The sequence below is a fragment of the Natranaeroarchaeum sulfidigenes genome (assembly GCF_017094485.1).
Classification (GTDB): domain Archaea; phylum Halobacteriota; class Halobacteria; order Halobacteriales; family Natronoarchaeaceae; genus Natranaeroarchaeum; species Natranaeroarchaeum sulfidigenes.
Genome location: NZ_CP064786.1, coordinates 952,946 through 1,007,354, shown reverse-complemented (window position 1 = coordinate 1,007,354; position 54,409 = coordinate 952,946). Strand labels below are relative to the sequence as shown.

At 63.6% G+C, this 54,409-nt stretch carries 60 protein-coding genes and 1 tRNA gene (1 of these 61 only partly in view); 24 read left to right on the top strand and 37 right to left on the bottom strand.

Annotation, left to right across the window (positions count from 1 at the left end; all coding sequences use genetic code 11):
* Positions 1-135: 135 nt before the first annotated feature.
* Positions 136-1,821, bottom strand: coding sequence for an acyl-CoA mutase large subunit family protein (locus tag AArcS_RS05245; protein WP_238479434.1), 1,686 nt, complete (start codon positions 1,819-1,821; stop codon positions 136-138).
* A 94-nt stretch (positions 1,822-1,915) separates the two neighbouring features.
* On the opposite strand from AArcS_RS05245, the gene AArcS_RS05240 reads away from it, so the two are divergent.
* Entirely contained in the window at positions 1,916-2,149 is a 234-nt protein-coding gene (locus tag AArcS_RS05240) for a DUF8142 family protein (protein ID WP_238479433.1), read from the top strand.
* Between the two features lie 4 nt (positions 2,150-2,153).
* Here the strand turns inward: AArcS_RS05240 and AArcS_RS05235 are convergent, their stop codons facing one another.
* Positions 2,154-2,738, bottom strand: coding sequence for a GNAT family N-acetyltransferase (locus AArcS_RS05235; RefSeq protein ID WP_238479432.1), 585 nt, complete (start codon positions 2,736-2,738; stop codon positions 2,154-2,156).
* An 88-nt stretch (positions 2,739-2,826) separates the two neighbouring features.
* Between AArcS_RS05235 and AArcS_RS05230 the strand changes: the two genes are divergently transcribed.
* The 3 genes from AArcS_RS05230 (at position 2,827) to AArcS_RS05220 (ending at position 6,372) form a co-directional block, all read left to right on the top strand.
* The gene (locus AArcS_RS05230; RefSeq protein ID WP_238479431.1) at positions 2,827-3,195 is read left to right on the top strand and encodes a hypothetical protein; all 369 of its coding nucleotides are present in this window, start codon (positions 2,827-2,829) and stop codon (positions 3,193-3,195) included.
* Between the two features lie 67 nt (positions 3,196-3,262).
* The gene (locus AArcS_RS05225) at positions 3,263-4,300 is read left to right on the top strand and encodes an NAD(P)/FAD-dependent oxidoreductase (protein WP_238479430.1); all 1,038 of its coding nucleotides are present in this window, start codon (positions 3,263-3,265) and stop codon (positions 4,298-4,300) included.
* Between the two features lie 68 nt (positions 4,301-4,368).
* Positions 4,369-6,372: an AMP-binding protein gene (locus AArcS_RS05220; protein WP_238479429.1), complete on the top strand. Its 2,004-nt coding sequence runs from the start codon at positions 4,369-4,371 to the stop codon at positions 6,370-6,372.
* Between the two features lie 8 nt (positions 6,373-6,380).
* On the opposite strand, the gene AArcS_RS05215 is transcribed toward AArcS_RS05220, so the two are convergent.
* From AArcS_RS05215 to AArcS_RS05180, 8 genes are all read right to left on the bottom strand, one after another.
* Positions 6,381-7,121 (bottom strand): acyl-CoA synthetase family protein, encoded by a 741-nt coding sequence (locus AArcS_RS05215; protein WP_238479428.1) that lies wholly within the window; start codon positions 7,119-7,121, stop codon positions 6,381-6,383.
* A 100-nt stretch (positions 7,122-7,221) separates the two neighbouring features.
* Entirely contained in the window at positions 7,222-7,704 is a 483-nt protein-coding gene (locus AArcS_RS05210) for a DUF7504 family protein (protein WP_238479427.1), read from the bottom strand.
* Between the two features lie 95 nt (positions 7,705-7,799).
* Positions 7,800-8,957, bottom strand: coding sequence for a molecular chaperone DnaJ (gene dnaJ / locus AArcS_RS05205; RefSeq protein WP_238479426.1), 1,158 nt, complete (start codon positions 8,955-8,957; stop codon positions 7,800-7,802).
* Between the two features lie 82 nt (positions 8,958-9,039).
* Positions 9,040-9,774: an NRDE family protein gene (locus AArcS_RS05200; protein WP_238479425.1), complete on the bottom strand. Its 735-nt coding sequence runs from the start codon at positions 9,772-9,774 to the stop codon at positions 9,040-9,042.
* Between the two features lie 38 nt (positions 9,775-9,812).
* A complete protein-coding gene (locus AArcS_RS05195) occupies positions 9,813-11,336 on the bottom strand; it encodes a class I adenylate-forming enzyme family protein (RefSeq protein WP_238479979.1) in 1,524 nt (507 codons plus the stop codon).
* 29 nt (positions 11,337-11,365) lie between these two features.
* Positions 11,366-12,418 carry an o-succinylbenzoate synthase gene (gene menC, locus AArcS_RS05190; RefSeq protein ID WP_238479424.1) on the bottom strand — a complete coding sequence of 351 codons (1,053 nt, stop codon included), beginning with the start codon at positions 12,416-12,418 and terminating at the stop codon, positions 11,366-11,368.
* On the bottom strand, positions 12,419-13,369 hold the full coding sequence (locus tag AArcS_RS05185) for a 1,4-dihydroxy-2-naphthoate polyprenyltransferase (RefSeq protein ID WP_238479423.1): 951 nt from the start codon (positions 13,367-13,369) through the stop codon (positions 12,419-12,421).
* Positions 13,369-14,256, bottom strand: a complete 888-nt coding sequence (locus tag AArcS_RS05180; RefSeq protein ID WP_238479422.1) for a 1,4-dihydroxy-2-naphthoyl-CoA synthase — start codon at positions 14,254-14,256, stop codon at positions 13,369-13,371. The genes AArcS_RS05185 and AArcS_RS05180 overlap by 1 nt, the downstream gene beginning before the upstream one ends.
* Before the next feature lie 86 nt (positions 14,257-14,342).
* Here AArcS_RS05180 and AArcS_RS05175 point away from each other — a divergent pair, with 86 nt between their 5' ends.
* Positions 14,343-14,726, top strand: coding sequence for a hypothetical protein (locus tag AArcS_RS05175; protein WP_238479421.1), 384 nt, complete (start codon positions 14,343-14,345; stop codon positions 14,724-14,726).
* Here AArcS_RS05175 and AArcS_RS05170 read toward each other — a convergent pair.
* The gene (locus AArcS_RS05170; protein WP_238479420.1) at positions 14,723-15,274 is read right to left on the bottom strand and encodes a PH domain-containing protein; all 552 of its coding nucleotides are present in this window, start codon (positions 15,272-15,274) and stop codon (positions 14,723-14,725) included. The genes AArcS_RS05175 and AArcS_RS05170 overlap by 4 nt on opposite strands.
* Positions 15,275-15,384: 110 nt before the next feature.
* Here AArcS_RS05170 and AArcS_RS15905 point away from each other — a divergent pair, with 110 nt between their 5' ends.
* Positions 15,385-16,287: a J domain-containing protein gene (locus tag AArcS_RS15905; protein ID WP_375139634.1), complete on the top strand. Its 903-nt coding sequence runs from the start codon at positions 15,385-15,387 to the stop codon at positions 16,285-16,287.
* 16 nt (positions 16,288-16,303) lie between these two features.
* On the opposite strand, the gene menD is transcribed toward AArcS_RS15905, so the two are convergent.
* Complete coding sequence (menD, locus tag AArcS_RS05160) at positions 16,304-18,094, bottom strand: 2-succinyl-5-enolpyruvyl-6-hydroxy-3-cyclohexene-1-carboxylic-acid synthase (protein ID WP_238479419.1); 1,791 nt, start codon at positions 18,092-18,094, stop codon at positions 16,304-16,306.
* A 2-nt stretch (positions 18,095-18,096) separates the two neighbouring features.
* A complete protein-coding gene (locus tag AArcS_RS05155) occupies positions 18,097-19,437 on the bottom strand; it encodes an isochorismate synthase (RefSeq protein WP_238479418.1) in 1,341 nt (446 codons plus the stop codon).
* Positions 19,438-19,549: 112 nt separating this feature from the next.
* Between AArcS_RS05155 and AArcS_RS05150 the strand changes: the two genes are divergently transcribed.
* Positions 19,550-21,079: a lipopolysaccharide biosynthesis protein gene (locus AArcS_RS05150; RefSeq protein WP_238479417.1), complete on the top strand. Its 1,530-nt coding sequence runs from the start codon at positions 19,550-19,552 to the stop codon at positions 21,077-21,079.
* A 6-nt stretch (positions 21,080-21,085) separates the two neighbouring features.
* Here the strand turns inward: AArcS_RS05150 and AArcS_RS05145 are convergent, their stop codons facing one another.
* Positions 21,086-21,691 (bottom strand): sulfite oxidase-like oxidoreductase, encoded by a 606-nt coding sequence (locus AArcS_RS05145; protein WP_238479416.1) that lies wholly within the window; start codon positions 21,689-21,691, stop codon positions 21,086-21,088.
* A 160-nt stretch (positions 21,692-21,851) separates the two neighbouring features.
* On the opposite strand from AArcS_RS05145, the gene AArcS_RS05140 reads away from it, so the two are divergent.
* The 11 genes from AArcS_RS05140 to psmA all read left to right on the top strand — a co-directional run bounded on the left by AArcS_RS05140 (position 21,852) and on the right by psmA (position 29,406).
* Positions 21,852-22,733: a DUF4129 domain-containing protein gene (locus AArcS_RS05140; RefSeq protein ID WP_238479415.1), complete on the top strand. Its 882-nt coding sequence runs from the start codon at positions 21,852-21,854 to the stop codon at positions 22,731-22,733.
* A complete protein-coding gene (locus AArcS_RS05135) occupies positions 22,730-23,308 on the top strand; it encodes a DUF7269 family protein (RefSeq protein ID WP_238479414.1) in 579 nt (192 codons plus the stop codon). Before AArcS_RS05140 ends, AArcS_RS05135 begins: the two co-directional genes overlap by 4 nt.
* Complete coding sequence (locus tag AArcS_RS05130) at positions 23,301-24,695, top strand: DUF58 domain-containing protein (protein WP_238479413.1); 1,395 nt, start codon at positions 23,301-23,303, stop codon at positions 24,693-24,695. Before AArcS_RS05135 ends, AArcS_RS05130 begins: the two co-directional genes overlap by 8 nt.
* On the top strand, positions 24,692-25,219 hold the full coding sequence (locus AArcS_RS05125; protein ID WP_238479412.1) for a DUF7519 family protein: 528 nt from the start codon (positions 24,692-24,694) through the stop codon (positions 25,217-25,219). The genes AArcS_RS05130 and AArcS_RS05125 overlap by 4 nt, the downstream gene beginning before the upstream one ends.
* 51 nt (positions 25,220-25,270) lie before the next feature.
* A complete protein-coding gene (gene fer, locus AArcS_RS15900) occupies positions 25,271-26,071 on the top strand; it encodes a ferredoxin Fer (RefSeq protein ID WP_375139633.1) in 801 nt (266 codons plus the stop codon).
* Positions 26,072-26,133: 62 nt separating this feature from the next.
* On the top strand, positions 26,134-26,313 hold the full coding sequence (locus AArcS_RS05115; protein WP_238479411.1) for a DUF1918 domain-containing protein: 180 nt from the start codon (positions 26,134-26,136) through the stop codon (positions 26,311-26,313).
* 7 nt (positions 26,314-26,320) lie between these two features.
* On the top strand, positions 26,321-26,761 hold the full coding sequence (locus AArcS_RS05110; RefSeq protein WP_238479410.1) for an RNA-binding protein: 441 nt from the start codon (positions 26,321-26,323) through the stop codon (positions 26,759-26,761).
* Positions 26,762-26,831: 70 nt separating this feature from the next.
* Positions 26,832-27,539, top strand: a complete 708-nt coding sequence (locus AArcS_RS05105; RefSeq protein ID WP_238479409.1) for an RNase P subunit p30 family protein — start codon at positions 26,832-26,834, stop codon at positions 27,537-27,539.
* Positions 27,523-28,143, top strand: a complete 621-nt coding sequence (locus tag AArcS_RS05100; RefSeq protein ID WP_238479408.1) for a class I SAM-dependent methyltransferase — start codon at positions 27,523-27,525, stop codon at positions 28,141-28,143. The genes AArcS_RS05105 and AArcS_RS05100 overlap by 17 nt, the downstream gene beginning before the upstream one ends.
* Positions 28,140-28,619, top strand: a complete 480-nt coding sequence (locus AArcS_RS05095; RefSeq protein WP_238479407.1) for an Rpp14/Pop5 family protein — start codon at positions 28,140-28,142, stop codon at positions 28,617-28,619. The genes AArcS_RS05100 and AArcS_RS05095 overlap by 4 nt, the downstream gene beginning before the upstream one ends.
* 4 nt (positions 28,620-28,623) lie before the next feature.
* Complete coding sequence (psmA, locus tag AArcS_RS05090) at positions 28,624-29,406, top strand: archaeal proteasome endopeptidase complex subunit alpha (protein WP_238479406.1); 783 nt, start codon at positions 28,624-28,626, stop codon at positions 29,404-29,406.
* Between the two features lie 202 nt (positions 29,407-29,608).
* On the opposite strand, the gene AArcS_RS05085 is transcribed toward psmA, so the two are convergent.
* The 15 genes from AArcS_RS05085 to AArcS_RS05015 form a co-directional block, all read right to left on the bottom strand.
* Complete coding sequence (locus tag AArcS_RS05085) at positions 29,609-30,727, bottom strand: DUF2157 domain-containing protein (protein ID WP_238479405.1); 1,119 nt, start codon at positions 30,725-30,727, stop codon at positions 29,609-29,611.
* Between the two features lie 46 nt (positions 30,728-30,773).
* Entirely contained in the window at positions 30,774-31,172 is a 399-nt protein-coding gene (locus tag AArcS_RS05080; protein ID WP_238479404.1) for a hypothetical protein, read from the bottom strand.
* Positions 31,173-31,294: 122 nt separating this feature from the next.
* Positions 31,295-31,930 carry a hypothetical protein gene (locus AArcS_RS05075; RefSeq protein ID WP_238479403.1) on the bottom strand — a complete coding sequence of 212 codons (636 nt, stop codon included), beginning with the start codon at positions 31,928-31,930 and terminating at the stop codon, positions 31,295-31,297.
* Between the two features lie 431 nt (positions 31,931-32,361).
* Entirely contained in the window at positions 32,362-32,790 is a 429-nt protein-coding gene (gene hepT / locus AArcS_RS05070; protein ID WP_238479402.1) for a type VII toxin-antitoxin system HepT family RNase toxin, read from the bottom strand.
* Positions 32,783-33,214 (bottom strand): nucleotidyltransferase domain-containing protein, encoded by a 432-nt coding sequence (locus AArcS_RS05065; RefSeq protein WP_238479401.1) that lies wholly within the window; start codon positions 33,212-33,214, stop codon positions 32,783-32,785. The genes hepT and AArcS_RS05065 overlap by 8 nt, the downstream gene beginning before the upstream one ends.
* Positions 33,215-33,538: 324 nt before the next feature.
* Positions 33,539-33,622: transfer RNA gene (locus AArcS_RS05060), tRNA-Leu, on the bottom strand.
* A gap of 42 nt (positions 33,623-33,664) precedes the next feature.
* Entirely contained in the window at positions 33,665-34,324 is a 660-nt protein-coding gene (locus AArcS_RS05055) for a DUF7547 family protein (protein WP_238479400.1), read from the bottom strand.
* Positions 34,325-34,370: 46 nt separating this feature from the next.
* Positions 34,371-35,453 (bottom strand): phosphotransacetylase family protein, encoded by a 1,083-nt coding sequence (locus tag AArcS_RS05050; RefSeq protein ID WP_238479399.1) that lies wholly within the window; start codon positions 35,451-35,453, stop codon positions 34,371-34,373.
* Positions 35,450-37,546: an acetate--CoA ligase family protein gene (locus tag AArcS_RS05045; protein WP_238479398.1), complete on the bottom strand. Its 2,097-nt coding sequence runs from the start codon at positions 37,544-37,546 to the stop codon at positions 35,450-35,452. Before AArcS_RS05045 ends, AArcS_RS05050 begins: the two co-directional genes overlap by 4 nt.
* A gap of 142 nt (positions 37,547-37,688) precedes the next feature.
* Complete coding sequence (locus AArcS_RS05040) at positions 37,689-38,777, bottom strand: metal ABC transporter permease (RefSeq protein WP_238479397.1); 1,089 nt, start codon at positions 38,775-38,777, stop codon at positions 37,689-37,691.
* Positions 38,774-39,517 carry a metal ABC transporter ATP-binding protein gene (locus AArcS_RS05035; protein WP_238479396.1) on the bottom strand — a complete coding sequence of 248 codons (744 nt, stop codon included), beginning with the start codon at positions 39,515-39,517 and terminating at the stop codon, positions 38,774-38,776. The genes AArcS_RS05040 and AArcS_RS05035 overlap by 4 nt, the downstream gene beginning before the upstream one ends.
* 45 nt (positions 39,518-39,562) lie before the next feature.
* The gene (locus AArcS_RS05030) at positions 39,563-40,945 is read right to left on the bottom strand and encodes a metal ABC transporter substrate-binding protein (protein ID WP_238479395.1); all 1,383 of its coding nucleotides are present in this window, start codon (positions 40,943-40,945) and stop codon (positions 39,563-39,565) included.
* 75 nt (positions 40,946-41,020) lie between these two features.
* Positions 41,021-41,818 carry a hypothetical protein gene (locus tag AArcS_RS05025; protein ID WP_238479394.1) on the bottom strand — a complete coding sequence of 266 codons (798 nt, stop codon included), beginning with the start codon at positions 41,816-41,818 and terminating at the stop codon, positions 41,021-41,023.
* A 102-nt stretch (positions 41,819-41,920) separates the two neighbouring features.
* Complete coding sequence (locus tag AArcS_RS05020) at positions 41,921-42,325, bottom strand: plastocyanin/azurin family copper-binding protein (protein WP_238479393.1); 405 nt, start codon at positions 42,323-42,325, stop codon at positions 41,921-41,923.
* Between the two features lie 73 nt (positions 42,326-42,398).
* Positions 42,399-42,920 (bottom strand): Lrp/AsnC family transcriptional regulator, encoded by a 522-nt coding sequence (locus AArcS_RS05015; protein ID WP_238479392.1) that lies wholly within the window; start codon positions 42,918-42,920, stop codon positions 42,399-42,401.
* A 284-nt stretch (positions 42,921-43,204) separates the two neighbouring features.
* On the opposite strand from AArcS_RS05015, the gene AArcS_RS05010 reads away from it, so the two are divergent.
* From AArcS_RS05010 to AArcS_RS05000, 3 genes are read left to right on the top strand one after another with little or no spacing between them, the layout of a single operon-like run.
* A complete protein-coding gene (locus AArcS_RS05010; RefSeq protein WP_238479391.1) occupies positions 43,205-44,278 on the top strand; it encodes a glutamate--cysteine ligase in 1,074 nt (357 codons plus the stop codon).
* A 48-nt stretch (positions 44,279-44,326) separates the two neighbouring features.
* Entirely contained in the window at positions 44,327-44,938 is a 612-nt protein-coding gene (locus tag AArcS_RS05005; RefSeq protein ID WP_238479390.1) for a winged helix-turn-helix domain-containing protein, read from the top strand.
* A 50-nt stretch (positions 44,939-44,988) separates the two neighbouring features.
* Positions 44,989-45,483, top strand: coding sequence for a phosphopantetheine adenylyltransferase (locus AArcS_RS05000; protein WP_238479389.1), 495 nt, complete (start codon positions 44,989-44,991; stop codon positions 45,481-45,483).
* A 1-nt stretch (position 45,484) separates the two neighbouring features.
* Here AArcS_RS05000 and AArcS_RS04995 read toward each other — a convergent pair whose 3' ends face one another.
* The gene (locus tag AArcS_RS04995) at positions 45,485-45,793 is read right to left on the bottom strand and encodes a cyclin family protein (RefSeq protein WP_238479388.1); all 309 of its coding nucleotides are present in this window, start codon (positions 45,791-45,793) and stop codon (positions 45,485-45,487) included.
* Positions 45,794-45,853: 60 nt separating this feature from the next.
* Entirely contained in the window at positions 45,854-47,710 is a 1,857-nt protein-coding gene (locus tag AArcS_RS04990) for a S9 family peptidase (protein WP_238479387.1), read from the bottom strand.
* A 222-nt stretch (positions 47,711-47,932) separates the two neighbouring features.
* Here AArcS_RS04990 and AArcS_RS04985 point away from each other — a divergent pair, with 222 nt between their 5' ends.
* Complete coding sequence (locus AArcS_RS04985; RefSeq protein ID WP_238479386.1) at positions 47,933-48,232, top strand: helix-turn-helix transcriptional regulator; 300 nt, start codon at positions 47,933-47,935, stop codon at positions 48,230-48,232.
* Here AArcS_RS04985 and AArcS_RS04980 read toward each other — a convergent pair.
* The 3 genes from AArcS_RS04980 to AArcS_RS04970 are packed head-to-tail and all read right to left on the bottom strand — an operon-like array spanning position 48,229 to position 51,460.
* Positions 48,229-48,909, bottom strand: a complete 681-nt coding sequence (locus AArcS_RS04980; protein WP_238479384.1) for a LysE family translocator — start codon at positions 48,907-48,909, stop codon at positions 48,229-48,231. The two genes, AArcS_RS04985 and AArcS_RS04980, sit on opposite strands and share 4 nt — an antisense overlap.
* A gap of 53 nt (positions 48,910-48,962) precedes the next feature.
* On the bottom strand, positions 48,963-51,221 hold the full coding sequence (locus tag AArcS_RS04975; protein WP_238479382.1) for a CDC48 family AAA ATPase: 2,259 nt from the start codon (positions 51,219-51,221) through the stop codon (positions 48,963-48,965).
* A complete protein-coding gene (locus AArcS_RS04970; protein WP_238479380.1) occupies positions 51,218-51,460 on the bottom strand; it encodes a DUF7127 family protein in 243 nt (80 codons plus the stop codon). Before AArcS_RS04970 ends, AArcS_RS04975 begins: the two co-directional genes overlap by 4 nt.
* A gap of 172 nt (positions 51,461-51,632) precedes the next feature.
* Between AArcS_RS04970 and AArcS_RS04965 the strand changes: the two genes are divergently transcribed.
* Positions 51,633-52,421: an alpha/beta fold hydrolase gene (locus AArcS_RS04965; RefSeq protein ID WP_238479379.1), complete on the top strand. Its 789-nt coding sequence runs from the start codon at positions 51,633-51,635 to the stop codon at positions 52,419-52,421.
* Here the strand turns inward: AArcS_RS04965 and panB are convergent.
* Positions 52,413-53,228 carry a 3-methyl-2-oxobutanoate hydroxymethyltransferase gene (panB, locus tag AArcS_RS04960; RefSeq protein WP_238479377.1) on the bottom strand — a complete coding sequence of 272 codons (816 nt, stop codon included), beginning with the start codon at positions 53,226-53,228 and terminating at the stop codon, positions 52,413-52,415. The genes AArcS_RS04965 and panB overlap by 9 nt on opposite strands.
* 100 nt (positions 53,229-53,328) lie before the next feature.
* Between panB and AArcS_RS04955 the strand changes: the two genes are divergently transcribed.
* Complete coding sequence (locus AArcS_RS04955; protein WP_238479376.1) at positions 53,329-53,568, top strand: hypothetical protein; 240 nt, start codon at positions 53,329-53,331, stop codon at positions 53,566-53,568.
* Between the two features lie 15 nt (positions 53,569-53,583).
* Here AArcS_RS04955 and AArcS_RS04950 read toward each other — a convergent pair whose 3' ends face one another.
* Positions 53,584-54,153 carry a TorD/DmsD family molecular chaperone gene (locus AArcS_RS04950; protein ID WP_238479374.1) on the bottom strand — a complete coding sequence of 190 codons (570 nt, stop codon included), beginning with the start codon at positions 54,151-54,153 and terminating at the stop codon, positions 53,584-53,586.
* 34 nt (positions 54,154-54,187) lie between these two features.
* Positions 54,188-54,409: the 3' end of an NrfD/PsrC family molybdoenzyme membrane anchor subunit gene (gene nrfD / locus AArcS_RS04945; protein ID WP_238479372.1), read on the bottom strand. Its footprint extends 804 nt past the window's final position; 222 of the gene's 1,026 nt are visible here — the last part of the coding sequence; the start codon falls outside the window, past its right edge; the stop codon is at positions 54,188-54,190.

Sequence of the window (54,409 nt, the reverse complement as noted above, 5' to 3'; positions counted from 1 at the left end):
CTCCGAAATACTGAGGGAAAATATTACTGTAGTACGACCCCATACTGCAGGCAAAACCCGGAGAGTACGTCGTCCAAGCTACACTTATTCAGAGTAAGTATACCCCCCGTGAAAGTTAGGATGCTTCAGATCCCGTCAGAGAGCGCCAGCGCCGCGGTACTCGCCGAACTCCTCGCGAAGGACGTCACAGATCTCGCCGACCGTTGCATAGGCTTTGACCGCCTCGATCATCGGCGGAAGCAGGTTGTCTTCGCTCTGTGCCGTCTCCCGAAGCGTGTCGAGCGCGGCCTCGACGGCATCTTCGTCGCGCTGCTCGCGGACCGACGCCAGACGCTCTTGCTGCCGACGCTCGTCTTCCTCGGTAACCTCCTCCAGGTCCATCGCCTGTCCGTCCTCGTCGATCTCGAACTCGTTGACACCGACGACAATCCGCTCGCCCGACTCCGTCTCTTGCTGGCGGTCGTAGGCGACATTCTGGATCTGGCGCTGGACCCACTGCTCCTCGATTGCCCGGAGCATCCCGCCGCGCTCGTCCACTGAGTCGAGGATCTCCAGCGCTTCGGCTTCGAGTTCGTCGGTCAGCGACTCGACATAGTAACTCCCGCCGAGCGGGTCGACAGTATCCGCGGCACCCGACTCGTGGGCGAGGATTTGCTGGGTTCGTAATGCTGTCCGGACCGAGTCCTCGGTCGGGAGTGCAAGCGCCTCGTCTTTGCCGTTCGTGTGCAGACTCTGGGTCCCGCCGAGTACTGCGGCAAGCGCCTGATAGGCTACCCGTACAACGTTGTTGTCGACCTGCTGTGCGGTTAGCGTCGAGCCAGCGGTCTGGGTGTGGAACTTCAACTGCTTCGAGGCTGCTTTCTCGGCCCCGAACTGTTCGTCCATAATCGTCGCCCACATCCGGCGGGCGGCGCGAAACTTCGCGACCTCTTCGAGGATGTTGTTGTGGGCGGCGAAAAAGAAGGATAGCTGTGGCGCAAACTCGTCGACGTCGAGGCCGGTGTCGACCGCGGCCTGCACGTACTCGATCCCGTTCCCGAGAGTGAACGCGAGTTCCTGGGCGGCTGTTGCCCCCGCCTCCCGGACGTGATAGCCGGAGATCGATATCGTATTGAAGTTCGGCACCTCCTCGGCACAGAACTCGAAGATATCCGTGATGAGCCGCATCGAGGGTTCGGGCGGGTAGATGTAGGTGTTCCGGGCGATATACTCTTTGAGCACGTCGTTTTGAATCGTCCCGCGGAGCTGCTCGCGGGGGACCCCCTGTCGGTCACCGAGCGCGATGTACATCGCGAGCAGCACCGACGCGGGGGCGTTGATCGTCATACTCGTCGAGACGCCATCAAGCGGGATACCGTCGAAGACGGTCTCGAAATCCCGCAACGAGTCGATCGCGACGCCGGATTTGCCGACCTCCCCCTGTGCCATCGGGTTATCGGAGTCGTAGCCCATCTGGGTCGGCAGGTCAAACGCCATCGAGAGACCCGTCTGGCCCTGGTCGAGCAGATAGTGAAACCGCTCGTTGGTCTCCTCGGCCGTTCCCATTCCTGCGTACTGGCGCATCGTCCAGAGCCGTCCACGGTACATCGTCGGGTAGACGCCCCGGGTGTACGGCTCTTCTGCCGGAAAGCCGAGGTCCTCGTCGTAGTCGTGATCGGCGAGATCCGCGGGCGTGTAGAGTCGGTCGACCGTCTGTCCCCCAGTATCCGTAGTGAACCCCTGTTTACGCTCTCCGAAGCGGTCAAGCGTCGGCTCGACCTGCTCGCGTTCCCACTCGTCCTTTCCTGAGCGGATCGCCTCCAGCTCCTCGGGGTCGAACATCGTTTTCCACCTTGAGGGCATCGAGTATAAGAGTTGGCGCCGATCTCCCGGAGACCGCGTCGTTTTTGATCGTGTGGTACGGAGGTAAACAACAATGAGTGCGCCCATCCCGGAGACCGACGATGAGGACTCGCCGGGCACAAGCCGTGTCAGAGCGGCGCTCTACATTCTCCCCTTCCTTTTGCTCGGGATCGGGAACATTATTCTGGTCCAGATCTGGGGTGCGGAACCGCTATGGGTGTTCGTTATGCTCCCGCCGATCATCTTCGTCACCGTGATCGGCTGGATCGCGTTCAAATATGGCGTCGGCGAGAGCCACGGAGCCTAGTCGGTCAACTCGTATCGTACTTGTACGTCGCAGTCTCGGGATCGATACCGAAGTCCTCGGCTGGCTCTTCGGCGTCGTCAGGCTCGTCAGCACCGTCTTCTCGCGCGGTCTTGAACCGCTCGCGAAGTCGCGGTGGCATCTCGAACTCGCCAATTTCGATCGCCAGTGGGACGGCATCGGGAGCGATGTTGTCACGCTTGGCGTCCAAACGATCCTGTAGCTTTGTCGGGAGCTCGTCGGTCGAGATCCCCCGGAAGCCAAACTGGGTGAGATAGCCCGGCTCGTCGGTGAGGCTGTAGACGTGCTCGAACCCCTCATCGCGTGCGTGTTCGATGAGGCGTTCGACCACGTGTGCGCCGACGCCCTGTCCACGCCAGCCATCGAGGACGCCGATGCTCGTTAGCTCGCAGAGTTCGTCGTCTTCGGTCCGGTGGATTCGGATCCGACCGAAGCCCGCTTTCGTCCCGGACTGTTCGTCGAGCGCGATGACGTAATCACGCGAACGAAACGCCGTCTCGTCCAGCCCCATCGCCTCGATGTGGTCCAGTAGCCAGACTTCCTCTCGGTTTTTCGCGTCCCGGACGTACATATCAACGTGTAGCCGACCACGGGGTAAATGTGTTGTGCGGATACGGTCGAATCACAAGTTTGGTGCCCCCGGAAGTTAATCGACGGGTATGGTGTCGCAAGAGCGGATTACGATGGCGCAGTCGGTGTCACTACTGGCCGTCTTTCTCGCTATCGCGGTCGTTGGGGTGTACGCGCTGGTGACGGGTGAACAGTGGGCAGAGCGGTCGGCCCGTGGGTTGATCTTCGTCGGAGCGGCGGTTCTCGGTGTGATGGAAGTGACCCGCGGCGAATCGACCTACGCGCTCGTCGGCGGCGGTATGTTGTTCGTCGGGAGCGGCTACGGCGTCGTCCTGGAACTGCTCGGAACGAGCGGGTTCAGCAACACTGCCGTCGCCGCCCTCGTCTTTTTGGGTATCGCACTGACCTGGCTGGCTCCCAGCGAGGACGAGTCGAACGACGGCTCCGAGGCGGAGTAAGACTTCACGATGAACCATCGGGTCGTCAGGGGCGCTGTTTTTGTTGGCGTGACCCCTAACAACGTCGATGACTGAGATTGGAATCGTCGGCGCTGGCGCGGCGGCCGCGGCGACGGCGTACGTGATCGACGGTGCACGACCCAATGCAGACGTAACGATCCTCGAGAAGTCCCGTGGCGTCTGTGGCCGCGCGGCGACGCGCCGCCGTGACGAAATCACGTACGACTACGGCGCGAACTACGTTAAATCAGACGACGAACGCGTCGTCGAACTCCTGACAGAGACGCTCGACGACGAGGGGCTGGTCGACGTCACCGAACCCATCTGGACGTTCACCGGGGACGGAGAGATCTCGGAGGGTCGAGACGCTGACGAGCACAAGTGGACCTACCGGGCCGGACTGACACAGATCGCGAAGCGACTGCTCCGTGAGACCAACGCGACGATCCACCTCGAGACGCGTGCGGAGACGCTCAGTCGCGACGACGATGGATGGCAAGTCACCGACGCGGACGGCAAGTCCTGGGGGCCGTTCGACGCTCTCGTACTGAACCCGCCAGCACCACAGACCGCGGACCTGCTGGACGATGCCGACTGGGACGAGGATGTCCGCGCCGATCTCCTCGATGCGGTCCGCGACGTCGACTACAGTTCCGTCTGGACCGCCCTCCTGCACTACCCCTTCGAGATCGACCGCCCCTACTACGCGCTCATCAACACCGACAGGGAGCACGAGATCGGCTGGGTCGCCCGCGAGGAGTGCAAGCCGGGCCACGTCCCCGACGGCGAGTCACTGCTCGTCGTTCAGGCTGGCCACGAGTGGTCAGCCGACAACTACGACGAACCGGCTGATCGGAACGTCGCGAAGCTGACAGAGCGGACGGCCGAGCTGTTCGATGACGAACGACTCGCGGACCCCGACTGGACTGACTACCAGGGGTGGCGGTACGCACTGCCCGAGGAGGGCGTTCACGGCGGCCCGGTCCAGTCGGCCGAAGACCACGACCTCTACTGTGTCGGTGACTGGGTTGCCGGCGAGGGTCGGGTGCATGCCGCCCTGCGAAATGGACTGGATACCGGCGAGCGAATCGTTTACAGGGTCTGAGGGCGCAGCGAACCGTCTTGATCGTCCCGCGGCGAACCTTCTTAATCGTTCGTGTAGAATCGCGGAGTATGCCGTCTCTCAGCGACGTCGACGAGATCGTTCACGAGCCCTCACCGGAGTTCGTCGAGTCGACCAACGTCGCCGCGTTCATGCGCGAGTACGGGATCGACGACTACGACGAGTTAATCGCCCGCACGACCAGGGAGATCGAAGGCGAGCCTAACTCGGGCATCGACTGGTTCTGGGACGAGGTCGTCGAGTATCTCGACATCGACTTTTTCGAGCCGTACGACACTGTACGAGACGACTCGGACGGTCCGCAGTTTACAGACTGGTATCCCGGCGGACGCATCAACGCCGCGCACAACGTCGTGGACCGGCAGGCGGCCGACGAGGCGTCCCGCGAGGACACCGCGATCATCTGGGAGAGCGAACCGGGCGAGGTTCGGCAGATGAGCTTCGAAAAGCTTGCTACGGAGACAGGGCGCGTCGCGAACACTCTCGACGACCGGGGCGTCGATCCCGGTGACACCGTGGCGCTGTACATGCCGATGGTCACCGAGGTCGTCTCGATCCTCTATGGCTGTCTGGCGGCGGGTGCGATCGCCGTCCCGATCTTCTCCGGATTCGGCACAGACGCCGTCGCGACGCGGATCGAGGACGCCGACCCCGACGTGCTGTTTACCGCCGACGGGTTCTACCGGCGCGGCGAGCCGGTGGCGCTCAAACCGACCGCGGACGACGCGCTTGCACAGACTGGCGGCGTCGAGACCGTGATCGTCCACGATCGGCTGGGCAGTCGGAACGACGGCGGGCTGGATCTGTCATGGACTGACGGGCGCGACGAATGGTGGGACGACGCCGTGATGTCGGCGGACGACGAGTACGAGACGAGATCGCTCCCCGCCGATCACCCCGCAATGGTGTTGTACTCCTCTGGCACAACCGGCAAGCCAAAAGGGATCGTCCAGACACATGCGGGCGCACTCGTCCAGTCAGCCAAGGAGATCTACTTCGGCTTCGACCACCAGCCCGACGACCGGTTTTTCTGGCTCTCGGATATCGGCTGGATGATGGGGCCGTGGACCTTGCTTGGTAACCACACCTTTGGCGGGACGGTCGTGCTCTACGAAGGTGCACCAGATCATCCCGAACCGGACCGCCTGTGGGAACTGATCGACCGCCACGACGTGACGACCTTTGGCATCTCACCGACGGCGATCCGCGCACTCCGAAAGCACGGCGAGGAGTGGCTCGATGGCCACGACCTGTCGAGCCTGCGCCTGCTCGGCTCGACGGGCGAGCCGTGGGATCCCGAGTCCTGGCGCTGGTTCTACGAGCGCGTCGGCGGGGGAGAGTGCCCGATTATCAACATTTCCGGCGGGACCGAAATCATGGGCTGCTTCCTCATGCCGATGCCGATACAGCGGCTCAAACCCTGTACTCTCGGTGGGCCGGGGCTGGGCATGGACATCGACATCGTCGATAGCGCGGGCGACTCCATTGCCGACGAGCACGAACGCGGCTATCTCGTTGCCCGCGATTCCTGCCCTTCGATGACGAACTCGCTCTGGAGCGGCGACGAGCGGTACATTGAGGAGTACTGGTCGACGTGGGAGGGCCTCTGGGATCACGGCGACTGGGCACAGATCGACGAGGACGGGTTCTGGTTTCTCCACGGACGGGCCGACGACGCACTCAACGTCGCCGGACGAAAGGTCGGTCCCGCCGAGGTCGAGGGGGCACTGATCGATCACGACGCCGTCAATCAGGCTGCTGCCGTCGGCGTCCCGGACGAGACGACGGGGCAGGCGGTGGTGGCGTACGTCGTACTCGACGCCGACGCGGAGCCCAGCGAGGAGCTGGAACGGGAGCTCCGCGAGCGCGTCGGCGTGGAACTCGGCAAGCCGTTCAGACCGCGGGAGATACTGTTCGTCGAGGAGTTTCCGAAAACACAGAGTGGCAAGATCGTCCGTCGGGCCATCGCAGCCGCTTACACCGGCGAGGATCTCGGCGACCTCGAAAGCGTCGAGAACCCCGAAGCCATCGACGCCATCGAGGCCGCACGATAGCGTCCCGTTCAGACGGTGATGTCCGAGACGTCGAGCCACCGATCGGTAGCTGGCTCCACGTCGGCCACGATTTCGGCATCGGCGTCCGATCCATCGGCACCGAGCTGGACAGCTCCTCCGCCCAGCAACGGTGCGAGAACCCCTGCTGCGACAGTTCTGGGATCTGCAAGCGGTGCACGAACGGCGACCATCTCGCCGGGACCCAGCGAGAGGCGTTCGACCGTATCGAAGGCCGTGCTGAGCAGGTGTTCGTGGCTGTAGGACGTGTCGTCGGTCACGATAGCAGTCGCCTTGGGATCCCGATCCTCCGGCGGGATTGTGGGGTTCTCGCTCCAGATGTTCTCCTCGAAGTATCGGACGCTTGGTTCGCTGGGGCTCGCCGCATAGCCCACTCTCTGGCCGCCCGGTGGGAGTTCGTAGCGCTCGATACGGTCGGTCGGTGCGAGGACCACCCTGGCATCGATCGCTTCGGGGGGATCCAGCCGCACCTGTGCGCCGAGCAGCGTCGCGCCGAACAGTCCGAGCAGGGGCTGGGGGCGCGGCTCCGCGACGATACCCACAGTGACGCCCTCACGAACACCGAGATGCCGAAAGAAGTTCCCCGTCTTCCACGCGGTCGTGAGAAAGCGCTGGTAGGTGTAGACGTGGTCGGTGTCGCCATCAGCACGGACCGCGACCGCCCCCGAGCGCCGCTCGCGGGGGAGCAAGTCGCCAAGCGTCCGAACCGTGTCTTCGTCGAGCCGTTCCATGGACTGGACTATGGACCCATCGTTCAAAAAGACGGAGTTTCGTGTGTGTCGTGTCGGTTTCGAGTATCCCGTGTGGAGTGGCTGACACGGCACCCACCGGCTACGGCGACAGTCCCCCTGCCGTTCGCCAGTCGTGGGTCGCTTCGAGCCGAACCGTTCGGTCGACCAACTCTGCGAAAGTCTGCCGGACGGCCGGGTCAACCGCTCCGTCGAGGGTGCACACGAGCCGACCGCCCGTCGCAGTGACGCGCTGGCGGACCAACAACAGGAATCTGAACATCGACAGTGGAACGCCAGACTGGTCCGAACCAAGTCGTGTCAGGTCGAGCAGGACATCCGGCGCAGTGAGCTCATCCACCCGACGTGAGAGACCGATCCCCACCTCGATAAGCGCCCTGGTGTCCACCTCGATCGCTGGCACGACGGTTGACGCGTTGAGAGTTTCCGTCGAAATCCCGTTCGACGGCGCGATCACTGTCGGTCCGGGGCCGAGTAGCTCTCCGGCCCGGTTGTACCGGTCCGGTGCTGGTCCCGTCACGAGAATACTGTCACTTCCTGCGAGGCTGTCGCAGTCGGCATCCATCGTTGTACGTGCACCCGATACGTTTCGAGCAGGTGGGGTACCTTGGTTACGACCCGTATACTCGCTGGTAGGTACCGTTTACTGGCCGGAATAGTTCAAAAGGAGCTCTTGATCTTCTCGAAAAAGCCCTTCTCGACGTCAATCTCCTCGCCACCGGCCTCGGCGAACTGTTCGAGCGCCTCGCGCTGTTCCTCGTTGAGACTTCCGGGGGTAACGACCTGCACCTGTACATAGAGATCACCCTGTCCACGCCCGCGGAGTCGGGGCATGCCCCTGTTCCGCAGGCGGAACGTCTCACCGCTCTGGGTCCCTGCAGGGACGTCCATCTCGACGTCCCCATCGAACGTCGAGATCTCGATCGTGTCGCCGAAGACGGCCTGTGGGAACGAGATGGCCTTGTTCAGTTGCAGGTCGTCACCGTCGCGCTCGAAGTCGGGATGATCGGTGACCGAGACCTCGATAAGCAGATCCCCGTTGGGGCCACGGCCTTCCGAGGGAGCGCCCTCGCCGTCCATCCGGAGCGTCTGGCCGTCCTTGATTCCGGCAGGCACTTCGACGGTCAGCGTCGCCTCCCTGGTGACGGTGCCATCGCCACCACAGTCCGAACATCGCTCGGAATAGATCTTCCCGTCGCCCTCACAGCGTGGACAGGTCTGGGTCTGTTGCATTCGACCGAGCGGAGTCTGGGAAACCTGCGTGACCTGCCCCTGTCCGTTACACTCCGGACAGGTTCGAGAATCGGCGTCCTCGGGATGGCCCTCGCCGTCACACGTCCCACAGGTCTCTGGACGGCGGATCGTGATCTCCTTGTCGACGCCCTCGTATACCTCTTCGAGGTCGAGACGGAGCCGCGTCCGGAGATCCGACCCCTTGCGATCACGGCGGCTTCGCCCGCCCCCTCCGCCGAAGAACTGCTCGAAGATGTCGCCCATGCCGCCACCGCCCCCGGCACCGCCGAACGGTCCCCCCGCTCCGCCGCCGAACGGATCCCCGGCACCACGGTCACCGTCGAACCCGCCGCGCTTGTTGGCCTGCTCGAACCGGTCGTGACCCATCCGGTCGTAGGCCTGGCGCTTCTCCTCGTCGGTCAGCACCTCCTTTGCTTTCTGGAGCTTCTTGAACTTCTCCTCGGCGTTCGGATCGTCGCTCACGTCCGGATGATACTCGCTCGCTTTCTTCCGGTAGGCCTGCTTGATCTCGTCCTCGGTGGCATCACGGCTCACACCGAGTACGTCGTAGAAGTCCTCGCTCATTCGTTATGCCGCAGTAGTCGGTTGAGACACTTGAAAAGACCGGGTTCGACCGCGGAACGCACGGGGTGCTTCGAGCTCCCGACTACACGTCGATATCACGGTACTGCGTCTCGCAAGGTGGGCCGTCGGCGAATCGATAGGACGCAACGTCGCCCCCGAGTGCGATGATTGAGGACGAGCGCGTCCCAAAGCCCTCGCCGTGGATACAGACGCCGTACTCGTGGTTGGCGAGGACGGACTCGGCGCGCGACCGCCATCCATCCAGACCCTCTCCCGGCGCGACCGAGAGTACCTCGCGGAGTCGTTCGGCGTTCTCGGCCTGCTGTTCGCCCGCCGATTTTCGGTCGATCGGAATCGTGTACCGACCATCAGCGCCGACGTTCACCACGACGTGGACGCCGGGCTCGAACTGCCGGAACCCCAATCGGCCGTCCCATTCGTAGTAGAGCGCGCTGTTCCGGTCGACGACGACGAGATTGAACCCCGCGTACTCGTGATCACGAACTGCTTGCTCGACGTATCGGCCCGCGGCTTCTGCGGACTCCCGATATAGCGCGTCCCGGACGAGCAGGCCACGCGAGCGCTCCCCGGCGAGGTCGGTGTCGTTCCAGCGGTTCGTGATCCCGACCAGCACACCATGTTCGTTGTAGCCGATCCACGTTCCTGCGGCCTCCTGGTCCTGTGGGGCGACGATCCGCGGGCCGGATTCGATTACCGCGGGCGGCGTTGAGGGGCGGTCGAGTACCTCGTCGCGGTTCGCCGCCACGGCGACCGCGGCGTCCTCGAAGACCTGCCACGCGAGCGTCAGTGTGCACACGTGTATTACTCGGAGGTGGATCCGAATAAAATCGCGGGTTACTCCGGGTTTCCGAGGCGCACCCGCACTGCAGTTCGGTCGATGGTCCCCGACGGCGTTCGCGGTAACGTGTCCGCAAACTCGATAGTACGTGGAAGCTTGTAGCCTGCCAATCGATCGCGACAGTATGCCCGAAGCGCCTCGGAGTCAGGGCGCTCCAGTTCCGGCGTTTCTCCGTCGCTCACAACCACGAGCGCCCCGACGCGCTCGCCCCACTCCTCATCGTCGAGACCCACCACTGCGGCGTCCGCGACTGCGGGGTGGGAGCAAAGCGTCTCGCGGACCTCCACCGGATCGACGTTCTCGCCGCCGGTGACGATCCGATCCGCCCGACGCCCTGTGATCCAGAGCCGGTTCCCGTCGTCGCGGTAGCCCAGATCACCGGTGTGTAGCCCGCGAGGGCCGACCGATCGCTCGGTCACGGCATCGTCCAGATAGCCCGGCGTTACAGTCGGTCCCGAGACGACTACCTCACCGACGTCTCCCGCTTCGACCGTCGTTCCCTGCTCATCGACGATGGACACCTCGGTGCCGAGGAGTGGGCGACCAACCGTGCCTTCGTGCGCAATTGCCTCCGCGGGCCGCGCGGTCGCGATCTGGGACGCTGTCTCGGTCATCCCGTAGGTAGGACAGACGGGGACGCCCGCGCTGTCGGCACGCTCGATCAGTGCCGGATCGGCCGGGCCACCTCCGAGAAGAACGAAGCGGAGGCTGTCGGGGAGATCGGCGTCCCCATCGAGGATCCGCGCCAGCATCGTCGGTACCAGCGAGAGAGCGGTCACCTCGTGTTCGCGGGCGAGTGCGGGCGTTCGCTCCGCGTCGAATGTTGACTGCAGAACCACGCAGGTGCCGTACAGCGTCGAGCGTAGCACCGGCGCAAGGCCGCCCATATGGTACATCGGCAGGCAACAGAGCCACCGATCGTCCGGGACGACGCCGAGGCGGAACGCCGACCCGACCGCCGAAGCAACCAGGTTTCCGGTCGTCAGCGGGACCGCTTTCGGCTCACCCGTCGTCCCGGACGTGAAGAGGACGAGCCGGCGGTCCGATTGCGAGCGCCCGATCGCAGGTAACGCATCCGCTGGCGCTGTCGACCAGACCGTATCGGCCTCTCCCTCGCCGTCGACCTCGAAGATAGCGACCTCGCGGTCCAGTTCGGCCGAGAGGTCCGCGGCTTGCTCGGCCCGATCGCCAGGATGAAGGAGCGTCTCGACGCCGACATGCTCGCACTGCTCGACCAGTTCCCGCTGTGTGAGCCTGACGTTTAGCGGGACCAGCACCGCACCCAGCCGATCGAGCGCGTGGACGACCGCAACGAAGGGCAGACCGGTATCGAGAAGCGCAGCAACGCGTGAGTCCGGTTCGATTCCGAGCGTCGAGAGCCGCCGTGCGAGGTCATCCACGAGGGCGTCGAGATCGGCGTACGTCAGTCGGCCGGCGTCAGACGTTCCCTCGTCTATCGCTCCCGACCCGTCGCCCGCGTCGATCACCGCGAGCGCGTCGGGCGATGTCACGGCTCGCATCGCGAGCAGATCCGCGTCCGGCCAGCCAGTCACCGCCCATCACCTCGCTCCCACGGCCCCTGCGTCCCGAGCCCGGCGTACTGTGGAACAACCGCATTCCCCTCCTCGATCGGTGCGGGATCCGCCGCGAGATCCTCGGCGAGCATCCCGCCAGTCGCCAGCCCGCAGGCGTCGATTCCCGGGAGGGAGGCGGCGAGGTGTACTGCTCCAGCTCGGGCGACGACGCCGTCGATCGTCGTCGTGATCACCGGCCGAATCCCCTCGCGCCGGGCGTCCCGCGCGATCCGTCTGGCGCGGTCGAGTCCCCCGAGCGCCATCGGCTTGAGAACGAGCACGTCAGCGGCATCCGCACCCTGAATCTCCTCGAAGGAGTGACTCGCCAGCGATTCGTCGAGCGCCATGTCGATCCCGGTCAACTCCCGTAACTCGGCGAGACCTGCCAGATCATCGGCCTCAAGCGGCTGTTCGACGTAGTCAAGGATCGTCCCCGAAAGCAGTGTCAGGGCGTGCCGGGCCTGCTCGCGGCTCCATGCACCGTTCGCGTCGACGCGGATGGCAACGTTCGGACCGACTGCCTCACGCACCGCTTCGACGCGGTCGACGTCCTTCTCGATCGGCCGATTTCCGACTTTCAGTTTGATCGCCCTGAATCCCTCCCCGAGTGCCTCGTGGGCTGCAGTCGCGGCGACATCCGGCCCCACATCACCGATCGTCGCGTTGACCGGAACCCGCGTCGTCCGGCCGACCGACCCGAGAGATCGGTACAGCGGTTCGTCGTTCTCGGTCGCGCGCAGGTCTGCGAGGGCTAACGAGACGGCATGGCGTGCAGCAGGGAGCTCCTCGACCACAGCGAGTGCGGCCGCCGGATCATCGGCGTTCAGTTGCTCTACCGCATCCGTGATCCCGGCCCGACACGCCGACAGCGATTCGGTCCAGCCCGGAAGGGGGGTCGCCTCGCCGAGGCCAGTGGTCCCGCCCGAGTCGATCCGGAGCGCCCACCCTTCCCTGCGCTCGATCCATCCGGCGGCAGTCGAGAGCGGCGAGGTGAGCGGAAGGTCGAAGGCCACCATCTCGGCGTCCATTCAGATCACCATTCCGAGCGCGAACAGCACTGCAAACCCGGCCAGCAGTTTTCCGGTCTGTTCGAGCGCGGGGTTCAGTGCCTCCCCGTCAGTTCGCGTGAGCATCGTATGCGTGATGAGCCACGCGTAGGGCAACGTTGCCAGCGGCAGGAGTATCGCCGGGCCGAACTCGCCGCTGACGGCGAAGTACGCAGGGACGGCGTACGCAAGCGAGAGCAGGGCGACGAACTCGACGCGACTCCACCGGTAGCCAAGAATAACCGCCAGCGAGCGCTTCCCGGCCTTGCGGTCGGTTTCGAGGTCCCGGACGTTGTTCACGACGAGAATGTTCGTCGAGATGCCGGCGATCGGCAGGCTGGCTAGCACGGCAGTCGTCGTGATTGTTCCCTCGGGGATCGTCATCGCGAGCGGGGCGGCGAGGAGGTCCGCGGCCTGCACGTAGAAGGTTCCGACGACCGCGATCACGCCGAAGAAGACGAACACGAACAGATCCCCGAGGCCGTGGGAGCCAAGCGGGAAGGGGCCGCCGGCGTAGGCGTAGCCGCTGAGGAGGCTCGCCAGTCCGATCACGAGGATCGGCAGGCCGCCGACGTAGACCAGATAGGTACCGACGACGAGCGCCGCGGCGAAGGTGAGAACCATTGCACGCTTTACCTGTTCGGCGGGGATCAGCCCGGAGTTGGTCACCCGCGTAAAGCCCTGTCTGTCCTCCGAATCGACGCCCTTGACCGCGTCGTAGTAGTCGTTCGCGAAGTTGGTGCCGATCTGGATCAACATCGCGCCGACGAGCGCGGCAAGCGCAGGCCAGACGGAGAACAGCCCCGCGTCGTAGGCCAGGCCGACGCCGACGATCACCGGCGCGGCGGCTGCCGGAAGGGTCTGTGGACGGCTGGCGATCAGCCACGCCTTCGCACGGGACATCTCCGGCTCTTCGGTTGCTGTCGCCGTCATCAGTAGCGCCACGGAACGTCGTCGAAGTCCGGTTTCCGCCCCTCCACAAAGGCATCACGTCCCTCCGCGGCCTCGTCTGTCATGTACGCCAGTCGTGTTGCCTCACCTGCGAACACCTGCTGTCCGACCATCCCGTCCGAATCGAGGTTGAACGCGTACTTGAGCATCCGCATTGCGGTGGGGCTCTTCTCGTTGATCCGCTCGCCCCATTCCAGTGCTCGCGCTTCAAGTTCCTCATGGGGCACCGTCTCGTTGACCATGCCCATATCGGCGGCCTCCTCGGCGCTGTAGGTCTTCCCGAGGAAGAACACCTCGCGGGCCTTCTTCTGGCCGATCTGTCTGGCGAGATACGCCGATCCGAAGCCGCCGTCGAAACTGCCGACGTCCGGATCGGTCTGGAGGAACTTCGCGTGCTCCTCGCTGGCGATGGTCAGATCACAGACGACGTGGAGGCTGTGGCCGCCGCCGACCGCCCAGCCCGGAACGACTGCGATGACCACCTTCGGGATGTGCCGGATCAGACGCTGGACTTCGAGGATGTGCAGGCGGCCGTGCTCGCTCGCGCCCGCCTCGTCGCCCTCGTACTCGTAGCCGTCAGCGCCGCGGATATCCTGGTCGCCGCCCGACGAAAACGCCCAGCCACCGTCTTTCGGCGATGGTCCGTTCCCCGTCAGGAGGACACAGCCCACGTCTGTCTGGCGTTTGGCGTGATCCAGGGCGTCGTACAGTTCGTCGACCGTCTTCGGCCGGAACGCGTTTCGTACCGCGGGTCGGTCGAACGCGATCCGGACGGTGTGGCCGGTCCGCGACCGGTGGTAGGTCACGTCGTCGAAATCGAACTCCTCGATCGCCTCCCAGCGATCTTCCTGCATGAGTTCCGAAACCATTTGTCCGAACTCGGGCCGTCATGGTGAAATAGGTTCCCGTCGCGCGCCGGACCAGCCTTTTGTCGGCTGCCGCCGAACGCGGTCACGTGGAAAGTGAACAGATTGTACGCGAGCTGACAGGCGCCGTCGCCGGGGGTCTCGGCGTCGTGCCGGATTACGAGCGGGGGAAGGTCCCGTGTACGCGCTGTGGCTCGGCCGAGGGAACCGCACTTGCCGCTGGCGACCGCGTAACCGTTGCCCTCCGAAACTATGAGGGCCACACCTGGGAGCCCGTCGCCGTCTACTGTCGGTCTCACGACGTCGAGCGGGTCGCGGACACGATGGATGTTCTCGCCGAGGAGCAGGTCGTCATCGCGGCGACGCTCGAAGCAACCGGCTACCTCGATCCGCTCTCCGGTTACCATCCGAACGCCCTCTCCTTTGGCGGCGTCGAGTTGATCGATTACAGTCCTGCAAAAGACGGTTACTAGATCGACTGTCTCGCGCCGTTTCTCTCGCGTCCCAGCTCACTCAACAGCTGTGTGAGCGTTTGTTTGACCCGCTCGGGGTTGGGGACGCTCCGGAAGGTCACGTCCTCGGTACTGGTCCCCGCGGTGTAGATGTTCACGTCGCCGTAGGAGAGAAACCGTTCGGGGATCGACTGCTCGTAAGCAGTGTTTTGCACGCGGTCGAGCCGGATCTGTGTGACGTCACGGCTGATCAGCCCGTGTTTGACGTAGATCTGCTCGTCCGTGATCACGTACAGCAGGCGGAGCCAGTCGAGATAGACCCAGATCGCCCAGCCGATACCCGCGAACATCACGCCCAGCGGTAGGGCACTCACCCAGTTCGGCAGATCAGCCCACGCTGCCAGCAGCGCTGACGCGACAAAGCCGAGCACGGTGACAAGCGCCGCCAGTCCGAGCGCACCTGCGATGGTAAACTTCGAGGGGCGGCCCGTCCAGTGGATCTCCTCTCCCTCCCCCAGATGGAGCCAGTCGGCGTCCTCGACGGTCTCCGCGAACAGTGAACTCCCCATATGTGACTATCCGAATCCTCGCTTGTATACCTCACAGGTAGGCTGACGTTCGCTGTCCCGGCAGCCGAACGTTTTAGTCGGTCCCATCGAAACTGTCGGCGAACAGCCAGATGGCAGAGGATTTCTACGACGTGTTAGAGGTTTCCGAGGACGCCACCCAGGCAGAGATCACGGACGCCTACCGCGAGAAAGTCAAAGAGTACCATCCGGATCAGAGCGACCGGGACGATGCCAGCGAGCTGTTCAAGCAGGTCGTCGACGCCGAGGATGTGCTCGGTGATGAGGACGAGCGTGAGCGCTACGACCGAATCGGCCATGCCGCCTACGTGGGTACGGAGACGGCTGAAGACACCACGACGAGCGCCGAAGACGTCGAGTTCGACGGCGTCGACTGGGAAGCAGCCAGTCGCGACCCGTCCGATGGCTGGTGGGAGAGCCACCACGCGAGGCAGCGACGACGGCGTGAACGTCGGACGTCGGCGTGGGAGTGGGCAGAGCAATCGAGCGGTGCGACCGCCGGAGCGTCGACGCGCGGTGCAACGACTGGCGGATCGGCGACCGGCGACGCGGCGTCACATTCGGCCCGCGCGACGGAAACGAGCGGGGACAACGCTCAACAGGCTGGCGGTGGGAGTTCGTTCGCGGTCACCGATTCGAGTACCGATCCGTCGAGTACCGGCTTCTTGATACCAGCGCTCAGCCAGGAGACGGGCTTTCTGGTCGGCGTGTCGTTGCTCATCTACCCGATGCTACTCGTGTCAACGATCGCGGATATCTTTTTGCTCCCGCTTCGTGTCACCACCGGGGTATTGTTGTTCCTCACCGCTGGCTACCTGCTGACGCTCCCCGGCATCGGCGTTCTCGTGTTCGGTACGCTGAGCGTGCTCATCCCTGCGGCACTGTTCACGACCGGGCTACTGTTCCCACTGACGATGCGGGTCGTAAGTGCCGTCCTTCTGGTCTGGATACCGTTCGGCTATGCACTGGCCATAGCCAGCGTCGTGAAGCAGTGAGTCGAATGGCTGGCGTTCACGTCCCCAGCCACTCACAGATCGACTCCTGGAGCGCCGCCCGCCGATCGTGACTTTCCTGGCTTCCGATCCGAAACTCGATCACTTGCGTACCGTCGCTGTCGAGACTTGCCCCGTACACATCGGCGAACTCGTCCAGCCGGTCGACGCTAGTAAACGAGAGCTCGTACAGCTCCGCAGTCGGGGCAAAGTCCAGCCCGTGGGGCGTCTTGAACTGGTCGGTAAAGGGCGGGTCAAAGGACTCGATTGGGAGCATGTGGAAGATGCCGCCTCCATCGTTATTAATGAGAACGACCGTCGCGTCGACGCCGCAGCGGCCGAGCGCGAGCAGTCCGTTCATGTCGTGGTAGAAGGCCAGATCGCCGGTGATCGCCACCAGCGGCTCGTCGGTCGCGCTCCCAGCGCCGAGTGCCGTGCTGACGATGCCGTCGATCCCGCTCGCGCCGCGGTTTCCGAGAACGGTTAGCTCGGCAGTTGCGGGACGAGCAAACCGGTCGAGATCCCGAACGGGCATCGAGTTCGAGACGAAGATCGTGGCGGGGTCGGGCGCGCCCTCGACGGCGGCGGCGACAACCGCCCCCTCGAACCGCTCGCCGTTTCTGGCATCGTCGCGGGCCGTCCCGATCCGGTCCCAGTAGGCCGCTTCGGCGTCGAGCCAGCGCGAGCGCCAGCCGTCTGTCGCGGTCCCGTCCTCGCCCTCCAATCGGTCGACAACCGCCTCGACGAGCGCGGTCGGATCGGCTTCGAGGAGATCCGTCACGGTGAACTCCGCCTCTCGCCACCCACCGGCGGGATCTACGACATACTGGCGTGCCCCGGTCCGTGCGAGGTATTTTCGCAGCGGTTTCGAGGTCGGCGACGCACCGATCCGGAGGACGATCTCGGGGGCGGGCCAGTCGCCGGTGACGCGCTCGTCGAGGTAGGCGTCGTAGCCACCGAGTACGGGGGTATCGGTGACGTGCTCGCCGAAGCGAAGCCCGGAGAGTGGGTCGGCGAGTATCGGAAAGCCCGTCAGATCTGCGAATTCGGCGAGTGCGCCGCGGTCAACGTCCGGAACTGGTGGGTCCGCGGGACCGGCGACGAACAGTCCGCGGTCGGCCGCTTCGATCGTCTCTACGAGGTCTGCGACTGTGGCATCGTCCGGTTCGATACGTCCACCGGACGTCCGAACGAACGGTCCTTCGCGGCCGTCCACCCCGAGTGGGGCCTTCTCCGCGAGGTCGTCGGGGACATCGCCCGAAACCTCGACAGGTTCGAGTGGCTTGCGAAACGGGACGTTCAGGTGAACAGGTCCCGAGGGATGGCCGACCGATTCCGCAACCGCGCGGGCGGCGTCGGTCCGGAGTCGACGGAGCTTTCTCCCGGTCGGCTCCGGCTCGGGCAGGTCGCGGTACCACCGCACTGCGTTGCCGTAGAGCTTCTCCTGATCGATCGTCTGATTCGCGCCGCTATCCCGGAGTTCGGGCGGTCGATCCGCCGTAAGGAGAATCATCGGGACGCGGGCCTGATTCGCCTCGATTACCGCGGGATAGAAGTTCGCCGCCGCAGTCCCGGAGGTGCAGATCAGCGGCGTCGGCTCGCCGGTTCGCCGCGCCCGGCCGAGCGCGAAGTACGCGGCCGACCGCTCGTCGAGATGCGAGTAGACGGTGAGATCGGGATGTCCCGCGGCGGCGACGGTCAACGGCGTGGATCGGCTGCCCGGCGCGACACAGACCCCCTCGACTCCGCCCGCGACGAGCTCCTTGACCAGCGTCTCCGCCCAGAGAGTGTTGCGATTGGGTGCAGTCATTGTCACTCCAGTGCGTCCAGCATCGGGCCGTACTTGAGCTGTACCTCGTCCCACTCGCGGTCCGGATCGCTATCGGCGACGATCCCAGCGCCCGCGAACAGCGTCGCCCGGTCGCCCTCGGCGACCGCGGAACGGATCCCCACCGCGAACGCCCCGTCGCCCGCGGCGTCGAACCATCCCACCGGGGACGCGTACCAGCCCCGGTCGAACGCCTCGGTCTCCCTGATCGTTTCCCAGGCGGCATCCGGCGGTAAGCCGCCGACTGCGGGTGTCGGATGCAGCGCTTTGACGAGCGTGAGCACGTGTTCCGCGTCGTCGAGTTCGGCCGTGATCGGCGTCTGGAGGTGCTGGACAGTCGGCAGCTTTCGCACCGTGCGCTGGCCAGTCTGTACCGAACTCGCGTACGGCGACAGCTGCGTCCGGACGGCGTCGGCGACCAGTTCGTGCTCGTGGATGTCCTTCTCGCTGTCGAGTAGCTCCGCGGCGAGCCACTCGTCTTCTTCGGTGGTGTCCCCGCGACCGGTCGACCCCGCGAGGGCAACCGTCTCGACGGTGCGCCCCGCAGCCGAGACGAGCCGTTCCGGTGTCGCGCCGAAAAAGACCGGCCCGTCTCCCGGCTGCACGAGAAACCGCTGACAGTCCGGATAGGAGACGTCAAGTCGCGCGATGACGTCGGGCAGGGATAGTTGCCGCTCCAGTTCGACCGATAACGACTGTGCGAGAACGACCTTCTGCAGGTCCCCGCCGCGGATCCGATCGATGGCGGCCCTAACCTGTTCGCGCCATCGCTCCCGCGACGGGCACCGTTCCCGGCTGGCGACACCCGGCGGCTCGGCGATTCCGCCGGTCGGGGTCACGCCCTCGATCTCGGCGAGCGCGTTCTCGACACGGTCGTCGACAGTGGCAGGATCGTCGGGAGCGACGGCGTTCGCAGTCAGCCAGGCAGTATCGTCGGTCCAGGTCAATTGCAGCTCTGGCAGAACGAATCGCGCGCTATCGAAGCCGGTCCACGGCGGGGCGGGCTCGTGGGCATCGTGAAACGACATCCCGCCGACTAGCCGTGGGCGTGTCGCGGCTGGTGCATCGTCGGCGTCGATCCGGGAGAACAGCCGATCTGCCGATGCCTGGAGTGTCGTGAGTCGCTCGTTCCCTTCCGCTGACAGCGTCGCCGCGGTACCCCAGCCAACGAACGACGGGCCCTCCGGAGGCGTCCAGACCGCACGCGGTGGTCCAAACGCATCGAGTACGGCACGGCGCGAGATCGCCTGCAGCTGGCGACGTCGTGTCACGAGGGACTGCTCCGTCAGGTCCCGACTGTCGCCCCCACTGCCCAGGGATTCCATTAATACTCGTTCAGGAGCGCGGGTTCTTCAGCCTGTCCCTCTCCCGTCGTACAGCAACAGGCCTCGACACAAACGACCGATTTTTGTTCCGGTACCGCCCGAGAGGTAGAACGTGTATCGAGACGACGAGTCGATCCCCGAGGGGGAACGCGAGGCACTCCTGACGATCGCACACGGCGCAGTCGTTACCTCCGGCGGTGTCTCCGCGCAACGTGCGCTAATCTCGGCTGTCGAGATCATTCTTGCACGGGGTCTGGGACCTGCAGCGTACGGTGTGTACGCGCTGGCGTGGCGCATCGCCCAGGTTCTGGTCCGGCTCGTTACGTTCGGAAGCGTCCCGGCGCTCCAGCGGTACGTCCCCGAGTACGAGAGTGACCCACGCCGTCGATCCGCGGTCGTCGGGCTGGCCTACGCCACGACGGTCGGCTTCGGGGGCGCGCTCGCGGTCGGCGTCTGGCTGGCCGCGCCGCGGATCAACGAACTCACCGTCGAGCAGGCCGCGTTCATCCCGACACTGCGCGCCTTCGGACTCCTAGTGGGACTACTGGGAGTCATCATGATCGTCGCGGGCGTCTTCCGGGCGGTCGGCTCCGCGCGGGGAGAAGTGGTGTTCAACAAGCTGCTCCGGCCCGGCGTCCGACTGCTCGCGGCCGTCGCCGCGCTCGCACTCGGCTACTCCGTAGTGGGCGTGGCGGGCGCGATCGTCGTCGGAACGGCGATACTCGCCGTGGTCGCCGTCCCTCTGTCCGTTCGATCGACCGGGATTCGACCTTCGCTCCGAGGCGCGAAGGGGGAGTCCGGGCGCTTCTACAACCATGCCGGACCTGTCGCGATGAGTAGCTTCGGGAAGGTGTTCCAGAACCGGGTCGACGTCCTGCTCGTCGGGGCGCTCCTGAGCGCGGTCGCGGCGGGCGTGTACAACGCCTTGCTCGTGCTGGTCGCGATCGCGTGGATCCCGTTGTTGTCGTTCAATCAGTTGCTTCCACCGGTCGCGTCCGATCTCTACGCCAGCGACCGGATGGCGACGCTCAATGCGATCTACACTGCCGTCACACGGCTGATCATCACGACTGTCGTCCCCTTTCTCGCAGTGCTCGTCGTGTACGGTCGGGAGCTACTGGCCCTGTTCGGCCCGGCGTATACGCAGGGGTACGTCCCGCTGGTCGTCTATCTCGGCGGCGTGTTCGTCGGGAGCGCGGTCGGCGCGACCGGCTGGTTGCTGATGATGACCGACCACCAGTACGCACGAATGATTCTCGACTGGCTCCTCGCCGTCCTCAACGTCGTTCTGACCTACACGTTCATCGTGGAGTTCGGACTGGTCGGCGCGGCGCTCGGTACGTCGCTCGCCATCGCCGTACAGAACGCGATTCAGGTCGTACTGTTACGACAGTTCGAGGGGCTATGGCCGTTCGATCGAACGTTTCTCACACCGATATCCGCAGGCGGGGTCGCCACGGCGGCGATGTGGTTGCTCGGCACTGTCGTTTCGGGCGGTCTCGCGGTCCTCGTGGGCGTCCCGCTCGGGCTCGCCGTCTACGTCGGGGCGCTCCGGCTCATCGGCGTCGATCCGCGCGACCGGTTCGTCGTCCGCGAACTGTACGCGAGCTATCGGTCGAACCTGCGGACCCGGATCGCGTAGATCCGTTCAGCTGTACCGCTCCTCGTTCCACGGGTCAGCAGTGTTCGAGTAGCCACGTTTCTCCCAGTAACCGCGCTCTTGTTCGGTCAGGATCTCGACGCCACAGACCCACTTCGCGCCTTTGTAAGCGTATTTGTGCGGCGTCACGACGCGGAGCGGGCCGCCGTGATCTTCCGGCAGCGACTCGCCGTCGAACTCGTAGGCAAAGAGCACTTCGGGCCGCAGACAGTCTTCAAGGGGTAGGTTCGTCGTGTAGTCGTCGAGCGCGTAAAAGAGCACATGTGAGGCGTCATCATGAAGCCCGGCGCGTTCGGCGAGCGCAGGGAAGGGAACGCCCGTGAACTGACAGTCGAACTTGCTCCAGCCAGTGACACAGTGAAAGTCCTGTTGCTGGGTCTCCGTGGGGAGTTCTCCGAACTCGTCCCAGCCGAAGGTCAACTCCTGCTCGACCGCACCGGTCACCCGAAACTCCCACTCGTCGGGGTCCCACTCTGGCGTCCCGCTCTTCGAGAGGACGGGGAACTCCTCGGTCTCGCGCTGTCCCGGTGGGAGTCGCTCGTCGCCGAACTCGGCGTACAGTTCCGTACAGTTCCTGTCGACGGTGTCGGTCATTACTCGTGATAGGACGGTCGGGGCCGTATGTCTGACGCTCGCCGCCGTGGTCCCGAACGCCGATGGTACTCGGGGATCGGTACACTTTTTTCCGGACGCGTCCACCCGCCTGTAACGGTCTGACATGCGGCCCTCTCGCAGGACCGACGAATCAAAGATCATGCGCTCTACTACCATACGTCCGGCTCTCACAGCAGGTGTCTGTCTCGTCGCCTTCGGCCTCGGGGCGGCGACGATCTCCGATCCGACCGACGCCGCCGCGACGGCCGGTATCGGCGGCGCAGTACAGCTATCGCTACCAGTATCTTCGACCCTCGTCTTCGGGGTTCTCGCCGTGCTCGTGGTGGGGCTCACAGCCGGGGTCTATTTCCTCGGTGACGGGCAGGCCTCTGATATGTCGGTGGGCAAGGCAGTCCCGTTTCTTGCCGGGGTTCTCGTGATCGGCACGATCGGAGCAGGGCTCTTTCTGGCCGCCGGCGGGGACGGCGAAACCGCAGCGGAAGGACTCGATGGAATCGGCGAGGTCGCCCCGGATCCCGGTGTCGAAGACGCCGCCGAAGAAGCCGAACCCGAAGAAGGTGGTGGCGGCAGTCCGGTTGCGACGATCGTCCTGATCGGGTTGATTGCGCTGACTGCGCTCGGAGCCTTCCTGTACTGGCTCCGGCGGGGTGGCGATGAATCGACAGAAACTGTCGACCTTGATCAGTCGGACGAGCAAACAGAGGAGATGCAGCTCGGCGAGGCCGCAGGTGAGGCGGCCGATCGAATCGAGCAATCGGACAGGGAGTTCGAAAACGAGGTCTATACCGCGTGGAGTGAGATGGTCGATATCGTCGATCTCCGGGACCCCGAGACGAGCACGCCACGGGACTTTGCCAGCGCCGCGGTCGACGCCGGACTGGACCGCCAGCACGTCGATGCGCTCCGGACCGTCTTCGAGGAAGTCCGCTACGGCGAGCGCGCCGTGACGCCCGAGCGCGAGCAACAGGCCGTCGAGGCGCTTCGGCAGATCGAACGCGCGTACGGGGGTGAGTCGGAATGACGACCATCGAGCGCCGTATCGGCGTGGGACTTGGGGTGGTTATCGCCGCGCTGGGTGTCGCGACGTTCTTCTCACCCGGCCTCGGTGCGATGTTCTCTGCCGACGAGTTCCTGCTCACTATCGTCGGGATCGCCGCTCTGGGTCTGGGCGTCTACATCGCGCGGGACCGCTGGTTTATGGAGCCCGGCCACGCCCGGACCGGCGATCCCGAGCTGATTCAGGGCATTCCGACACCCGGCGAGGGGTTCGACCGTGCCCTGCGATCGGCTTCGTCCGTCCACGAGATCTCCGGGCGTGAGACGGTCACCGAGCGCCTCGAAGCGGTCGGTGTCACTGTCTTGCAGCGACGACGTGGATACACCGAATCCGAGGCCCGCGAACGCCTGGAGAGCGGCGAGTGGACCGACGATCCGGTCGCCGCGGCGTTTTTCGATGGCACGGGATGGGCTGCGTTCCCGCTTTCATTCCGGCTGCGGGTTCGTCTTGGGGAGGAATCGCGATTCGGGCTGAAGGCGCGCCGGGCCGCGGAGGAGCTAGAACGGATCTGGACGAGAACGGAGGATACCGATGAGTGAATCACAACAGGTTCCCACAGGCAGAAACGAAGCGGCGGAGACGACGGATACGACAACTGAAGCGGACGACGGAGCGGCGGAGCCAGTCCGTACGGCTGCTGACTCCCACCAGGACGTCCTCCGGCAGACCGGTCGCTGGGCAGGGATCACCGCGCTTGCGCTCTTTGGTATCGCGTTTGGCGTGTTTGCCCAGAACCCCGCCGCGTTCCTCGCGGGGGTCTTCGGCGTCACGTTCGCCGCCTACGCACAGGCTGGCAGTGCGCCGGAGTCGGAGCTCCATCTCCATCGTGAGTTCGAGGACGACCGACCGGATCCCGGAGAGGAGATCGAGGTTACCGTCTCGATCGAGAACGTTGGCGAGTCGAGCCTACCCGACGTCCGGATTGTCGACGGCGTGCCGGGCCAGTTACACGTCGCCGAGGGGACGCCCCGCCACGCGGCGGCGCTCGATCCCGGCGAGCGGGCGACGTTCAGCTACACGATCACTGCCGAGCGAGGTGCTCACGAATTCGAGCCGGCACAGGTGCTCGTCCGTGGCTTCAGCGGTGCAGTCGAACGTGAAACACGGGTACAAGACGAGAGCGAGCCGCTCGTCTGTACCCCCGGCTCCCTCCCACCATCGACGAACCTCTCGCTGCAGCCGCTAACGACGCCGTACTCCGGCCGTGTCGAGACGGACATCGGTGGCGATGGGCTGGAGTTCTTCGCTACCCGGGAGTACCAGCCCGGCGATCCACTTTCGCGGGTCGACTGGAACACCCGCGCCCGGACGGGCGAACTTTCGACACTGGAGTTTCGCGAGGAGCGGGCGGCGTCGGTCGTCCTGCTGATCGACGTCCGAACCGAGGCGTGGTGTCGGCCGACCGAGAGCGCATCGAGCGCGGTCGAACGTTCCGTCGAGGGCGCGATGCAGTCGTTTTCCTCGCTCATCGATGCCGGTGACCGGGTTGGGATCGCCGCGCTCGGGACGACCGAGTGCTGGCTCCCGCCCGGGAGCGGGGGAGATCATCGTACGCGGGCCCGAGAGCTGTTCCAGACCGAGCCGCTGCTGGCACCCGATTCGGTCGACGATCTGATCGAGCGCCCGATCAGCGTCGCCGCGCTGCGCCAGCAGCTACCGAGTCACGCCCAGATCATCCTCTTTTCGCCGCTCGTGGACGATCTGGTCGTCGAGCAGGCGAAACTACTTGATGCCAGCGGGCACTTGCTGACCGCGATCAGCCCGAACCCGACGACGACCCGGTCGACCGGCGAATCGGTCGCCCGGATGGAACGTGACCTCCGGATCGCCGATCTTCGACGGTCGGGCTTGCGTGTCGTCGACTGGGCGTGGGAGGAGCCGCTCGTCACAGCGATTTCGCGGGCCGGCGCGAGGTGGTCGGCGTGAGCCCCGCAGTCGATCGATCGCCGACGAAACCCGGAGCCGCGATCTCGCTCGCCGCGGGGATCCTCGCGGTGGCCGTCCTCGGCGTCGCGATGCCGCCCTCGGCCGGGCTGACGATTCCCGGCGTCGCGGTAATCGGCGCGGGACTACACTACGGTCGAGAACGCTTCGTCACCGGCGGCGGCGTGCTGTTGTTCGCGGGGGTTCTCGTGGCCGGGGTCGGTGACGCGGGAGTCGGACCGACCCTGATCGGGGGCGCGCTCTCGGTGCTCGCCTGGGACGCTGCGGTCAACGCCGTCGAACTCGGCGAGCAGGTCGGTTACGAGGCCGAGACACGCTCGGCCGAACTCTCACACGCCGCCGGGACGACCGCAGTCGGCTTCGGGACCGCGGTTGCTGCCTACGCGCTGTATGTGCCTTTCGAAGGCGGCCGACCCATCGTTTCGGTCGTCCTGCTGACCGTGGCAGCCGTGCTCCTCGCGTCGGCGCTCCGGGTCAGCTCGCCGACATCAACGAACACCCAGTGATCGACGCAGTCAGGTCCGACTTTTATAAAACGGTCTGTCAGTCATTACAGTATGGGACAACTGAACTACGTCGACAGTGACGACCTCCGGGACTGGCTCGACGAAGTCGAGAGCAAGGAGTCGACGCTGTTCCTGATGATTGCGATCGCATACGACGAAGGGGCGTCGGTCACCGAGCTGGCGAGCTGGTACGATCGTCCGAGCGACGAAATACAGGACTGGATCGACCGGCTCGAATCCGGGCCGATCGTGCTTCCGGTGGCCGAACGAGAGGGTGTTGCGTTCGACGAACTCGCAGACCGGTCGGGGCTCGGGCGAAAGACCGTGATCGACTGGTTTGCCTCGCTCGAAGCGAAGCCGATCACCCAGGCAGCAAATATCGTCCACCGGTACAGCCAGGAGGACACGGGACCGCTGATCGCCAGCACCGAATCGCAGGTTCAGTATCTCGATTACGAGGCGATCGAGGAGCGCGGCTGGTCGATCGACGACGATGATCTCTTCGAGAAGGCGTCGAACGCGGACCTCGACGCAGGCGAGTATGGTCGGTTCCTTGTCGAGCCGGGGGAGACGATCCTCGAAGCCGCCGAAAATCGGGGACTCTCATGGCCCTACGCTTGCCGCGGTGGAGCCTGCGCGAACTGCGCGGTGATCGTCAAAGAGGGCGACGTTGCCATGCCCGGCCAGACGATTCTCAGCGGTGATCAGGTGGAGCGGCTGAACGCGCGGCTCACCTGTGTCGGTGTACCCGCAACGGCGGAGCTCAAACTCATCATGAACGTCCAGTTCCTCGACGAACTGGAGGAGCTTCGACTTCCCTCGCCGATGGCAGAGTCCGACTCTCCGGTGTGACCGTCCCTGCGGCCAGCGCCTCGAATCAGTCCCTTTTTACTGGCAGAGAGGGTACTCGACCTATGAGCTACGAAGAAGACGATAGCGTCATTCTGCACGACGAGCACAGCGAGTACGACGGTGAGGAAGGGACGGTCACACAGGTCATGGAGACGATGTTCGGCGACGAGACCTACACCGTCAGCTTCGAGGACGGCCAGGAGACCGGCATCTCCGAGGATTCGCTGGAAGCAGCAGAGTAACCTCCCGATGGCGAGCGTTCCGTTCCACTACATCGACCTTCGCACGTTCTGTTACGCGACGGAGGACGAAAAGCGGGTCACCGAGGCGCTCCAGTACTATCTCCCCGAGGAGTTCGAGGTGGACCGCGCCGAAAGCGAGGGCCACTACGGCGACCGGATCGTCGTGCTTTCCGCCCGGGTCGAAACCGCCGACGACATGCGTCACGTCCTCCGCCGCGTCGCAGAGCTCGACGACGTGGATCGGTTCCTCGACGAACTCGACCAGCGCGTCGACGAGAACTGCTCGCTATTTCTGAGTCTCGACAAACAATCCGCGTTCAACGGGACGGCGGCGGTCGGCGACGGGATCACCCTCCGCGCGAAAGTCGAGGCGTACCCCGCAAAGAAGGCCGCGGCCGTCGAGAACGCCCGCGAAGCGATCGAGGGCGTCCGCGACGACGCGTTCTGAGGGCCGCTTTCCTTGCCGGTCTCGACGTCGAAACACAACTGCAAAGAGCCGCCGCGCCGGTTTTCGTTCTATGTACGAGGCGGTCCACGCCTGGCCAGACGGTGACTCGACGGTCGCGCGGCTGGCCGAAACGGCGAGCGAGTACGGCTACGACGGGATCGTCGTCAGGAACGCCCAGGAGGCCGGTCGGGACCGTGCTTCGTTCGCCGATATTCGAGATGAAACCGGCGTCGATATCGTCGCCGCAAACCAGATCACGAGCGACGACCCCCAGCGAGCCAGCGGCTTCGTCGGCAACTACCGCGAGCGGGATCGGCTCGTCATCGTGGGGGGTGGCACGAACGCGATCAACCGCTTTGCGGTCGAACAGGAGCGCGTCGACGTGCTCGCTCACCCGATGCGTGGCGATGGTGATTTCAACCACGTACTCGCCCGCGCTGCACGGGACAACGGCGTCCGGATCGAGTTCGACCTGTCCCCAGTCCTCCGGACGACCGGCGGTGAGCGAGTCCGGGCGCTCAAGTCGCTCCGAAAGCTCCGCGAGCTCGTCGAGCAGTACGATGCGCCGTTCGTGGTGAGTGCAACGCCCCGGTCGCACCTCCACCTGCGCGCACCGCGGGAACTCGCCGCCGTCGGGGAGACCATTGGGTTCGACCCCGAACGGATCGAGGCGGGGCTGGCCGAGTGGGACCGACTGATCGAGCGCAACCGGGAGATCCAGTCCGAGTCGTTCATTGAGCCGGGGATCGAACGTGGAAGATATGACGAAGACGCCTGACGATCACGGCGAGCGATTCGACGAGATCGCCGCGGAGTACGACGAGGATCAGAGCCCGGAGTATCGTGCATGCGTCGAGCTCGTCGTCGAGCACGCCGATCCGGACGGCGAGGAGACGCTTCTCGACCTCGGGGCCGGTACCGGCGCGATCGCGCTTGCGCTCGCCGAGGACGCGGGGCGTGTGCTCGGCCGGGACGTCAGCGAGGGGATGCTCGAACAGGCTCGCGAGAAGGCGACCGAACGGGAGATCACGAACATCGATTTCCGCGAGGGACGCTTTCGTGAGCCGAACGTCGACGGGGAGGTCCACATCGTCACTTCGAACTTCGCGATGCATCACCTCTCGGACGAGGAAAAACGCGAGGCAATCGACGTGATCGCCGGGCTTGGGCCACGGAAGTTCGTCCTCGGCGACGTGATGTTCTTTGGCGAACCCGACCCCGGGGAACCGTTCTACAGCCCCGAAGTCGACGACCCGGCAACGGTTGGACTGCTCGCGGACGCGCTAACCGACGCCGAATTCGCGCTAACCGCGGTCGAACCGGTCCACGAACAGGTCGGCGTACTCGTCGCAGAACGATCACACGGAGACGGCGCGCAATGAAACACCTCCCAAAACATTTCCGTCCACGCTGGCGCTATCTCGCCGTCGTGCTGGAGTCGTCACCGGAAGCCAACCTCTCTCGCGGCGCGTTTCAGCGCGAACTCTGGTACGCCGCTCAGAACCTCGTCGGGGACGCCGGAAGTGCCGATTCCGATCTAACCGTGCTCGACTTTTCGTTTGCGGAGGGCAGGGGGGAAACCGTCGTCCGCGCCCGACACGGACACGTCACCGAGGCCCGTGCCGCGCTTGCCTGTATCGACAGTATCAACAGTCACGAAATCGGCGTACGCCTCACCGGTATCAGTGGCACGATCCGTGCCTGTGAAGAAAAGTATTTAGGACGAGGGACGGAAGTTTCGGACGAGAGAAACGTCGTGTTCGACGGCGAACGACGATCTGCGGTCATCCGCGACGAGCTGGTGGATGTCGCGGTCGGCGGCTCGCACGTCGGCGCGATGACACTCGATTTACAGTGATACTATGCAGGGACAAGCCCAACAGCAGGCCTACGACCGAGGGATTACGATCTTCTCCCCGGACGGACGGCTCTATCAGGTAGAGTACGCCCGCGAAGCGGTCAAACGCGGCACAGCTAGCATCGGCGTTCGGACCGAGGATGGTGTCGTTCTTGCGGTCGACAAACGCATCCGGTCGCCGCTGCTCGAAGGAACCAGCGTCGAGAAGCTCCACAAGGCCGACGACCACATCGGCATCGCCAGCGCAGGGCACGTCGCCGACGCCCGCCAGCTAATCGACTTCGCGCGCCAGAACGCCCAGACCAACCGCCTTCGCTACGGCGAACCGGTCGGCGTCGAGACGCTCACGAAGGAGGTCACTGACCACATCCAGCAGTACACACAGGTCGGTGGCGCACGTCCCTTCGGCGTCGCGCTGATTATCGGTGGCATCGAGAACGGCGAACCGCGCCTCTACGAGACGGACCCCTCCGGGACGCCGTACGAATGGAAGGCGCTCGCAGTCGGTGCCGACCGCGGCGACATCCAGGAGTTCTTAGAGGAGAACTACGACGGCGGCGACAGTCTGGACGACGGCATCGTCCTGGCGCTCGAAGCACTCGCCTCCGTGAACGACGACGAACTGAACCCCGAAGGACTCGCTCTGGCGACGATCGAGACCGAGACCGAGGAGTACGCCGAACTCGATACCGACGAGATCCGCGAGTATCTCGACGCCAACGACCTGCTCGCTGGCGAGGACGAAGACGAAGAAGACGAAGAAGACGAAGAAGACGACGAGGAGTAAGCCAGTCCCCTCGACGGGCCTTTCTTCCCTTTCGACCGACCGCCGTGGAGCCACAGCGATATCTCCGGTCTCGTGGATCCGACACAGTACGACGAGCAGCCCTCGATCGGCACAATGTGTAGAATTTGTAGGCTGCATACAGATAGAAATCACAAGCAGTCGCTGGAATTTCTACAATGTTCGCCTTCAGTTCACATCCGCCTCACGTTTCGCGACGGTCTGGACTACCCATCCGGTCGAGCAGCGTCCGCCGCCCTCGTTCGAGCCCGAGGCCGACGGCGAGCAGGATCAGTCCACCGACGACGAGTGCGATCGCGCCGGAGAGCGCATCCGCCACTGTCGTTCCCAGAAACGACAGGACGACGAGCAGGAACGCCAGCGCGGCGATGTTCACGAGCATTGGCTCACCGAACCGGTAGCTGACGGTGACGCTGGCGAGCACCAGCACCAGCGCGAGCAGATGCGCGAGCAGTGCGGTGGCTGTCGGCTGCAGGTCCGCAACCGCCAGCGTGGGTAAAACCACGAGTACCAGCGTTGCGAGGCCAGTCCAGAGCGGCAACGCGACGTTCTCGCTCGTCCGGCTATCGAGCGCCCCTCGCCCGGTTACTGCGACGGCACCGACCCCGACGGCGAGGATCACGGCGTCCATCTCGGGCGCCGGACCGAACCGCCCGCCCGTGCCAGCCAGGACGATCGTGGTCCCGAGCGCCCCTGCAACGCCGACGAATCGGTAGGCGACCCCGACCGCTGTCCCGCGCCGCCAGATCCCCAGCGCGAACAGGACGACGCCGTAGAGGCCGATCACGACGGCGGGCTCTGCCGTCGTTGCTGTGCCGAGTGTCGCCGCGCCGACCGCGAGGCCACCCGCGGTAACCAGCCGGGACGCCAGCGCGTGGCCGGTCGGTACCGCAACGGCTGTCCAGCCAAGCAACAGCCACGCCGGATCGACGTCCAGCGCGAACAGGTCGGCAAGCGCGAACAGCGAGACGCCGACGAAGCCCGCCCCGAACACGAGCAGCGCCAGCCCAACACGCGGGTACTGCCCACGCTGGAGCCACACGCCGCCACCGTAACCAGCGGCGGGGATCCCAACCAGCAGGAGTGCACGAAGCGCTCGTGGGATATCGGCCCAGTTCGCGGTGAGATACAACAGCAGTCCCGCGCCGACCAGCACCGCTCCCATCACCGACAGTGCGGTGATCAGGCGCGAGGCCCGATCCTCGGGCTCGTGGTGATCGAGGATCGCCTCGGCTTGCTCCCGTGTGATGATGTCGGCGGCCACCCAGTCCTCGACCGCGTCTTCGAGGTCGTCGCGGTCCATACTTTGACGGGTTCACAGTGAGCGGTCATAAACTTCGTGGGGGCGCTCACCCGCATCTGCTGCGCTCGCGTTCGACGTCGTGCTCCCCGTAGAGCTCGATATACAGCACATCCGCGGTCTCCCGATCGGCACACGAGATAGAGTAGCCGAACTCGTGTTCGTGGCCCATATGTGTGACAGAAACCGAGTAGCTGGTCCCGTTCGTCCCCTCGAATACGTCCGGTTCGACGACCTCTGTCGGCTCGGGACGCGTCCCGGCATCGATCTCGTAGGTGTCCGCGAACACCGACTCGCCGTCCTGTTCGATCTCGACTGTGGCCGCTGTCTGCTCTTCCATGCGATTGAGCAGTATCAGGTCGCCGGTTGTCGCGGTGTGGGCCGACAGGCAGCCAGCCGACAGCGACGCAACTCCACATGCGCTCAGAAGCTGTCGCCTGGTTGGCATAGTCGTCTGTTCACGATCGGTTGATATGTGTCTTGGGACGCCAGCGCGTCGCTGCGAGAAGACGGACTGGAAGCGATCCAGTCGGCCTGCCGCTGTCCCCAGCCCGTACCTGGTCGGTCTGTTCAATTTTCCTCTGGCCACCCGCCCAATGGCGTCGCACACGCCCAGTTCTGGCCATCCTTGCTGTCCAATTCGTCCTGTGACTGAAAGAACCCGCTGTTCTCCCAGATCTCACCGGATACGATCCCGTCGCTTCCGATTTGCACAAAGAAGTGTTCCATCCGCGGCGTCACACTGACAATAGCCTCATGGGACGTACTCACGTTACTGGAGTTGGTTTCAAGGACAACTTCGTAGTCCTGCAGCTCGTTGGGGCACTCCAGTCCGGGAGCACGGAGCATCTCGCCCTTTCGACCAACGTACTCACCGCTCGAAACGGATTCGACCTCATTCAGCCAATCCGTGGGCTCGACAGTAAGCTCGTCCGTGATTACTGCCTCTCCGCCGTCCTCTGCAATCGTGACGCTCACGTCGACCGCGTCATCGGTCTGGTTGCTCACCGTGAGTTCTGGGGGTTGCCCTCGTGTTGGTGTTACCTCCTCGAACGTCAACATCGTCTCGCCCCGCCCGAGAAATGAATCATCCGCGTGGACGTGATGCTCGTAGTAGCGGTTCTGTTCGGTATCCCACAGGATCGAGTCCTCGGCGACGATTTCCGGGTATGTAAGTTCATCTGCGGTGTATTCGCCGTCTCGCAAAGCGGTTTCAATCTCAGTACTGACCTCCGTCGGGAATTCATACAGAGGAATGAACGAAGCCGTACACCGGTCGTACCCGAGATTATCTACTCCGTCACCCCCAGACAGCCCGCAGTTGTCGTCGCACATCCAGTTGTTGCGGCGGAGAGAAACGCTCGCCGGTTCATATCAGAGCCTGATTGTTGTATAATAAATGCTTTCTGGTGGTTCAAATGTGCCGGTATCGAACAAGCACGGGATACCCGTCGAATGCACTCACGTCGCACCCATCACGGAAGCGGCGGCAATCAGCCGCGTGGACCCGTCTCACTCTCGTGGTGCGAGAGAATGGAATCGGCCTGTTCTGGAGTGGTACTGTCTATAGTCAGCCAGTCGTCAACCGTGTTTTTAGGGTCCATACGCTGGTACAGGCCGTTATATTATCAGCAAACTTATTTTCCGTCTCGAACCCACGTTGCCATCTGTCGGCTGTATGCATCGTACACTGCGAGTCCGGTTTGGAGTGTTTCGTATACTTCCCCAGCATCGACATGTCCGTACTCATGGGCAAGGACGTTTCTGAACCCGATAGCGGACACAAGTGTGGTCGCTGTCTCCTCGTCGATAACGCCCTCTTGAGACAGAATGTGGACTGCTTCTTTCGCAGTGCTCCCGTCGTACCCGAAATCGCGCGTCGCGATATGTTGAGCCAGATCAGAACACGCCTGAATCGCGTTCTCGAACATTCGCTCAACGGCGCGCTGTTCGGTCGTACTTCGAAGGAACTCTTCGCGGGACAGCGTTTCTTGCTTCTCGGATAATTCGCCGTGATACTGTTCGATCTGCTCAAGCTTGATCGAAACAACTCGTCTGTCAGCCACGCAGTCCGTCCTCCGCGATTCGATCGATCACAGCACGCTGCTCGCGACGTATAGTGTCACGGTTGGCAGAGAACGCCTCCTCGGTGTCCGATTTAAACTGCTCGAACGCGTCCTCGTCACCGCAGACAAATGTCCCGTTAACCGCGTCATGTGCAACATCAAGCGACAGCGCTTCGATGTCGGAGACATCGATAAATGGGAGCTCCTCTCGCTGAAGATTTCCCGACAGGAAACATCGCTTGTCGAACCGATCACCCTCAGTAAGACCGTCGGAAAACTTGACGGCAAGATCGATATCAGACGCCTGGGTCGTCTCACCCGCGCTCTGGGAACCGAACACGATAGCGAACTCGACGTCGGCGTCAGCGCACACTGACGCTTCGAAGGCAGCGATCAGCTCCGAATCCACGTTGCCCCCGTCCATATGTAAATCGACGGCGTATCGTCACAAAAGAATTCCGCTGCGTAGACTATCTGGTCGAACAGGACCGACACTGAGTGTAACTCGAAAGAACAGTCGGAATAGGATTTGAACCACGCGAAGACGTGCTCGCTTCGCTGCGACTCAACTCCGCTCGTTCAGTATCCGCTCACAGCAACTGCACTTGTCCGAGTCGAGAACTGGCCGCGGGACCGGATTTGAACAACGCGAAGACGTGCTCGCTTCGCTGTGCGCGTCTTCTCTCGTTCAAATCCGCTCCTGCTCCCTCACTGCAAACTGCTCGCTACGCTCGCAGTTTTTGTTCAGTGCGCGGGACCGGATTTGAACCGGCGGACCCCTACGGGATAGCGTCCTAAGCGCTACGCCTTTTCCTGGCTTGGCTACCCGCGCGCTACCCGATATTCCCGAAGTAAAAACAAGAACCTGTCGTTCTCAGTCCGGATCCTCGTCGGTCGATTCCTCGTCGTCGTCACCATACCGGCTCCGCAGGGAGTCCAGTTCGGAGTCGACGTCGACCTGCACCGGATCGTCGTCCTCCCCGGCGTCTTCCTGCTCGTTGCGACGCGCTCGCTCCTGTTGCTCGTCTACCCGTGCTTCGGCATCCCGGACCTGCTCGTCGAGGTCGTTCCGGAGTTCGCGGGCTTCGGTAAGGATTTCGCGGGCCGTTTCGTCCCGCGGGAGCGCGCCCTCGTCGACCGCGCGCTGAAGCTCGGCCAGTGCGTCGTCGAGCCGGTCGAGACTCTCCTCGCCGAGGCGGGTGGCGGCATCCCGCGCCTCGCGGCCGCGGCGTTCGGCCTCGCCGCGGAGCTCCTCGCCGCGCTCGCGGGCCTCGCGTTCGGCCTGTGCGACCGAGATGGCGCGCTGGAGAGCTTCGAGAATACGGATATTCGCCTCCAGCACGGCGATCGCGGTCGGGATCGCAACGTCGTCGGCGAAATCGAGCAGTTCTCGCGGAGAGGGCGGGCGAGGGAGCCCGAGCGGGCCACGCCGTGGCCGCGGCCGTGGTTCGACCTCCCGGCGGAGGTCACGGAGGGTATCGGCCAGCTCCTCGGCGGTTCGGGCGAGTTCCTCGTCGGGGGCGCTGTCGCTCATAGCGTCGAGTTGGTGTGCCGCCAACAAAAACGGGGTGGTCGTGGCGTTACTCGTCTGCGTCCTCGACCGGAGCGCCGATGAGGCCGTCCACGTCGGCGTGGCTCGCAAGCAGTTCGCCCATACGGTCGACCGTCTTTGCGTCACGGGTTCGGCCCTCGCTGACGACGCCCTCGGCGCGGTCGATCGCGGTCAGCGTGTCGGTCTGGAGCAGGAGGATCGGGACGCCCTTCTCTTCTGCCTTGCCGATGACGGCTCCGGTCGGGCGGTGGCCGCCGGTGAGGATAAGACACTCGATACCGGGTGCCTGCAGCGCGGCAGTCTGGACGTCCGAGCGGTCGCCGCCGGTGATGACCGCGGCGTCGCGTGTACGCCGGAAGTGACGGAGCGCGGCGTCGCTGCCCATCGCCCCGACGCTGAAGCGTTCGACGTAGGCATCGGTGTCGGCGTTGGTGAGGATCTCCGCACCGAGTTCGTCCGCGAGATCAGCGACCGTGATCCCGGCGAGGTCCTGCTCGCGCGGGAGCACGCCGTGAACCGAGATGCCCTTGCTTTCAAGGAACGGTGCCGCGTCGGTTTCGAGGCTATCGAAGGCGTCGTCGGTGACGGCGTTGAACAGGACGCCAGCGAGCCGGTCGTCGAGCTGCCGTGCGGCTGCAAGTACCTCGTCGACATCGCCCGCCGTCTCGTAGCCGCCAAGCAGGAGCACTTCGGCGTCTAGCAGTTCGGCGACGTCGGCATCAGTCAGGTCGACGATGCCGCCGGTCGTCAGCGAGCCGCCGCCCTCGACGATCATCAGATCACGTCCGGCCGCGAGCGTCTCGAAGTGTTCTTTGACCTGCGTCTGGAGGTCGCTGGCGTCTTCCTGGCCGCGGATGACCTGCTCGATGAACGTCGGCGAGTAGACGACGGGTTCGAGCTCGTGCATCTCCGCGTCCATCTCCAGCAGCTCGCGAGCGAGCATCGGATCCTCGTCGAGCGTCTTACCGACGCGGGAACGGAGCCGCGTCCCTTTTGGTTTCATGTAGCCGACGTCGAGGCCGCGCTCCTTGGCGAGCATGCCGAGCGCGATCGAGACGGCCGTCTTGCCGGTGCCTTCTTCGGTCGAGGTTACGAGTAGCGTCTTCGTCATAGTTTATCAGTGTCCACGGTCAGTTGCAGGTCGATCGCCGTCGCACCGTCCGGTCCCGCGACCAGCGGGTTCACGTCGAGTTCGAGGATCGCCGGGAAGTCGGTCGCCAGCTGTGAGAGGCGCTGGAGCGACTCCGAGATGGCGTCCGTATCCGCCGGCGTGCGCCCTCGCGCCCCGCGCAGCAGCGGCGCGGCCTGAATGTCGTCGATCATCTCGTCGGCCTCCGGTTCGCTGATCGGTGCGATCCGAACCGTCGTGTCTTCGAGCACTTCGACGAAGATGCCGCCGAGGCCAAAGAGGACCATCGGGCCGAACTGCGGGTCGCGGTTGAGGCCGACGATCGTTTCCGTCCCATCATCGAGGTCGACCATCTCTTGTACCTGGATCCCGATGAGGTTTGCGTCGGGCTGGTAGTTTCGCGCCCGCGTCACGAGATCCTCGTAGGCGTCCGCGACGTCCTCGGTTTCGACGCCGACTTTTACGCCCCCGATGTCGGACTTGTGAAGGATGTCGGGGCTGACGATCTTCATGACTGCGGGGCCGTCGATCTCTTTGGCGACTGCCTCCGCCTCCGCGGGCGAGTCGACGACGTCTCCCTCGGGCGTCGGGATGCCGTAGGCATCGAGCAGATCCATCGCCTCGACACCGAGACGGTTGTCGTCGCGGGCTTTCGCACCTTCGAGGATCTCTCGTGCGCGCTCGCGGTCGACATCGAAGTCGGTCGGCTCCTCGTGGCTCGTCCGGCTGATGTCCCGATACTCGGAAAGCGCGCCGATACTCCGGATCGCACGCGCCGGATCGAAGTAGTTCGGGACGCCGTTGTCCTTGAGTTTTTCTGCGGCCGCTGCGGTACTCTCCCCGCCCATCAGTGCGGAGACGATCGGCGTCTCGTACTCTTCTTTTTTCTCGCTGATAACGTCGGCGAGATTCTCGAAATCGAGGACGGCGGTCGGCGCCGCGACGACGATCGCGGCCCCGACACCGGGATCGGTCAGCGCGGCGTCGAGGGCCTTCTCGAACCGACTCGCGTCGGCGTCACCGAGCACGTCGACCGGGTTGTAGATGTTACCCTCGTCGGGGAGCATCTCGCCGTACGTTTCCAGCGTCTCGTCGGAGAAGCTCGCAAGGTCGAGCCGCGAGTCGCCGATCGCGTCAGTGGTCATCACGCCCGGACCGCCCGCGTTGGTAATGACCGCAACGTCGTCGCGCTCGGGGAGTGGCTGGCCCGAAAGCATCCGCGCGTAGTCGAACATCTCCTGGACGGTCTCGACGCGCAGGACGCCCGCCTGATCGAGGCCTGCCGCGTAGGCCTGTTCGCTCCCGGCGATCGTCCCGGTGTGTGAGGAGGCCGCCTGCGCACCGGCTTCGGTCCGGCCGGATTTGACGAGCACAACCGGCGTGTCGTCGGTTACCTCCCGCGTGGTGTCGATGAACTCCCGACCGTGATCGATCCCTTCGAGGTAGCCGATAATCACGTCGGTGTCCGGGTCGTCACCCCACTCGTTGATGAAGTCGGACTCGTCGAGGACGGCCTCGTTACCCAGTGAGACGACATCTTTGAATCCGAGGTCCTGATCGTTCGCCCAGTCCAGCACTGCTGTAATGAACGCACCGGACTGGCTCATAAAGGAGATCGATCCCTCCTGTGCGTTGTCCGGGCCGAAGGTGGCGTTCATACCGTTCGGCGTACTCATCACGCCGAGGCTGTTGGGGCCGACGAGGTTGAGATCGTACTCCTCGGCGACCTCGATCAGATCGCGTTCCCGTTCGGCACCTTCGCTGCCGGTTTCGCTGAAGCCGGCGGTGATAACGACGACGTCGTCGACACCCGCCTCAGCCGCTTCCCGCACCGCATCGATGACGATCCCTGACGGGACGACCACTACAGCCAGGTCCGCCGGTGGCGCCGCCGCCACTGATTCATAACAGTCCAGTCCCAGCACCGCATCACGGTTCGGGTTGATTGGAACGACCTCGCCAGTGTAATCGGCCTGGAGGTTCGTCAGGATTGCCCGCCCGACGGATCCCTCCCGGTCGGTTGCACCGACGACGGCTACACGCTCCGGCCCGAACAGGTCCGATAACGCTCCCATCGCTACATGAATCTAAATGTATCCACCGGTAAAAACTGACTGACATCGTGCGGGGTATAAAGGACCTCCTCATGCAGCCAAAACAATATTCGTGATAATTACCGATCTGTGTATAACGGTTACACACATCCCATCGCCGCTGTCACCGCATCGTCAGCGTTGCAGACCGATCCGAAAAGGCGACGGCAATGAGATAAATCAGGATTGCGACCACGATCACCGAGCCGCCGGAGGGGAGACTCGCCCAGATCGCAAAGCCGATCCCACCCAGAATCGACGCCTGCCCGAACAGTACCGACAGGTACAGCGTTTCCCGGAAGCCGCCAGCGACCTGCGAGGCTGCAGCGACTGGAATGACCAGTAGCCCAGCTACCAGAATCACGCCGAGAATCTGCATTGCCCCGACGACAACGACAGCGGTCATCGTCACCAGAAGCGCGTTGTACCACGAGACATTAAAACGTGCAACGCGGGCGGCTTTCTCGTCGAACGTGATGAAGAGGAACTGCTTGTAGTTGAATACAACGAGGGCGGTAACGACGACCGAAAGGACGGCGACGATCTGTGAGCCCTGTGCGGTGACAACCGACATATTCCCGAACAGTAGATCCTCGATCTCGATCGGGACGGAAACGAACTCCCGGCCCCAGGAAATAAGCAGTGTCCCGACGGCGAAACTCCCGGTGAGCACGATCGCAATTGGTACGTCGCCGTAGCTGTCCGTGTGCTGTGTCAGCCACTGTAGCCCGAGCGCTGCGGCGACACTCACGATCAGAGCGACGACCAGCAACTGCCCTCTCGATCCGGCGAGACCAAACAGTCCGACGACCACGACGCCGATGGCGACACCGGCAAACGCGGTGTGAGCGAGTGTCTCACCGATCAGCGCCATCTGTCGATGAACGAGGTAGGTTCCGACGAGTGGGCCGACGATCCCCACCAGGACGCCAGTCGCGATCTGTCGCCACATGAACGGATGCTGAAAGACGTTCGTCCCGAGGTAGTAATCGAGCCACTCGCCAAGGATCAGGAACTGGGCGAACGCCGTCCCGGTGAACGTGCCGACAGTCCCCGGTGCAGCCCGGAGCCAGTCGACGGTAACAAAACCGATCATTCCGATTCCCAGAAGCGCTGTGAGGACGAGCAGTACCTCCTCGATGCGTTGTCGGGTCGGCACACCCCCTGCACGCAGTGACTGCTCGGTCCGCTCATCTGCGGTATCCGTGCTCATGGGTGGTTGTGATCGAGGACGCCGGTCGATTTTCCGTACGCTTCCGAGAGGGCATCGCTCTCGATGAACGACACCGTATCGCCGTGATGGTACAGCTCACGGTTGATACAGGCCACCTTGTTGACGTGTTTCGTCAGGACGTCGACGTCGTGCTCGATCAGGATGATGGTGATCCCCTGCTCGTTGAGATGGTCGAGCAGGTCGTAGAACTCAGTTCGCGAGTCGGCGTCGACGCCGACGGTGGGCTCGTCGAGTGCGAGCAGATCGGACTCGGAAGCCAGCGCACGAGCAATAAAGGCACGCTGGCGCTGGCCGCCGGAGACCGCGCTGATCGGACGGTGTGCGAGGTCGGCGATATCGACCGTCCGAAGAGCGTCGTCCACGATTGCGTGGTCTTCGTCGCTCAGTCGGGAGTGCCCGACGTGGGCGAACCGCCCCATCAGCACGGTTTCCCGGATCGTCACCGGCATCGCACCGCCGCGGTCGGTCGAGCGCTGGGCGACGTAGCCGAGGCGTTCGCCCTCCTCGAATTCGGCCGCCGGTTCGCCAAAGAGTCTAATACTTCCACTGTCGGGCTCTGCGAGGCCGATCATCAGGTGAAGCAGAGTCGTTTTGCCCGAGCCGTTCGGGCCGATCATCCCGAGGAAGTCCCCAGACTCGACTGACAGCGATATGTCTTCGACTGCCACAGTCTCCCCATAGGAGAACGTCACGTCCTCCACGTCGACGACCGTCGTCATCTATGCACCGTTACCAGCAGACTCGGTTTTACTCTTTCCATCGTATCACGCGTCGAGTGCCGCCCGGAGCGACGGCAGATTGATCTCTTCCATCTGTTCGACCCAACCCCAGCCGTTTTCGGACCACTCCGCAGTGGTGCCTTCCGCGGGCGTCAGGGGCTCGGCGTCCTCGACATCGCTGTTCTCGAAGATCGTTTCGACCATCTGGGGGTACTCCTCGCCGGGATCAGACACCTCGAAGGGATCGTAGAGTACGGTATCGATGCCTTCCGCATCGATCAGTTCGAGGAGGTCGCCGATTTCGTTCGACGAGACGGACGCATCCGGCGAAACACCGGTCGGCGTCACCAGCTCGAAGTCATACCGCCGTTCAACGTACTGGAACGAGTCATGCCCGGCGAAGACGGCGACGTTCCTGTCAGCATTCTCGGTCAGCTCCTCGAACTGCTGATCGACTTCGGCGAGGCGGTCGTTGTACGCCGCAGCGTTTTCCTCGTACAGGTCTGCGTTATCGGGATCGAGCTCAGCGAGCTCGTCCGCGATGGTGTCGACGACGCGCTGGGCGAGGACCGGGTCAGCCCAGACGTGCGGGTCGTGGAAGTCGTCCGCGCCGTCGCCTTCGTACTCCTCAATGACCTCGACCGTGGACGGATCGCTCTCGGTGTCGTGGACGAGTTCGTCGTCCCCCCAGAGCTCGATGACGACGGCTGTTTGTCCAAGCTCCTCGCCGTGGAACTCCACGTGATCGCCGTGTGACTCGATGCGGACGGGGGTCTCGTCTTCGCCGTCGGCGATCCGGGCGTCGAGCTGGTATTCCTCGTCCTCGCCGAGCGGCAGGACGTAGCCCTCGTCGTCCTCGATTACGACGCCGAACGGAACGCTGTCACCGAGTTCGAGGTCAGGCACACCACCGTGCCAGTGGTTGTCGTGCCAGTAGCCCAGCCGCTGGTCAGATCGAAGGTCGATGATATCGTACTCGTTGAGGCGGAGGCTCTCGGGCGGGAACTCCCGGCCGTAATCCGGCTCTGGTATCGGGTCGTCGTCGAAGCCGATCAGGAACGGTTCGAGCCCCAGCATCGCGTCGACGACCCGGACATCCTCGTAGTCGCGTTCGAGTTCGGCGGCGACGTCCTGTGCCCACGAGAACTCGGGGGTGTCGAAGTACAGAAACATGTTCGTCGCCGCGATCTCCCGCGCCAGATCGCCGTCGGGACTCCATCCGTGGCCCATCGATCCGGTTTCGACGGGGTTCTCGAAGGAGAGTTCGTCACCGCTTATTTGTTCGGCCCAGTCCCACAGCGCGAAGAAGCTCGCGTATCCCCCGTTACCCTCTTCCCCGCCGAGCGGGCTATCGAGGCAGCCAGCCAGAGTGCCGAAAGCAGCAGCTCCGGCACCAGCTTTGAGAACGGAGCGTCGTGTCTGTTGCATACGCTGTATTTTGTTAGTGTTGCGTAAAAGGATTGTTATCTGGAAGTGTGTTTTTAATAATCTCGCTGCAGTCGATTACTCCGCGTGCAGCTCGGCGACTGCACGGCCGTGGTCGAGTTCGACGATGGCGTATTCGTCGATGCCGGCACAATCTTCGACGCCCGTTTCGGAGTGACCAGCGTGGCCCTCAGCGATTTCGACGGAGCCACCGGCAGTGAAGAAGGCGAAGGTGTCGCCGTCCCCGTGATCGTGGTCGTCGTCGTGATCGTGGTCGTCGTCGTGATCGTGGTCGTCGTCGTGATCGTGGTCGTCGTCGTGATCGTGGTCGTCGTCGTGGTCGTGATCGTCGTCGTGATCGTGGTCGTCGTCGTGATCGTGGTCGTCGTCGTCCCCAGCTTCGAAGGCTACGTAGCCGGTATCGCCTTCGATGGACACATCGAACGGCTGGTGAGTATCGGACACGACCGGTGCGTCTTCCGGTGAGTCAGCCGCTTCGATCGGATCCTCGTCATCGTACTCCATGTGACCACAGGCGTGATCGATCTCGTCGTGCGAGAGGCCGTCGTCGTGGTCGTGATCGTCGTCGTGATCGTCGTCGTGGTCGTGGTCGTCGTCGTGATCGTCGTCGTGGTCGTCGTCGTGGTCGTGATCGTCGTCGTGGTCGTCGTCGTGGTCGTGATCGTCGTCGTGATCGTGACCGCCCACTCCTTCGACGAGGAACGTCACCGAGGCTGCGGCAGCCCCTCCATTCTCGTCACCGTTTTCGTCACCGTTCGCCCCTGCCTCATCGTCGTCCCCGAGACAGCCAGCGAATGCGCTTGCAGTCAGTAGTCCACCGGTACTCGCGAGCAGACGTCGTCGTGTTTGCTCCATACACGCATCAACGGTAGTCGCATACAAATATGTTATTATATCAGTAGGAGTCATTAATAACAAGTGCCACAACAGGGGCGAGATATAATAATATCTTGCGTATCACTGTACGATAATCGTGCCGAACATACCCTGTGCCTCATGGGGCTCACAGACGTACTCGTAGGTACCCTCCACCTCGAACGTGTGTTCGTACTCGAACCCCTCGTCTTCGATTTCGTCGTAACCGTCCCAGCCGTCATCAGGCCCCTCGACCAGCGCCAGGTTGTGTGTATCGGATTCCCAGATGAACTCGACCGTTGTCCCGGCGTCGATCGTTAGCTCCTCCGGCTCGAAGATGTTCTGACCGTCCGGCCCAACGAGGACAGTCGCTGTACCGTCGTTATCTGCGGGTTCGTCGGCTGGCTCTTCACCGTTATCAGCACACCCCGCCAGAACTCCAGCGACGCCGACCGCGCCTGCTGCTTTGAGATACGTTCGCCTATCGATCGTGGATCTTTCTGTCATAATCGAGAGAACGTAAGCGCCGACCGGAGAAAAGGCTGATTAGCAGCTTTAATACTGGATAGTTGTCGGATAGCTACTGACCGTCGGCTCCGAGTGATGCACCGCCTGCCGGTATCGCAGTGGGGTCGTCGTACGGGGTCTCGTCTTCGGCATCTGCTTTCTGGACCGTGGGCTCCCAGACCGAGTCGATCAACAGTCTCACGTCGTATTCGACGACCTGCGAGAGGTCGAGGGTGTCGGTGAGGATCCGGTGGATCTCACACTCGTCCACCGTCGCCCGCGCGACCACGTGTGCGTCCGCGGTTGCGTACACGTGATCAACGCTTTCTAGCGGGGCGAGTCGATCGATGACATCGTGCACCGTTCCTGGCCGGAGATGGAGGTCGACGAGAACGCCGACGCCCTCGCTGATCTGTGATCGATCGAGATCGAGCGTAAATCGGCTGATAACCCCGAGCTCTTCGAGACGGTCCACGCGATCGGAGACGGTAGGCGGTGAGACACCGACCTGCTCGGCGATGTCGTTGTACGGCCGACGGGAGTTCTCGGTCAGTAGCTGCAAGATATGTAGATCGGTCTCGTCCAGTTCGACCATACCAGTTCTTGTCGGTATCCGCATAAACTACTTTCGACATTGTTTTCCTGATTTTTATCAATAATCTACAGACCACTGGACGAGATCACAGGGCTGGCGATACAGTACTACGTCCCTGTCGCCGCCATCGCGACTAGTAATTCGACTCCCCATGCTTCGATAGGGAGACCGGGCTCGTTTCCCGAATTCCTGGCTACTATCAGAGTAGTTTTACTTTTCTGTCGCGCGTATCTCCCCAGGCGAGTCCAAACGGTATATATTAGCGGATACATTACGGGCTTGCAATGGAAGGTGGTTCGGCCGATGTGTTCACCGAGCTAGGAACGATCGGTATCGAGGAGGAGTTCTTTGTCGTCGACGACCGAGGTCGACCGACCTCGGGGACGGACGAGCTCGTCTACGAGACTGATCCACCAGAGATTCTCGACGGACGACTGGACCACGAACTGTTCAAGTTCGTCATCGAGACCCAGACTCCCGTTATCAAGGGGATCGAGGACGCGCCTGAGACCCTCCACGAAATCAGGTCGGCACTGGTCGAACACGCTGCCGAGCACGGTTACGGGATCGCTGCCGCCGGGCTTCACCCCACTGCGAAGTGGCGTGAGCTCGACCACGCCGAAAAACCACGATATCGGGCCCAGCTGGATCGGATCCAGTACCCACAGCACCGCAACACCACCGCGGGACTGCACGTCCACATCGGTGTCGACGATGCCGACAAAGCGACGTGGGTCGCAAACGAGGTCCGCTGGTACCTGCCGATGCTGCTGGCACTCTCGGCGAACTCGCCGTACTGGAACGGCTACGATACCGGGTTGCAGTCGGCAAGGGCGAAGATCTTCGAGGCGCTGCCGAACACCGGGATGCCGACCGCGTTCGACGATTTCGACGAATTCCGGGCGTTCGAGGAGACGATGATCGAGACGGACTCGATAAACGACCGGGGAGAGCTCTGGTACGACGTCCGTCCTCACTCTGAACTCGGCACGGTCGAGATCAGAACGCCGGACGGACAGGCCGATGAGGACTGTATCATGGCGTTCGTCGAGTACGTCCACGCGCTGGTGATCGACCTCGCGGAGCGGTACGAGGACGGCGAGCCCGGTACACCGATCCGCCGGGAACTGCTCGACGAGAACAAGTGGCGAGCCCTGCGATACGGCCACGACGCCTCGTTTATCTCCCCCGACACGGAGGGCACGGTGACACTCGGCGAACTGGTCGAAATCGAGTGTGATCGACTGAACGTGGACGGGCTCCGCGACCTCTACCACGCCGAAAGCGGGGCATCGAAACAGCGCCGGCTCCGAACGGAGAAAGGTATCGACGCGCTGTGTGACTCACTGTTGCTCTGAGCCAAGGCTTTTATTCTCCGGCGGCTTTTGTCCTTCTAGAAACAACGTATGTCTTCCGACGACACAACCGATCCTGAGTCACCTGACGACGCACAGACGAACACGCACACCGATGGCGAGGACAGTCTCCTCCCCGAGGACGGAGGGAAGGCCCGCGACCGCCTCGAAGAAGAAGCAGACCGTGCCGTCGAAGGGTTCGATCAGGGTATCGTCGACCTGCTCTCGTGGCTCCTCGAAACTGAGACCCGGGCACGGATCTACGTGTATCTCCGGCAGAACCCCGGTAGCACGAGCGAGGAGGTCGCCGAGGGGACGGGACTGTATCCGAGTACGGTTCGGGAAGCGCTCGCCGAACTCCACGACGAGGAGAAAGTCACCCGGAGCAAGCGCGAGAACGAGGGCGCGGGCAACAACCCCTACGAGTACGACGCGATGGCACCGAGCGATCTCGTTGGCAGTGTCGCAGGGCAGGTCCAGAAGGAGCTCAACACCGTGTTCAACATGGACACCTATCTCGGCCGGGACGATACCGAGGCCGACAAGGAGCCGGTGACGATCACTGTGGAGGATCGGTCGGAGGAGGTAGATGTCGAAGATTCGGGTGTCGACGACGATGGAGCTTCATCCGGAGATCAGGCTGAGAACTCCGACGAGCACTGACCTGCTCTGGAGTCCGACTCTTTTAAGAATCGGGCCGGAGAATGGCGGGTATGAACGTCGCGCTGGGGGGAACGTTCGATCCGATTCACGACGGCCACAGAGCCCTCTTCGAACGTGCGTTCGAGCTCGGCGACGTGACCATCGGGCTGACCAGCGACGACCTCGCCCCGAAGACACGCGCCGAGGATCGGTACGTTCGACCCTACGACGAACGGAACGCCGACCTCGACGACGAACTCGTGGAGTACGCCGACAGGTACGACCGCACCTACGAGATCAGAACGCTCGACGCGCCAACCGGGATCGCGACCGAGCCACAGTTCGACTGTCTGGTAGTCTCTCCCGAAACCATCGATGGCGCAGAGCGAATCAACGAGATTCGTATAGACAATGGCGTCGACCCGCTCAGAATCGAGGTTGTGGATCACGTCTACGCCGACGACGGTGAGATCATCTCCAGCACCCGGATCATCAACGGGGAGATCGACGAACAGGGGAACATCACGCCCGATCGCGAGGGTCGCGGGCGCGTCCAGCCGGATTGAGTCACCAGCTCGGCGGTTCCATCCCGGCGTCCCGGAGCAATTCCTTCCAGCGTTGCTGAATTGTGAGCCGCGCGACGCCCGCAGCGTCGGCGACATCGCTCTGCGACTGTGCCTGCCCGGAGATCAGCGACGCCGCGTAGATACTCGCGGCCATTACGGCCCGTTTTGAGCGCTCGGCCTCGGGGACGCCAGAGAGAAACAGATCCGTCGCAGTCGAGGTGGCATCGGCGTCCAGATCGAGCTCGTCGGTGACCGTCTCGATCTCTTTGACCCACTGCTCGTTCTCGACGCGGGTTCGTGCGCTGTACATCACACCTACGTTCATACCGCAGGTGAATAAGCCCTGCTCTACTCTCCAACCCGGTCTGCTTCACTCCCCGACCCGCCTGTCGAGGAAGTCGGTCAACAGCCGGAACATCCGGAGTTTCTGGTCCTGGTCAGAGGATGCGTGGCCCTCCTCGCCGAGTTCCCGGTACTCGTAGCCCGCTCCGTCCTCGTAGCCCAGTTCGTCGAGTCGGTCACGGAACAGTCGTGCCTGCGAGACCGGTACCCGGCGGTCGTTGACGCCGTGGACCAGAAACAGCGGCGCGTCGAGGTTCTCGGCGTGGGTGATCGGCGAGCGCTCCGCGTAGAGATCGGGGTTCTCTTCGGGCGTCCCGAGATACTTCTCCATCAGCTCGGTGCGGAAATGCGGCATCGTCGTCTCGAACATCTCTTCGAGATCCGTCAGACCGATCCAGGCGATTCCAGCGTCGTACAGGTCTGGATACTGAACTACCTGCCAGTAGGCCGAATAGCCGCCGTAGGAGCCGCCGAAGACGACGACCCGGTCCTCGTCGATCCAGTCGTACTCGATGACGTGCTCCGCGGCGACCGCCACGTCGCCCTGTTCGGCCCCGCCCCAGTCGTCGATGAGGGTCTCGACGAACTCACGGCCCCGGCCAGTCGAGCCGCGATAGTTGATCTGCAGGACAGAGTAACCCTGCGAGACGAGCACCTGCGTGTACAGGTCGAAGGATTTCGAGTCGCGAGCGCGTGGCCCTCCGTGGGGGTTGACGATCAGCGGCGAGGGGCGCTCGCCGGAGTCGTACAGCAGCGCCCCGATCTCCAGTTCGTCGTATGGGTCGTGCTCGACCGCTTTCGCGGGCGTTTCGGGGACGCCATCGGACTCGACCGTGAAGTACTCGGCGTCGGCGAAGTCATGGGGTTCGAACGGACCGTACTCCGCCTCGACGAGTACCTCGTACTCGTCGGTTTCGAGATCGTAGGCAACCAGTTCGGGCCGCTGCGTTGGTGTCGTGTGCTGGAAGACGAGCCGTCCGTCCGCTAGTACGACCTCGCCGGTCTGCCCGAACGAGGCGACTCCCTCGGGGACGTCGAGTTCGCGTCCCTCCTCTGAATCCAGATCGTAAACGACCGGTACCGAGACGGCGTCCCGGTCGCGCGAGGCGACGATCCGCTCGCCGTCCGGGTGGAAGGTGACGCCGCCTTCCTCGTACTCGCCTGTCCCGAACCAGGTGACATCGTCGCTTCCGAGATTGTAGACGCCGACGCGTCCCAGATCTTCGGTGTTATCGACCACGAGCAGTCGCTCGCCGTCCGGTCCCCAGTCGACGGGGATTGCCTCGGCCCCGACCTCCCCGATTTCGAGGTTCCGGGCGTCGCTCCCGTCACTCGAAGCGATGTAGACATCCTTGTTGTCGTAGTCGTCTGTCTCGTTCGTGGCGTAGGCTATCTGCTCGCCATCAGGGGAGACGTGTGCGCCCCATACAGCCCGCTCGTAGTCCGTGAGTTTCTCGGTCTCACCGCTCGATAGGTCGTGGCGGTAGAGGTTCATCTGACCGTCCCGTGATGAGCCGACAAAGAGGGTGTCTCCGTGGACGTCCGAGATAATCACCTGGCCGTCCATTTCCAACACCGGTTCGGCATCACCGTCACGACCGAGCGCATGGACATCGTTCTGCTCGTTGCCGTCCTCGTCGAGGTGGTACAGGACACGTCTGCCATCGTCATCCCACCGGACGAACCACCGTGCGTTCCGCGGGACCTCCCCTGCGGACCACTGGGTCGTCTCGCCGGTCTCGACATCGAGAACGTGGAGTTCGTTGCGGCCGGTCACGTCGTAGTAAAATGCGATCTCTGTGCCATCCGGAGAGACCGTCGGATGGGCGAGCGTCGGGAGACTCGCCAGTTCCTCTATCACGTCGATGTCTGTCGTCTCGGACATTACGGTTCTGTTCGGGCCAGTGACGCATAAATTCCCGTGCTGGGGTCGGAATTCCAACCATCCGTCGATACGGACATGTTGGCGATCATCCAAGTATCGGCAGCGGAGATGGTCGGATGCTGTGGCGGGGTTCCAACCGGGTCTCTGGCCGGTATACGGCGACTTTCGATCTACCGCAAAACACATACATTGATATTCCCCTTCCCTGTTGTACTAAACAGCATGTTCGATCTGACAGCCTTCCAGCGCGACTGCCTGTACGTCATTGCGGGACTCGACGAGCCGAAGGGTCTTGCCGTGATGGACGAACTCGAAGAGTACTACGAGTCCGATATCAACGCGGGTCGACTCTATCCGAACCTCGACGAACTCGTCGACAAGGGACTCGTCGAGAAACACCAGCAGGACCGGCGGACGAACGCGTACGTACCGACCCGACGCGGCAAACGCGAGATCGAAGCGCGAGCTGAGTGGAAAGCCGAACAGCTCGAAGCGGAAGCCGAGCCGCCTGCGGACGACTAGACGAGTACTACCGCCCCAGTCCCCAAGAAGACGACGCCGAATCCAGCGAGGACGAGGCCGCTCAGTCCCGCAATGATCGGCGCAAAGGCGTCAACGCGCCGACCGACCCTGACGAGCCCCCCGGGAAACGCGACGATCCAGAGTCCGATACCAGCGAAAAATCCGCCCAGCAGTGCCGGGCTTCCAGTTTCGACGACCAGTGTCCCCACCAATTCTTCGCCGATCAGGGGGACGTGCTCGAAGACGTCAAGTCGCCCCGGCGTAAGCAGGCCGACACCGATCGTGAGCCAGAAGCCGATCTGGTAGGGGTTCGTCAGCGAGAGCGCGAACGCCCTCCGAAAGCCGGTCGAGTCGTGTGACACCTCGCCGGTAAAGGACCGTGCGGCACGGGCGTCTCGGACCGCTCCCAGCGCGAAGTAAAGCATCAACACGCCGCCAGCAAGGTAGAGGAGTCCGCGGACCCAGTCGAGAGCGTCCACGAGCGTCGCAATGCCCAGTAGCGTGAGAACAAAAAACAATACGTCCGCGGACATCGCCCCGAGTCCGGCCCGAAAGCCTGCAAGCCACCCACGGAGCACGCTCTCCTCGGCGATAATCGCGTTCATCGGTCCCGGCGGTGCGGCGAGGACGAGACCGAACACGGCCCCAACGAGCAGGGTCGTCAGTACGGAGAGCACACTCGGCGTTTTCCGAGAACGGTCAAAAAAACGTCGACAGCAGCGCGAACCGCCTACTGGAACGTCCGTCCCAGTTCGTTCTTGCTCTCTGGCTCAGTGCGGCTGATCTCCGATTCGAGCTCCTCGTAGCGTTCCCGCACGTCGTCAGTCACGCTCGGGCCGACCTCGTCGAGCGCGTCCTCGAAGTGCTCGCGGGTGATCCGGACGTTCCCGATACTCTCGCCGATCTCCTCGGGATCGACCGAGTTGATGAACTCTCGGGAGGCCCCCATCGATGCCTCGCGGGTCACGGCCTCGATGTCAGCGCCGACGAAGCCCTCGGTCTCGCTTGCGAGCCAGTCCATGTCGATGCCATCGGCTAGCGGTTTGTCCCGCGTGTGGACCGCGAAGATCGCCTTGCGAGCGTCCTCGTCGGGGACCGGCACGTGGACGTGTCGGTCCAGCCGTCCGGGACGGAGCAGGGCGTCGTCGATCAGGTCGGGTCGGTTCGTCGTGGCGATAACCACGACGTCTTCGAGCTGTTCGAGCCCATCGAGCTCGGTCAGCAACTGGGAGACGACGCGTTCGCCGACGTTCGAGTCGCCGCCGCCGGAGCCGCGCTCGGTCGCGATGGCGTCGATCTCGTCGAAGAAGACGACGGTCGGGGCGTTCTCACGCGCCTTGGAGAACACCTCGCGGACGCCTTTTTCGGACTCGCCGACCCACTTACTGAGCAGTTCGGGCCCCTTGATCGAGATGAAGTTCGAGTCCGCCTCGTTGGCGACGGCTTTGGCCATCAGCGTCTTGCCGGTCCCCGGTGGGCCATAGAGCAGGACGCCTTTGGCGGCCTGCATATCCATCTGGTCGAACACCTCGGGGTATTCGAGTGGCCACTGTATCGTCTCGACCAGCCCCTCTTTAGTGTCTTCGAGACCGCCCACGTCGTCCCACGTGACGTCGGGCACCTCGACGAACACCTCCCGCAGCGCCGAGGGCTCGATCCCCTTGATCGCCTCCTTGAAGTCCCGCTCTGTGACCTGCAACGAATCGAGGATCTCGGCGTCGATCTCCTCGCTGTCGAGATCGATCTCCGGCCGGATGCGCCGAAGCGCGTTCATCGCGGCCTCTTTCGTGAGGCTGGCGAGGTCAGCACCGACGAAGCCGTGGGTGTTCTCGGCGTAGGCTTCGAGATCGAACTCCTCTTCGAGCGGCATCCCGCGGGTGTGGACCTGCAGGATCTCCTCGCGGCCGCCCTTGTCGGGCACGCTGATCTCGATCTCGCGGTCGAACCGGCCCCCGCGTCGGAGTGCGGGATCGATCGCATCGACGCGGTTGGTCGCCGCGATGACGGTAACCTGCCCACGCTCTTCGAGTCCGTCCATCAGACTCAGCAGCTGGGCGACCACCCGACGTTCGACATCGCCGCCAGCTTCGCCGCGCTTTGGCGCGATCGAGTCGATCTCGTCGATGAAGATGATCGCGGGGGCGTTCTCCTCGGCCTCCTCGAACACTTCACGGAGCTGCTCTTCGCTCTCGCCGTAGTACTTCGACATGATCTCCGGGCCGGAGATGGTGTCGAAATAGGCGTCGATCTCGTTGGCGACGGCTTTGGCCATCAGCGTCTTGCCGGTCCCCGGCGGGCCGTGAAGCAGGACGCCCTTCGGTGGTTCGATGCCCAGTTGCTGGAACAGCTCCGGGTGGCGCATCGGCAGCTCGATCATCTCCCGGACCTGTTCTAGCTCGTCGTCGAGGCCACCGATGTCCTCGTACGTGACCGAGGGGCCGGTCTCGGAGCGTTCGGCCTGCCCGTCGATCTGCTCGGCGGGCGTCTCACTGATTTCAATGTCCGTCGAGTCGGTGACGACGACCGTCCCACTCGGGTCGGTGTTCGCGATCTTCAGCGGCACCGACCGGCCGTTGCCGGACATGGGGCCAAAGGAGAGCGGGAACGGGACCGTCTGATTCTCCGTGATCGCCTGCCCGCTCAGCTTGTCGCGGACCAGGGGCCCGATGTTCCCGCGGATACGAAGGTTCTGCGGGAGCGCGACCGTGACGCTGGTTGCGGGCTGGACATCAGCCTTCTCAACAGTCACACGGTCGTCGATCCCGACGTCTGCCTCCTGTCGAAGTCGTCCATCGATCCGGATGACGTTGCGCCCTCCGTCCTCGGGGTAACCCGGCCAGACGCGGGCGACCGCCTTCCGGCCCTCCCCGCCCTCAATGACGATGTAATCGCCGTTCTCCAGGTCCAGTTCGCGCATCGACTCCCGGTCGACCGCGGCGAGTCCCCGCCCTGCGTCTTTCTGTTTGAGTGGTTTTACAGTAAGTCTCATCGTCCGTCCTCCAGTTCGATAGTGAGGATACCGTTTTTGATAAACGCTTGCGCGCCCGCCTCGGGCAGATCGAGATCGATCTGTTCGCCCTCCTCGGGGACGACGATCGCCGTGTCACCGACGACCTCTACGCTCGCGTCGACATCGCTACCCAGATCGGCCACGATACGGTGAGTACCATCGGTTTCGTACTCCCGGACGCGGCGTTCATCGCGCCGTGAAAACTGTTTGAGATCCATGATTCCTAACAACAAGTTAGTTACAATACTATTTAAATCTATCGCTCAAAAACGCAGTACGGCATATTCTGATACTGGAAAAGACGAATTGCAGTTCACACCCATGGCGGACGCTCGATTCACCCCCCAGCCATGGGGGAACATTCACGTCGATCTGTACTCAACGTATAGTATGAAAACGATCACACACCACGGTCGGGAGACGGCCTATCGCCGAACCGATCGCGGTGGTAACGGTCCCGTGGTACTGTTCGTCCACGGCAGCGGCGCGACAGGTGACCTCTGGCGAGGACAGCGATCGCTCGCGGAGCGCTGCGAAGTCGTGGCGCTCGATCTGAGCGGCCACGGGGAGTCGGAAGACGTCGACGTCAGCGCGGGCTACGAGACGCTTGCCGCGTACGCCACGGATGTCGTCGCGGTGGCGCGTGACGTTGGTGCGGACATCCTCGTCGGCAACTCGCTGGGTGGGGCGGTGGTACTCCACGTCGCGCTGGAGCGAGGCTACGATCCGTCCGCGCTGGTCCTCGCGGGAACCGGTGCAAAACTGGCCGTACTGGATGACCTGCTGGGGTGGCTGGACGACGACTTCGAGCGCGCGGTCGAGTTCCTTCACGCCGACGGCCGACTGTTCTACGACCCTGACGAAACACTACGGACGGCGTCAGCGGACGCCATGCGCTCGGTCGGTCAGGAGATCACCCGGCGCGATTTCCGGACCTGCCATGCCTTCGATGTCCGCGAGCGGATCGGTGAGATCGAGACGCCCACGCTCGCCGTGTATGGTGAACACGACCAGTTGACGCCACCACGGTATCACGAGTACCTGGTCGACGAACTGCCCGATGCCGCCCGCGCATCGATCGACGACGCCGCCCACCTCGCGATGCTCGAACGGCCAGCGGCGTTCAACGCAGCCCTCGAACGGTTTCTCGACGAACTCGCGGCCAATGGCTCAGTATAGATCGTCGAGTTCGTCGGCATACCGGCTGTGCTCCTCGGCGGGGAACTCCTCGTCGGAAACGGCGTCGACGTAGCCGTCGATGGCTGACTCCATTTCGGCCCGGACATCGCCGAACTGCTCGGCAAAGGGGGGCGACCACTCGCCAAGCCCGACGACATCGTTGAACACGAGTACCTGCCCATCCGTTTCCGGACCCGCGCCGATACCGATCGTCGGAATCTCCAGTTCCTCAGTAATCGTCGCTGCCAGATTCGCCGGGACGTGTTCGAGGACGAGCGAGAACGCACCCGCCTCCTCGTGAGCGCGGGCGAGATCGACGATCTCCTGTGCCGCCTCTGGATCGGCACCCTGCTGGGTGTAGCCGCCGAGTTCGTTGATCCGCTGGGGCGTCAGGCCCAGATGTGCCATGACGGGGATTCCCAGCTGGTGGAGCCGTTCGGTCAACTCGACCGTGTGCTCGCCAGATTCAAGTTTGATCGCGTCCGCGCGGGCCTCCTTGAGCATCCGTCCGGCGTTTTCGATGCTCGTCTGTCGGTCGGTGCCGTAACTCAAAAAGGGCATGTCCGCGACGACCAGCGCCTCCTCGACACCCCTCGCCACCGCGGCGGTTCTGCTCGCCACCTCGTCGACGGTCACCGGGAGCGTCGAGTCGTAGCCGAGCACGACGTTTCCCATGCTGTCGCCAACCAGAATGACGTCGACGCCGCCCTCGTCGATCAACTCGGCGGTCGGCGCGTCGTACGCCGTCAGCATCGTGATCGGCTCCCCGCCCTTCCGGGCGCGGAGGTCCTGTACGGTCAGTGCCATACAGAGTGGTTGTCGATGGGACAATTAAATGGCAGGGAAGGAAATCGTCCGCGCTCTCGAGGGGTGGTATATAAGTACGTCCCGCTCCGAATGCGCCGATATGTACGGACCACGCGAGATTCTGGCAGCCGTCCTGACGTTCGCTATCGGTCTCGCACTGATCGTTGCGCCGAACACCGTGGCACGCCTGCAGTTTTTCGCCCACGGACCGACCACCGGACGCCATGGGGAGTACGGCGATGACCGAGTACTCACCGAAAAGCAGGCGTGGATCGCGCGTGCGATCGGACTCGTCCCGATCGCGGTTGCGGGCTATATTCTTGCTGTTCCTGTGTTGTGAACCGTTCGGTTCCCGTCAGTCGACGTATTGTTCACCCATAGCGCCGACGACCGAATCGAGCAACCGGACAGCCCACAGGTAGAACGCCGAGTCCGATGTCTCCTCCACGCGCTCGCGGAACGCGGGAATCCAGTCGAAATGGGCCGCGTGAAACCGGGCGTACTCCTCGTACTGCGCTGCGTCCAGCAGGAGACTCGCGTACTCCAGCAACAGTGAGACGTGATCGGCGGGATACTCCGGGGGCACCTCAGCATCGAGTGCCTCGTACCGGCGCTTCATATCGCTCGCCGGCGGCCCCGAGAGGATCCCACGCTCGGTGCCGTCCCACCATTCCTCGTAGGCGGATTCTGCTGGCGGCGCGTACTCGCCCTCGAAGGCCTCGAAGGTTCGGAGATACTCCCGTCGCACTGTGGCAGCATCTTCGACCGGTGGGACGTCTTCGAGGGATGCAGTCGACAGGCTCACCACTCCCGATTCGATAGTCGCTTCGAGCGTCCCATCCTGCACCGCTGCGACGAGGTCCTTGCCGGGATGCTGGAAACACGAGGCAAGCGCGGCGTACAGGTCGGCATGTTGTGTGTTCATATATTGGCTCAGGTGGGAAATGATATGAAGTCGCTCATCCGACGATTACCGGCTGTTTGACTGCGGCCGTAATCACCAGGAACCGCAACAGCATGGAACCCATGATGACCAGCCCGAACTTCGTCGAACAGATTCGTTTGGTCATCAGCACGTTTTCGTCTCGGACGAGGTCGACAGCCTGCTGTGCCCCCGAGATCAGGAGCGGGACCACGAGTCCGAGTCCGATAACGCCGCCCCACAGCAAGAGCCCGTACGT

Bases quoted from the DNA above. Each gene is read 5' to 3' on its own strand.
- AArcS_RS05245 (WP_238479434.1), bottom strand. From the start codon at position 1,821: ATGTTCGACCCCGAGGAGCTGGAGGCGATCCGCTCAGGAAAGGACGAG.
- AArcS_RS05240 (WP_238479433.1), top strand. From the start codon at position 1,916: ATGAGTGCGCCCATCCCGGAGACCGACGATGAGGACTCGCCGGGCACA.
- AArcS_RS05235 (WP_238479432.1), bottom strand. From the start codon at position 2,738: ATGTACGTCCGGGACGCGAAAAACCGAGAGGAAGTCTGGCTACTGGAC.
- AArcS_RS05230 (WP_238479431.1), top strand. From the start codon at position 2,827: ATGGTGTCGCAAGAGCGGATTACGATGGCGCAGTCGGTGTCACTACTG.
- AArcS_RS05225 (WP_238479430.1), top strand. From the start codon at position 3,263: ATGACTGAGATTGGAATCGTCGGCGCTGGCGCGGCGGCCGCGGCGACG.
- AArcS_RS05220 (WP_238479429.1), top strand. From the start codon at position 4,369: ATGCCGTCTCTCAGCGACGTCGACGAGATCGTTCACGAGCCCTCACCG.
- AArcS_RS05215 (WP_238479428.1), bottom strand. From the start codon at position 7,121: ATGGAACGGCTCGACGAAGACACGGTTCGGACGCTTGGCGACTTGCTC.
- AArcS_RS05210 (WP_238479427.1), bottom strand. From the start codon at position 7,704: ATGGATGCCGACTGCGACAGCCTCGCAGGAAGTGACAGTATTCTCGTG.
- dnaJ (WP_238479426.1), bottom strand. From the start codon at position 8,957: ATGAGCGAGGACTTCTACGACGTACTCGGTGTGAGCCGTGATGCCACC.
- AArcS_RS05195 (WP_238479979.1), bottom strand. From the start codon at position 11,336: ATGCGAGCCGTGACATCGCCCGACGCGCTCGCGGTGATCGACGCGGGC.
- menC (WP_238479424.1), bottom strand. From the start codon at position 12,418: ATGGACGCCGAGATGGTGGCCTTCGACCTTCCGCTCACCTCGCCGCTC.
- AArcS_RS05185 (WP_238479423.1), bottom strand. From the start codon at position 13,369: ATGACGGCGACAGCAACCGAAGAGCCGGAGATGTCCCGTGCGAAGGCG.
- AArcS_RS05180 (WP_238479422.1), bottom strand. From the start codon at position 14,256: ATGGTTTCGGAACTCATGCAGGAAGATCGCTGGGAGGCGATCGAGGAG.
- AArcS_RS05170 (WP_238479420.1), bottom strand. From the start codon at position 15,274: ATGGGGAGTTCACTGTTCGCGGAGACCGTCGAGGACGCCGACTGGCTC.
- AArcS_RS15905 (WP_375139634.1), top strand. From the start codon at position 15,385: ATGGCAGAGGATTTCTACGACGTGTTAGAGGTTTCCGAGGACGCCACC.
- menD (WP_238479419.1), bottom strand. From the start codon at position 18,094: ATGACTGCACCCAATCGCAACACTCTCTGGGCGGAGACGCTGGTCAAG.
- AArcS_RS05155 (WP_238479418.1), bottom strand. From the start codon at position 19,437: ATGGAATCCCTGGGCAGTGGGGGCGACAGTCGGGACCTGACGGAGCAG.
- AArcS_RS05145 (WP_238479416.1), bottom strand. From the start codon at position 21,691: ATGACCGACACCGTCGACAGGAACTGTACGGAACTGTACGCCGAGTTC.
- AArcS_RS05140 (WP_238479415.1), top strand. From the start codon at position 21,852: ATGCGCTCTACTACCATACGTCCGGCTCTCACAGCAGGTGTCTGTCTC.
- AArcS_RS05135 (WP_238479414.1), top strand. From the start codon at position 22,730: ATGACGACCATCGAGCGCCGTATCGGCGTGGGACTTGGGGTGGTTATC.
- AArcS_RS05130 (WP_238479413.1), top strand. From the start codon at position 23,301: ATGAGTGAATCACAACAGGTTCCCACAGGCAGAAACGAAGCGGCGGAG.
- fer (WP_375139633.1), top strand. From the start codon at position 25,271: ATGGGACAACTGAACTACGTCGACAGTGACGACCTCCGGGACTGGCTC.
- AArcS_RS05115 (WP_238479411.1), top strand. From the start codon at position 26,134: ATGAGCTACGAAGAAGACGATAGCGTCATTCTGCACGACGAGCACAGC.
- AArcS_RS05110 (WP_238479410.1), top strand. From the start codon at position 26,321: ATGGCGAGCGTTCCGTTCCACTACATCGACCTTCGCACGTTCTGTTAC.
- AArcS_RS05105 (WP_238479409.1), top strand. From the start codon at position 26,832: ATGTACGAGGCGGTCCACGCCTGGCCAGACGGTGACTCGACGGTCGCG.
- AArcS_RS05100 (WP_238479408.1), top strand. From the start codon at position 27,523: ATGACGAAGACGCCTGACGATCACGGCGAGCGATTCGACGAGATCGCC.
- AArcS_RS05095 (WP_238479407.1), top strand. From the start codon at position 28,140: ATGAAACACCTCCCAAAACATTTCCGTCCACGCTGGCGCTATCTCGCC.
- psmA (WP_238479406.1), top strand. From the start codon at position 28,624: ATGCAGGGACAAGCCCAACAGCAGGCCTACGACCGAGGGATTACGATC.
- AArcS_RS05085 (WP_238479405.1), bottom strand. From the start codon at position 30,727: ATGGACCGCGACGACCTCGAAGACGCGGTCGAGGACTGGGTGGCCGCC.
- AArcS_RS05080 (WP_238479404.1), bottom strand. From the start codon at position 31,172: ATGCCAACCAGGCGACAGCTTCTGAGCGCATGTGGAGTTGCGTCGCTG.
- AArcS_RS05065 (WP_238479401.1), bottom strand. From the start codon at position 33,214: ATGGACGGGGGCAACGTGGATTCGGAGCTGATCGCTGCCTTCGAAGCG.
- AArcS_RS05055 (WP_238479400.1), bottom strand. From the start codon at position 34,324: ATGAGCGACAGCGCCCCCGACGAGGAACTCGCCCGAACCGCCGAGGAG.
- AArcS_RS05050 (WP_238479399.1), bottom strand. From the start codon at position 35,453: ATGACGAAGACGCTACTCGTAACCTCGACCGAAGAAGGCACCGGCAAG.
- AArcS_RS05045 (WP_238479398.1), bottom strand. From the start codon at position 37,546: ATGGGAGCGTTATCGGACCTGTTCGGGCCGGAGCGTGTAGCCGTCGTC.
- AArcS_RS05040 (WP_238479397.1), bottom strand. From the start codon at position 38,777: ATGAGCACGGATACCGCAGATGAGCGGACCGAGCAGTCACTGCGTGCA.
- AArcS_RS05035 (WP_238479396.1), bottom strand. From the start codon at position 39,517: ATGACGACGGTCGTCGACGTGGAGGACGTGACGTTCTCCTATGGGGAG.
- AArcS_RS05030 (WP_238479395.1), bottom strand. From the start codon at position 40,945: ATGCAACAGACACGACGCTCCGTTCTCAAAGCTGGTGCCGGAGCTGCT.
- AArcS_RS05025 (WP_238479394.1), bottom strand. From the start codon at position 41,818: ATGGAGCAAACACGACGACGTCTGCTCGCGAGTACCGGTGGACTACTG.
- AArcS_RS05020 (WP_238479393.1), bottom strand. From the start codon at position 42,325: ATGACAGAAAGATCCACGATCGATAGGCGAACGTATCTCAAAGCAGCA.
- AArcS_RS05015 (WP_238479392.1), bottom strand. From the start codon at position 42,920: ATGGTCGAACTGGACGAGACCGATCTACATATCTTGCAGCTACTGACC.
- AArcS_RS05010 (WP_238479391.1), top strand. From the start codon at position 43,205: ATGGAAGGTGGTTCGGCCGATGTGTTCACCGAGCTAGGAACGATCGGT.
- AArcS_RS05005 (WP_238479390.1), top strand. From the start codon at position 44,327: ATGTCTTCCGACGACACAACCGATCCTGAGTCACCTGACGACGCACAG.
- AArcS_RS05000 (WP_238479389.1), top strand. From the start codon at position 44,989: ATGAACGTCGCGCTGGGGGGAACGTTCGATCCGATTCACGACGGCCAC.
- AArcS_RS04995 (WP_238479388.1), bottom strand. From the start codon at position 45,793: ATGTACAGCGCACGAACCCGCGTCGAGAACGAGCAGTGGGTCAAAGAG.
- AArcS_RS04990 (WP_238479387.1), bottom strand. From the start codon at position 47,710: ATGTCCGAGACGACAGACATCGACGTGATAGAGGAACTGGCGAGTCTC.
- AArcS_RS04985 (WP_238479386.1), top strand. From the start codon at position 47,933: ATGTTCGATCTGACAGCCTTCCAGCGCGACTGCCTGTACGTCATTGCG.
- AArcS_RS04975 (WP_238479382.1), bottom strand. From the start codon at position 51,221: ATGAGACTTACTGTAAAACCACTCAAACAGAAAGACGCAGGGCGGGGA.
- AArcS_RS04970 (WP_238479380.1), bottom strand. From the start codon at position 51,460: ATGGATCTCAAACAGTTTTCACGGCGCGATGAACGCCGCGTCCGGGAG.
- AArcS_RS04965 (WP_238479379.1), top strand. From the start codon at position 51,633: ATGAAAACGATCACACACCACGGTCGGGAGACGGCCTATCGCCGAACC.
- panB (WP_238479377.1), bottom strand. From the start codon at position 53,228: ATGGCACTGACCGTACAGGACCTCCGCGCCCGGAAGGGCGGGGAGCCG.
- AArcS_RS04955 (WP_238479376.1), top strand. From the start codon at position 53,329: ATGTACGGACCACGCGAGATTCTGGCAGCCGTCCTGACGTTCGCTATC.
- AArcS_RS04950 (WP_238479374.1), bottom strand. From the start codon at position 54,153: ATGAACACACAACATGCCGACCTGTACGCCGCGCTTGCCTCGTGTTTC.